At 67.4% G+C, this 56,472-nt stretch carries 50 protein-coding genes, 2 pseudogenes and 1 riboswitch (1 of these 53 only partly in view); of the genes and pseudogenes, 23 read left to right on the top strand and 29 right to left on the bottom strand.

Going from position 1 to position 56,472, the window contains the following annotated elements; genetic code table 11:
- Positions 1 to 373: pseudogene (locus IV113_RS00005) on the bottom strand (sulfite dehydrogenase); the annotation flags it as partial.
- Between the two features lie 224 nt (positions 374 to 597).
- Here IV113_RS00005 and IV113_RS00010 point away from each other — a divergent pair.
- The 3 genes from IV113_RS00010 to IV113_RS00020 all read left to right on the top strand — a co-directional run bounded on the left by IV113_RS00010 (position 598) and on the right by IV113_RS00020 (position 3,790).
- Positions 598 to 900 carry a c-type cytochrome gene (locus tag IV113_RS00010; RefSeq protein WP_291079570.1) on the top strand — a complete coding sequence of 101 codons (303 nt, stop codon included), beginning with the start codon at positions 598 to 600 and terminating at the stop codon, positions 898 to 900.
- Positions 901 to 910: 10 nt separating this feature from the next.
- Entirely contained in the window at positions 911 to 2,188 is a 1,278-nt protein-coding gene (locus IV113_RS00015; RefSeq protein ID WP_291079572.1) for an FAD/NAD(P)-binding oxidoreductase, read from the top strand.
- Positions 2,189 to 2,292: 104 nt separating this feature from the next.
- A riboswitch (TPP riboswitch) is annotated at positions 2,293 to 2,402 on the top strand.
- A 71-nt stretch (positions 2,403 to 2,473) separates the two neighbouring features.
- Positions 2,474 to 3,790: a cytosine permease gene (locus IV113_RS00020; protein WP_291079574.1), complete on the top strand. Its 1,317-nt coding sequence runs from the start codon at positions 2,474 to 2,476 to the stop codon at positions 3,788 to 3,790.
- A gap of 20 nt (positions 3,791 to 3,810) precedes the next feature.
- Here IV113_RS00020 and thiD read toward each other — a convergent pair whose 3' ends face one another.
- Entirely contained in the window at positions 3,811 to 4,662 is an 852-nt protein-coding gene (gene thiD / locus IV113_RS00025; protein ID WP_291079576.1) for a bifunctional hydroxymethylpyrimidine kinase/phosphomethylpyrimidine kinase, read from the bottom strand.
- A 32-nt stretch (positions 4,663 to 4,694) separates the two neighbouring features.
- Between thiD and IV113_RS00030 the strand changes: the two genes are divergently transcribed.
- Genes IV113_RS00030 through IV113_RS00045 form a run of 4 tightly spaced genes read left to right on the top strand, consistent with a single transcriptional unit; the run spans position 4,695 to position 7,747 of the window.
- Positions 4,695 to 5,783, top strand: a complete 1,089-nt coding sequence (locus IV113_RS00030; protein WP_291079578.1) for an FAD-dependent oxidoreductase — start codon at positions 4,695 to 4,697, stop codon at positions 5,781 to 5,783.
- 10 nt (positions 5,784 to 5,793) lie between these two features.
- On the top strand, positions 5,794 to 5,991 hold the full coding sequence (gene thiS, locus IV113_RS00035; protein WP_291079580.1) for a sulfur carrier protein ThiS: 198 nt from the start codon (positions 5,794 to 5,796) through the stop codon (positions 5,989 to 5,991).
- An 8-nt stretch (positions 5,992 to 5,999) separates the two neighbouring features.
- Complete coding sequence (locus IV113_RS00040; protein ID WP_291079726.1) at positions 6,000 to 6,806, top strand: thiazole synthase; 807 nt, start codon at positions 6,000 to 6,002, stop codon at positions 6,804 to 6,806.
- Complete coding sequence (locus IV113_RS00045) at positions 6,803 to 7,747, top strand: thiamine phosphate synthase (protein WP_291079582.1); 945 nt, start codon at positions 6,803 to 6,805, stop codon at positions 7,745 to 7,747. Before IV113_RS00040 ends, IV113_RS00045 begins: the two co-directional genes overlap by 4 nt.
- Here IV113_RS00045 and IV113_RS00050 read toward each other — a convergent pair.
- The 3 genes from IV113_RS00050 to IV113_RS00060 all read right to left on the bottom strand — a co-directional run bounded on the left by IV113_RS00050 (position 7,744) and on the right by IV113_RS00060 (position 10,532).
- Complete coding sequence (locus IV113_RS00050) at positions 7,744 to 9,045, bottom strand: cation:proton antiporter (protein WP_291079584.1); 1,302 nt, start codon at positions 9,043 to 9,045, stop codon at positions 7,744 to 7,746. The two genes, IV113_RS00045 and IV113_RS00050, sit on opposite strands and share 4 nt — an antisense overlap.
- Before the next feature lie 142 nt (positions 9,046 to 9,187).
- On the bottom strand, positions 9,188 to 10,078 hold the full coding sequence (locus IV113_RS00055) for an OmpA family protein (protein ID WP_291079586.1): 891 nt from the start codon (positions 10,076 to 10,078) through the stop codon (positions 9,188 to 9,190).
- A gap of 25 nt (positions 10,079 to 10,103) precedes the next feature.
- Positions 10,104 to 10,532, bottom strand: a complete 429-nt coding sequence (locus tag IV113_RS00060; RefSeq protein WP_291079588.1) for a DUF4398 domain-containing protein — start codon at positions 10,530 to 10,532, stop codon at positions 10,104 to 10,106.
- 173 nt (positions 10,533 to 10,705) lie between these two features.
- Between IV113_RS00060 and IV113_RS00065 the strand changes: the two genes are divergently transcribed.
- The 3 genes from IV113_RS00065 (at position 10,706) to IV113_RS00075 (ending at position 13,168) form a co-directional block, all read left to right on the top strand.
- Positions 10,706 to 10,960 (top strand): CsbD family protein, encoded by a 255-nt coding sequence (locus tag IV113_RS00065; protein WP_291079589.1) that lies wholly within the window; start codon positions 10,706 to 10,708, stop codon positions 10,958 to 10,960.
- Positions 10,961 to 11,148: 188 nt separating this feature from the next.
- Positions 11,149 to 12,018 (top strand): PIG-L deacetylase family protein, encoded by an 870-nt coding sequence (locus tag IV113_RS00070; RefSeq protein ID WP_291079591.1) that lies wholly within the window; start codon positions 11,149 to 11,151, stop codon positions 12,016 to 12,018.
- A 133-nt stretch (positions 12,019 to 12,151) separates the two neighbouring features.
- Positions 12,152 to 13,168: a hypothetical protein gene (locus tag IV113_RS00075; RefSeq protein WP_291079594.1), complete on the top strand. Its 1,017-nt coding sequence runs from the start codon at positions 12,152 to 12,154 to the stop codon at positions 13,166 to 13,168.
- Between the two features lie 141 nt (positions 13,169 to 13,309).
- Here the strand turns inward: IV113_RS00075 and IV113_RS00080 are convergent, their stop codons facing one another.
- From IV113_RS00080 to IV113_RS00100, 5 genes are all read right to left on the bottom strand, one after another.
- The gene (locus IV113_RS00080) at positions 13,310 to 13,858 is read right to left on the bottom strand and encodes a ferritin-like domain-containing protein (RefSeq protein WP_291079596.1); all 549 of its coding nucleotides are present in this window, start codon (positions 13,856 to 13,858) and stop codon (positions 13,310 to 13,312) included.
- 74 nt (positions 13,859 to 13,932) lie between these two features.
- Positions 13,933 to 14,634 (bottom strand): Crp/Fnr family transcriptional regulator, encoded by a 702-nt coding sequence (locus tag IV113_RS00085; RefSeq protein ID WP_291079599.1) that lies wholly within the window; start codon positions 14,632 to 14,634, stop codon positions 13,933 to 13,935.
- A 147-nt stretch (positions 14,635 to 14,781) separates the two neighbouring features.
- Positions 14,782 to 15,501, bottom strand: a complete 720-nt coding sequence (locus IV113_RS00090; protein ID WP_291079601.1) for a Crp/Fnr family transcriptional regulator — start codon at positions 15,499 to 15,501, stop codon at positions 14,782 to 14,784.
- A 116-nt stretch (positions 15,502 to 15,617) separates the two neighbouring features.
- On the bottom strand, positions 15,618 to 24,167 hold the full coding sequence (locus tag IV113_RS00095; protein WP_291079728.1) for a glucoamylase family protein: 8,550 nt from the start codon (positions 24,165 to 24,167) through the stop codon (positions 15,618 to 15,620).
- Between the two features lie 57 nt (positions 24,168 to 24,224).
- Complete coding sequence (locus IV113_RS00100) at positions 24,225 to 24,467, bottom strand: hypothetical protein (protein WP_291079603.1); 243 nt, start codon at positions 24,465 to 24,467, stop codon at positions 24,225 to 24,227.
- A 259-nt stretch (positions 24,468 to 24,726) separates the two neighbouring features.
- Between IV113_RS00100 and IV113_RS00105 the strand changes: the two genes are divergently transcribed.
- Together IV113_RS00105 and IV113_RS00110 are read left to right on the top strand one after the other, a co-directional pair.
- Positions 24,727 to 25,368, top strand: a complete 642-nt coding sequence (locus IV113_RS00105) for a glycine zipper 2TM domain-containing protein (RefSeq protein WP_291079605.1) — start codon at positions 24,727 to 24,729, stop codon at positions 25,366 to 25,368.
- 98 nt (positions 25,369 to 25,466) lie between these two features.
- Positions 25,467 to 25,700: a SlyX family protein gene (locus tag IV113_RS00110; RefSeq protein ID WP_291079607.1), complete on the top strand. Its 234-nt coding sequence runs from the start codon at positions 25,467 to 25,469 to the stop codon at positions 25,698 to 25,700.
- Between the two features lie 4 nt (positions 25,701 to 25,704).
- Here the strand turns inward: IV113_RS00110 and IV113_RS00115 are convergent, their stop codons facing one another.
- From IV113_RS00115 to IV113_RS00135, 5 genes are all read right to left on the bottom strand, one after another.
- On the bottom strand, positions 25,705 to 26,493 hold the full coding sequence (locus tag IV113_RS00115; protein ID WP_291079609.1) for a metallophosphoesterase: 789 nt from the start codon (positions 26,491 to 26,493) through the stop codon (positions 25,705 to 25,707).
- A complete protein-coding gene (locus tag IV113_RS00120; RefSeq protein WP_291079611.1) occupies positions 26,490 to 27,443 on the bottom strand; it encodes a diacylglycerol kinase family protein in 954 nt (317 codons plus the stop codon). The genes IV113_RS00115 and IV113_RS00120 overlap by 4 nt, the downstream gene beginning before the upstream one ends.
- Positions 27,443 to 29,050, bottom strand: coding sequence for a gamma-glutamyltransferase family protein (locus tag IV113_RS00125; protein ID WP_291079613.1), 1,608 nt, complete (start codon positions 29,048 to 29,050; stop codon positions 27,443 to 27,445). Before IV113_RS00125 ends, IV113_RS00120 begins: the two co-directional genes overlap by 1 nt.
- A 72-nt stretch (positions 29,051 to 29,122) precedes the next feature.
- On the bottom strand, positions 29,123 to 29,941 hold the full coding sequence (locus tag IV113_RS00130; protein ID WP_291079614.1) for a response regulator: 819 nt from the start codon (positions 29,939 to 29,941) through the stop codon (positions 29,123 to 29,125).
- Positions 29,938 to 31,635 carry an ATP-binding protein gene (locus IV113_RS00135; RefSeq protein ID WP_291079616.1) on the bottom strand — a complete coding sequence of 566 codons (1,698 nt, stop codon included), beginning with the start codon at positions 31,633 to 31,635 and terminating at the stop codon, positions 29,938 to 29,940. Before IV113_RS00135 ends, IV113_RS00130 begins: the two co-directional genes overlap by 4 nt.
- A gap of 163 nt (positions 31,636 to 31,798) precedes the next feature.
- Between IV113_RS00135 and IV113_RS00140 the strand changes: the two genes are divergently transcribed.
- The 4 genes from IV113_RS00140 to chrA all read left to right on the top strand — a co-directional run bounded on the left by IV113_RS00140 (position 31,799) and on the right by chrA (position 35,936).
- Complete coding sequence (locus IV113_RS00140) at positions 31,799 to 33,169, top strand: sorbosone dehydrogenase family protein (protein ID WP_291079618.1); 1,371 nt, start codon at positions 31,799 to 31,801, stop codon at positions 33,167 to 33,169.
- A 10-nt stretch (positions 33,170 to 33,179) separates the two neighbouring features.
- Complete coding sequence (locus IV113_RS00145) at positions 33,180 to 33,587, top strand: DUF2177 family protein (protein WP_291079620.1); 408 nt, start codon at positions 33,180 to 33,182, stop codon at positions 33,585 to 33,587.
- Between the two features lie 124 nt (positions 33,588 to 33,711).
- Positions 33,712 to 34,599, top strand: a complete 888-nt coding sequence (locus tag IV113_RS00150; protein WP_291079622.1) for a chromate resistance protein ChrB domain-containing protein — start codon at positions 33,712 to 33,714, stop codon at positions 34,597 to 34,599.
- Positions 34,596 to 35,936, top strand: a complete 1,341-nt coding sequence (gene chrA / locus IV113_RS00155; protein ID WP_291079624.1) for a chromate efflux transporter — start codon at positions 34,596 to 34,598, stop codon at positions 35,934 to 35,936. Before IV113_RS00150 ends, chrA begins: the two co-directional genes overlap by 4 nt.
- Positions 35,937 to 35,952: 16 nt before the next feature.
- On the opposite strand, the gene IV113_RS00160 is transcribed toward chrA, so the two are convergent.
- The 7 genes and pseudogenes from IV113_RS00160 to IV113_RS00190 all read right to left on the bottom strand — a co-directional run bounded on the left by IV113_RS00160 (position 35,953) and on the right by IV113_RS00190 (position 40,610).
- Positions 35,953 to 36,477 carry a hypothetical protein gene (locus tag IV113_RS00160; protein ID WP_291079626.1) on the bottom strand — a complete coding sequence of 175 codons (525 nt, stop codon included), beginning with the start codon at positions 36,475 to 36,477 and terminating at the stop codon, positions 35,953 to 35,955.
- A gap of 138 nt (positions 36,478 to 36,615) precedes the next feature.
- Positions 36,616 to 37,077, bottom strand: a complete 462-nt coding sequence (locus IV113_RS00165; RefSeq protein ID WP_291079730.1) for a VOC family protein — start codon at positions 37,075 to 37,077, stop codon at positions 36,616 to 36,618.
- Between the two features lie 18 nt (positions 37,078 to 37,095).
- Positions 37,096 to 37,752 (bottom strand): annotated as a pseudogene (locus IV113_RS00170) (enoyl-CoA hydratase/isomerase family protein); the annotation flags it as partial.
- 92 nt (positions 37,753 to 37,844) lie between these two features.
- On the bottom strand, positions 37,845 to 38,591 hold the full coding sequence (locus IV113_RS00175) for an SDR family oxidoreductase (RefSeq protein WP_291079628.1): 747 nt from the start codon (positions 38,589 to 38,591) through the stop codon (positions 37,845 to 37,847).
- Between the two features lie 24 nt (positions 38,592 to 38,615).
- Entirely contained in the window at positions 38,616 to 39,077 is a 462-nt protein-coding gene (locus tag IV113_RS00180) for a carboxymuconolactone decarboxylase family protein (RefSeq protein WP_291079630.1), read from the bottom strand.
- A 43-nt stretch (positions 39,078 to 39,120) separates the two neighbouring features.
- On the bottom strand, positions 39,121 to 40,026 hold the full coding sequence (locus tag IV113_RS00185) for an RNA polymerase sigma-70 factor (protein WP_291079632.1): 906 nt from the start codon (positions 40,024 to 40,026) through the stop codon (positions 39,121 to 39,123).
- Between the two features lie 53 nt (positions 40,027 to 40,079).
- Positions 40,080 to 40,610 carry an Mpo1-like protein gene (locus IV113_RS00190; protein WP_291079634.1) on the bottom strand — a complete coding sequence of 177 codons (531 nt, stop codon included), beginning with the start codon at positions 40,608 to 40,610 and terminating at the stop codon, positions 40,080 to 40,082.
- Positions 40,611 to 40,751: 141 nt separating this feature from the next.
- Here IV113_RS00190 and IV113_RS00195 point away from each other — a divergent pair, with 141 nt between their 5' ends.
- Complete coding sequence (locus IV113_RS00195) at positions 40,752 to 41,402, top strand: glutathione S-transferase N-terminal domain-containing protein (protein ID WP_291079636.1); 651 nt, start codon at positions 40,752 to 40,754, stop codon at positions 41,400 to 41,402.
- The gene (locus tag IV113_RS00200; RefSeq protein WP_291079638.1) at positions 41,399 to 43,693 is read left to right on the top strand and encodes an ATP-dependent DNA helicase; all 2,295 of its coding nucleotides are present in this window, start codon (positions 41,399 to 41,401) and stop codon (positions 43,691 to 43,693) included. The genes IV113_RS00195 and IV113_RS00200 overlap by 4 nt, the downstream gene beginning before the upstream one ends.
- Positions 43,694 to 43,702: 9 nt before the next feature.
- Here IV113_RS00200 and IV113_RS00205 read toward each other — a convergent pair whose 3' ends face one another.
- Positions 43,703 to 45,184: a hypothetical protein gene (locus IV113_RS00205; RefSeq protein ID WP_291079640.1), complete on the bottom strand. Its 1,482-nt coding sequence runs from the start codon at positions 45,182 to 45,184 to the stop codon at positions 43,703 to 43,705.
- A 270-nt stretch (positions 45,185 to 45,454) separates the two neighbouring features.
- Positions 45,455 to 46,765: a hemolysin family protein gene (locus IV113_RS00210; protein ID WP_291079642.1), complete on the bottom strand. Its 1,311-nt coding sequence runs from the start codon at positions 46,763 to 46,765 to the stop codon at positions 45,455 to 45,457.
- Positions 46,766 to 46,774: 9 nt separating this feature from the next.
- Between IV113_RS00210 and IV113_RS00215 the strand changes: the two genes are divergently transcribed.
- A complete protein-coding gene (locus IV113_RS00215) occupies positions 46,775 to 47,614 on the top strand; it encodes a symmetrical bis(5'-nucleosyl)-tetraphosphatase (RefSeq protein WP_291079644.1) in 840 nt (279 codons plus the stop codon).
- A 15-nt stretch (positions 47,615 to 47,629) separates the two neighbouring features.
- Here IV113_RS00215 and IV113_RS00220 read toward each other — a convergent pair whose 3' ends face one another.
- From IV113_RS00220 to IV113_RS00235, 4 genes are all read right to left on the bottom strand, one after another.
- Positions 47,630 to 49,150, bottom strand: coding sequence for a DEAD/DEAH box helicase (locus tag IV113_RS00220; RefSeq protein ID WP_291079646.1), 1,521 nt, complete (start codon positions 49,148 to 49,150; stop codon positions 47,630 to 47,632).
- 76 nt (positions 49,151 to 49,226) lie between these two features.
- Positions 49,227 to 50,114 carry a neutral zinc metallopeptidase gene (locus tag IV113_RS00225; protein ID WP_291079648.1) on the bottom strand — a complete coding sequence of 296 codons (888 nt, stop codon included), beginning with the start codon at positions 50,112 to 50,114 and terminating at the stop codon, positions 49,227 to 49,229.
- A 129-nt stretch (positions 50,115 to 50,243) separates the two neighbouring features.
- Complete coding sequence (gene dcd / locus IV113_RS00230; RefSeq protein ID WP_291079650.1) at positions 50,244 to 50,816, bottom strand: dCTP deaminase; 573 nt, start codon at positions 50,814 to 50,816, stop codon at positions 50,244 to 50,246.
- A gap of 42 nt (positions 50,817 to 50,858) precedes the next feature.
- Positions 50,859 to 51,257, bottom strand: a complete 399-nt coding sequence (locus IV113_RS00235) for a nuclear transport factor 2 family protein (RefSeq protein WP_291079652.1) — start codon at positions 51,255 to 51,257, stop codon at positions 50,859 to 50,861.
- 91 nt (positions 51,258 to 51,348) lie between these two features.
- On the opposite strand from IV113_RS00235, the gene IV113_RS00240 reads away from it, so the two are divergent.
- From IV113_RS00240 to IV113_RS00255, 4 genes are read left to right on the top strand one after another with little or no spacing between them, the layout of a single operon-like run.
- Positions 51,349 to 52,260 carry a LysR family transcriptional regulator gene (locus tag IV113_RS00240; protein ID WP_291079654.1) on the top strand — a complete coding sequence of 304 codons (912 nt, stop codon included), beginning with the start codon at positions 51,349 to 51,351 and terminating at the stop codon, positions 52,258 to 52,260.
- A gap of 39 nt (positions 52,261 to 52,299) precedes the next feature.
- Positions 52,300 to 52,902, top strand: coding sequence for a GbsR/MarR family transcriptional regulator (locus tag IV113_RS00245; protein WP_291079656.1), 603 nt, complete (start codon positions 52,300 to 52,302; stop codon positions 52,900 to 52,902).
- A gap of 39 nt (positions 52,903 to 52,941) precedes the next feature.
- A complete protein-coding gene (locus IV113_RS00250; protein WP_291079658.1) occupies positions 52,942 to 54,309 on the top strand; it encodes a cytochrome ubiquinol oxidase subunit I in 1,368 nt (455 codons plus the stop codon).
- Positions 54,310 to 54,311: 2 nt separating this feature from the next.
- The gene (locus IV113_RS00255) at positions 54,312 to 55,310 is read left to right on the top strand and encodes a cytochrome d ubiquinol oxidase subunit II (RefSeq protein ID WP_291079660.1); all 999 of its coding nucleotides are present in this window, start codon (positions 54,312 to 54,314) and stop codon (positions 55,308 to 55,310) included.
- A gap of 12 nt (positions 55,311 to 55,322) precedes the next feature.
- Here IV113_RS00255 and guaD read toward each other — a convergent pair whose 3' ends face one another.
- Positions 55,323 to 56,472 carry the 3' portion of a guanine deaminase gene (guaD, locus tag IV113_RS00260; RefSeq protein WP_291079662.1) on the bottom strand. 131 nt of this gene lie beyond the right edge of the window, so 1,150 of the gene's 1,281 nt are visible here — the last part of the coding sequence; its start codon lies beyond the right edge, outside the window; it ends in the stop codon at positions 55,323 to 55,325.

Raw genomic sequence — 56,472 nt, forward strand, 5'->3', positions numbered from 1 at the left:
TGGGCGTGATGATGCCGAACAGCCCTTGCAGCGGCGTGAAGCTCACCGAGGCCTGCGGCACCCGCGTGAGGCCCGGGCTCTGGCGACGTTGCAGGTTGCCTTCCCACTGGCTGGGCGAGCCATAGCCCTGCGTGGCCACCGACTGGCCCAGGCCCGTGGTGTGCGCTGGCAGTTTCAGGATCGCCTCTTCGCCCTCGGCGGCCACCGCGCGCGTGGCCCCTGCGTTGCTCGCCGCCACGCCCGCGCCCATCGCCAGGGCCCGTCCCATGAAGCTGCGGCGCGCCTTGCGGGCGAGCTCGAGCTTCTCGGCGCTCAGGTGGTTTTCGGGTGCGGGCAGCACGCGTCCGATCACGTCATTCAGGTGGGGCGGCATGGAAATTTTCCTTCTCGGGCGGTCGGGCCGCAGGGTCAATGCAACTATATGAGTGTTTGCTGATATTTGGATAGGTAAAAACCCCAGCAGGGTTTCCATGGCGGCGCCTGAAAACGCCCGCCGTTACGATGCTTTCACGCCCACGACCACACCCAAAACCCGTTGTGTTTCAAGTGGCTGCTACATTTTTGGATGCAACTTCCTTCAACCCTCTGGAGACGACGATGGGGAATTCAATGAAATGGCTGGCAGCCGGCGTGCTGTGCGCCTCGGCGGTCGGGGCGCAAGCCCAGGTCAACCAGATCCGCGTGTGGGCCGCTGCCTGCGCAAGCTGCCACGGCACCGACGGACGCGCCCAGCCCGGCATGGCCGCATTGGCCGGACGCAGCCAGACCGAGCTGCAGAAGATCCTGCTCGAATTCAAGGCCGGCACCCGTCCCGCCACGCTCATGCACCAGATCTCCAAGGGTTACACCGACGAGCAGCTGGGCCAGATCGCTGGTTACTTCGCCGCCCAGAAACCCTGAGGAGCCCACCATGAAACGTCGTCAATTCGTACAAAGCATCGGCGCGGGTTCCGCACTGGCCGGCATGGGCCTCATGAGCGGCTGCGCCACCACCGGTGGCAGTGGCGCCAAGGTGGTCGTGGTGGGCGGTGGATTTGGTGGCGCCACCGCCGCCAAATACGTGCGCCTGTTCTCGGGCAACAGCATCGACGTCACGCTGATCGAGCCCAACGCGGCCTTCGTCTCCTGCCCGATGTCCAACCTCGTGGTCGGTGGTCACTCGACCATGGCCGAGATCACCACCCCCTACGACAACCTGAGCAAACGCCACGGCATCAAGGTCGTGCGCGACATGGTGGACAGCATCGACCCCGTGAAGCGCACAGTGAAGCTGGCCAGCGGTGGCGAACTGCCCTACGACCGACTGATCCTTTCGCCCGGCATCGACTTCATGCCCACCCTGCCCGGCCTGGCCAAGCCCGGCGCGGCCGACAAGGTGCTGCACGCCTGGAAGGCCGGCCCGCAGACCGCCGCCTTGCGCCAACAGCTCGAAGCCCTGCCCGACGGCGGCACCTACGCCATCAGCATCCCGCTGGCGCCCTACCGCTGCCCGCCCGGCCCCTACGAGCGCGCCTGCATGGTGGCGAGCTACTTCAAGGTGGCCAAGCCCAAAAGCAAGGTCGTGATCTTCGACGCCAACGATGACATCACCTCCAAGAAAGGCCTGTTCATGAAGGCCTGGGCCGACCACTACGCCGGCATGATCGAGTACCGGCCCAAGCACAAGCTGGTCGACGTGGACGCCGCCACCAACACGCTGAAGTTCGAGTTCAACGACGACTTCAAGGCCGGCGTGGCCAACGTGCTGCCCGACATGCGCGCCGGCAACATCGCGGTGAAAACCGGCCTGGCCACGGCGAACGCGCGCTGGTGCGAGGTGGACTTCCTGACCTTCGAATCGAAGGCGCAGAAAAACATCCACGTGCTCGGCGACGCGATCCAGATCGCGCCCGCCATGCCCAAGTCGGGCCACATGGCCAACCAGCACGGCAAGACCTGTGCGGCTGCCGTGGTCTCGCTGCTGCAGGGCAAGGAACCACCGGCCAACCCGCTCTACGCCAACACCTGCTACAGCTTCGTGACCGCCAAGGACGTGGTGCATGTGGCCAGCGTGCACAAGTACGACGCCGAGAAGAAGACCATGGTTGCAGTGGCGGGCTCGGGTGGCTTGTCGGGCGCGGCCAGCGAGATCGAAGGCGCTTACGCCAAGGCCTGGGCGCGCAACATCTGGGCCGATTCGCTGGCCTGAAGCCTTCGACTCCGCTTGAAAAACGCCCCGGTTCGCCGGGGCGTTGTCGTTTCCGGGCGCCACGCCACGCACCTCGAACGTATACTCCACCCCGTGCCGCAAGACACATCCGCTAGGGGTGTTGCGCCCGGGTTTTTCGCCCGGCCGCGACTGAGAAAGTCCCTTTGAACCTGACTGAGGTAATCCTCGCGCAGGGAAGCAGGCCGATACCTTTCTTCATCGCCGACGCGCGCTGCAGGGGATTCCGGCCCAGCCCACCTGCCTCAAATTGCATGGAGCAAATTGATGGCATCCGACCATTCGCATTCCACACCGGCCAACCTGGCCCTCACCCCCGTGCCGCAGGGCGATCGGGTCTTCCATTTCCATGAACACGCCGCGCTCTGGTTCAGCCTGGGCACGGGCCTCCTGGTCATGCAGATCGGCGCTTACCTGGTGCCGGCGGTGGGCACGCAGGACGCACTCATTGCCATCGTGCTGGGCTCGCTCATCGGTGCCGGCCTGCTGGCCTGGACCGCACGGCTGGGTTGCCAGACGGGTCTGGCCAGCGCCGGCCTGATGCACGCCACCTACGGCAGCGCCTTCGCGCGCCTGCCGGTGCTGCTCAACATCGCGCAGCTGGTGGGCTGGACCACGTTCGAGCTGGTCATCATGCAGGAGGGCACGGTGGCCATCCTCAAGCAGGCGCTGGGCAGCGAGCCCGGTGGCGTACTCGACGGCACCACCGGCAAGCTGCTGGTCACGCTGCTCTGGGGCGGTGTGCTGATCGCGCTCATGGCCGGCTCCATGCTCAAGCTGGTTCGCAAATTCGTGAGCCGCTTCGGCCTGCCGCTGGTGATCGCCTCGCTGGTCTGGCTCACCTGGCAGTTCGGCACGCGCCTGCAGGCGCAAGGCTTCGAGACCTTCTGGAACCGCCCGGGTGCTGGCGGCATGGGCCTGTTCTCGGCCATGGATCTCGTGATCGCGATGCCGGTCTCGTGGTTGCCGCTGGTGGCCGACTACGCGCGCCATGGCAAACGCACGGCAAGCACCTTGGGCGGCACCTGGCTGGGCTACGCGCTGGCCAACATGTGGTGCTACGCGCTGGGCGTGATGGTGGTGAGCACGGTGGAGCCCGGCACCAACCTCGTCGGGGCCTTGCTGCTGGCCCAGGGTGGCCTGATCGCGCTCGGTCTGATCCTGCTCGACGAGATGGACAACGCCTATGGCGACGCGCACTCTGGCGCCGTCTCGGTGCACAGCCTGCGTCCGCGCTGGAGCATTCGGGGTGCCGGTCTGGCGTTTGCCGCGGTGTGCACGGTGTTCGCCCTGCTGCTGCCCATCCACACCATCGAGCCTTTCCTGCTGTTGCTGAGCTCGGTGTTCGTGCCGCTGTACGGCGTGATCCTCGGTCGCCTGGGCGCGGGCACCGCGCTGGGCGCCAACCGCTCGGTGGACTGGAGCGCTGCCGCGCTGTGGGTGCTGGGCATTGCCTGCTACCACCTGCTGGCCAAGTTCGCACCCCAGTTCGGCTCGGCCCTGCCCACCCTGGCCCTGACCTTCACGCTGGCCGCGCTCTCGCGGCCGCGCGACGCCGGTGGCCTCACCCCGGCCCGGGCCTGATGTTCAAGCCGCGCCGCGCGTCAAACCCGAGGGCTCTTTCTGAGGGCAACGGGCGAGTAACCGTGGTTCAAAGGCCCGTGGCCGGCGCCGGTGTACACATCGGCGCCCTGCTCGATGGCCTGCAGGATGTACGCGCGAGCCTTGGCCACGGCCTGCTCCAGCGGCTCACCGAGCGCGAGATAGGCCGCGATGGCCGACGAGAGCGTGCAGCCGGTGCCGTGCGTGTTGCGGCTGGCGATGCGCGGCGATGCGAGGCGTTGCACGGGGCCGGGGCCGGTGACCAGCAGGTCGGCCACCTCGTCGCCCGGCAGATGCCCCCCCTTGAGCAGCACGGCAGGCGCCCCCATGGCGAGCAGATCGCGCGCGGCGGCTTCCAGCTCGTGCGCGGCCTCGATCGGGCGGCTGAGCAACAAGGCGGCCTCGTCCAGGTTGGGGGTGATCACGGTGGCCAGCGGGAACAACTCGTCCACCAGCACCTGCACGGTCATCGGCGTGATCAACTGGTCGCCGGAAGTCGCCACCATCACCGGGTCGAGCACCACGCGCTGCACCTTGTAATGCTTCAAGGCCCAGGCCACCGTGCGCACGATGTCCGGCGCGTGCAGCATGCCGATCTTCACCGCGTCCACACCGATGTCGTCGAACACGGCGCAGAGCTGCGCCTTGAGCATCTCGGGCGGCACGCCGTGGATGGCGCTCACGCCCAGCGTGTTCTGCGCGGTCAGCGCGGTGATCGCCGTCATGCCATAACAACCCAGCGCCGCGAAGGTCTTCAGATCGGCCTGGATGCCGGCGCCGCCACCGCTGTCGGAGCCGGCGATGGACAGGACGCGGGTGTAGCGCCGGGACTCGCTGTGAACTTGATGAGACATGGCGCGCATTGTGGCAGTGCCCTCGGACATTCATGACGATTGCAAAAAATTCCACCGCGATCGTGCTCGGCGCCGGCCTCATGGGCCGCCTGCTCGCCTGCTCACTGGCGCAGCGCGGCCACCGGGTGGAGGTGTTCGATGCCGGGGGGCCGCAAGCCGAACTCGCCGCCGCGCGCGTGGCCGCGGCCATGCTCGCACCGCTGGCCGAATCGGCCGTGACCGAGCTCCCGGTGGTGCGCATGGGCCAGCACGCGCTGGCGCGCTGGCCGCAGCTGCTGGCCACGCTGGAGCAGCCGGTGTTCTTTCAACAAAGCGGCACGCTGGTGCTGTGGCACCGGCAGGACACGGCCGAGGCCGAGCGCTTTTCGGGGCAGCTCGCGCGCACCGCGACCGCCCTGCCCTCGCTGCCGCAGGCGCAGCGCATGGATGCCACCGAACTCACCGAGCTGGAGCCCGCGCTGGCACACCGTTTTGCGCAGGGCCTGTACCTGCCCCATGAGGGCCAGCTCGACAACCGCGAACTGCTCGCCGCGCTCGCGCACCAGATGCAGACCCTGGGCGTGACGGTGCACTGGAACACCCCGCGCACACCCGACGAAGTGGACCCCGGCCCGGACGCCTGGCTGTTCGACTGCCGGGGCCTCGGGGCCCAGCCGCAATGGAAAACACTGCGCGGTGTGCGCGGCGAGGTGGCGCGTGTGCACGCGCCGGGCGTGAGCCTGTCGCGTCCCACGCGTCTGCTGCACCCGCGCTACCCGCTCTACATCGCGCCCAAGCCGGGTGGCATGTTCGTCATCGGCGCCACCGAAATCGAGTCCGACGACCTCTCGCCGGCGAGCGTGCGCTCCACGCTGGAGCTGCTGAGCGCGGCCTACACCGTGCATCCGGGTTTTGGCGAAGCGCGCATCATCGAGCTCGGCGTGCAGCTGCGCCCCACCCTGCCCGACAACATGCCCGAGATCCGCCTGAGCGCACCGCGCCGCATGCAGATCAACGGCCTGTACCGCCACGGTTTCCTGATCGCCCCGGCCATGCTCGATGCCGCCCTGCAAGCGATGGACAATGGACACTCAGCACTGGCCGAACAATGGGGCCTGTCGCTCCAGATCACTGTCCGCTGAACCTCTGCGCATGAACGTCTTCATCAACCAGGAAACCCGCGAACTGCCCGCTGGCGCCACGCTGGCCGATGCGCTGCGCGTGTGCGATCCACCGGCCGTGTTCGCCGCTGCGGTCAACCTGCAGTTCGTGCCGCGCACCCGCTACGAGCAGCACGTGCTGGCTGACGGCGACCGCATCGAAATCATCGCTCCCATCACCGGAGGCTGAACATGGACATGACCACCCCACTGACCAACGACGACCCGCTGATCCTCTACGGCGAGGTCTTCCAGAGCCGCCTGATGCTGGGCACCTCGCGCTACCCATCGCCTGCCACGCTCGAAGCCGCAGTGAAGCGCGCACAGCCCGCCATGCTCACCGCTTCGCTGCGGCGCCAGGGCGCGGTGCAGCCCGAGGCCGGCGCGGCGTTCTGGAAACTGCTGCAGGAGCTGGCCGTGCCGGTGCTGCCCAACACCGCCGGTTGCCACAGCGCGCAAGAAGTCATCACCACCGCGCAGATGGCGCGCGAGGTGTTCAACACGCCGTGGATCAAGCTCGAGCTCATCGGCGACGACTACAGCCTGCAGCCCGACACGCTCAATCTGGTGGACTGCGCGCGCCAGCTGATCAACGACGGCTTCAAGGTGCTGCCCTACTGCACCGAAGACCTGGTGCTGTGCCAGCGCCTCGTCGACGTGGGCTGCCAGGCCGTGATGCCCTGGGCCGCGCCCATCGGCACCGGCCGTGGCCCGGTGAACCCCTACGCCATGCGCCTGCTGCGCGAGCGCCTGAAGGTGCCGCTGATCGTGGACGCCGGCCTGGGCCTGCCCTCGCACGCCTGCACCGTGATGGAGTGGGGCTTTGATGCCGTGCTGCTCAACACCGCCGTGGCGCTGGCGCAGTCGCCGGTGGACATGGCCGGCGCGTTTGCCGACGCGGTGCGCGCCGGGCGCGCCGCCTACCGCTCGGGCGCCATGCAGCAACAAGACAGCGCCCAACCCAGCACCCCGGTGCTCGGCACCCCTTTCTGGCACCACCCATGATCGTCACCCGCAACCCTGGCCTGAATGTGGCCATGAACGTGCAGGCGATGGCGCAGTCCATCGTCCAGGCCCACCAGTCCACGCTGGGCTTGCCCTTGCCGCCACAAGCGCAGCCCCTCAAGGGCGACGTGGACGACATGGTGTTTGCCGCCGCCCTGCTGGCGGGTCACGGGTTGGGCTTCGTGCCGGCCGATGCGCTGTGCCTGGCGCAGGCGTGGTCCCGCCAATCCCTGCGCACGGGAGAATTTCACCCCGAGCAGTGGCCCACCGAACCGGTCGATTTCGGTCTGACCCCGTGGCCGCGCCGGAACGCGTTTGCACCCTGCCCGGCAGCGCTCGGCCTCTACGCAGTGATGCCCGACGCGGCGTGGACCATCCGTATGGCCCGTGCCGGCGTGCCCACCGTGCAGTTGCGTTTCAAATCCGGCGATGCGGCCGCCGTGCGTGCTGAAGTATTCGCCGCGGTCGCCGGCGTTAAGGGCACGGGCGCGCGCCTGTTCATCAACGACCACTGGCAGCTCGCCATCGAGGCCGGTGCTTACGGCGTGCACCTGGGCCAGGAAGACCTGCAGGTCATGACGCCCACCGGCCTGAAGGCCATCAAGGACGCCGGCCTGCGCCTGGGTCTGAGCACGCACGGCTACGCCGAGATGCTGATCGCCGACCAGCACAGCCCGAGCTACATCGCCATGGGCGCGGTGTTCCCCACCACGCTCAAGCAGATGGCCACCGCGCCACAAGGCACGGGCCGGCTGGGCGTGTATTCGACGATGCTGCGCGACTACCCGCGCGTGGCCATCGGCGGTATCGACAAGGCTTCATTGCCCGCGGTGCTGGCCAGTGGCGTGGGGTCGGTGGGTGTGGTGCGCGCGCTCATGGGCGCGGCGGACCTGGAGGCCGAAGTGTCGGCCTGGAACGCAGCGCTCAAGACCACGGCCTAAGCCCGCCCGCGCCGCCACACGCCTTTCATCATCGGCTTCACCGTCACGCCGTGCAGCAGGATGGACAGCACCACCACGATCAGCGTGAACTGGATCAGCTGCAGCGCCAGGGCCTCGGGCAACCCGTGCTGGATGGCGTACATCAGGTAGTAGAGCGAACCGATGCCGCGCACGCCGAACCAGGCGGTCATGCCGCGCACGGGGGCGATGGTGCGCATGCCCAGCAAGCCGATATACACACTCAACGGGCGCGCCACGAAGAACAGAAACAGCGCCAGACCCACCGCCGCCCAGTTCCACGAGTCGCGGTACAGCGCACCACCCAGCAAGAGCACCAGCACGAGTTCGGACAGCCGCTCCAGATGCTCCTTGAACACCAGCGCTCCCTGGCTCACGGTGGAAGTTGCCTCACCACCCGCTGCAGCCGACGGCACGGCAGCCACTGACACCGGCGCCTCGGCAACGGATGCGACCTGAGCCCGACGGGCGAGTCGCATTTCGGTCTGGCGCAGCGCAACAGCCCCGAAGAACACCGCCAGAAAACCCCAGGCGTGCAGCCACACGCTCACGCCATAGACGACACCGATGAAACCCAGACCCAGAAATTCGTCCAGCAATTCATGGCGCTGTGGTGCACCGCGCAACCACCGGCCCACGCGCGCCAGCGCCACGCCCGACAACACACCGATGGCGATGCCACCGACCGTGGCCCACACCACATCCACCAGCACCCACTGAAGGCCGCTCTCGCCAAGGTTGTGCAGACCCAGCAGCCCCAGGCCCAGCATCACGAAGGGAAACGCCGAGCCGTCGTTGAGACCGCCTTCGCAGGTGAGCGTGAAACGCAATTGATCCCGGTCTCCGGGATGGCGGCTTTGCACTTCGGTGGCCAGCACCGGATCGGTGGGCGCCACGATGGCGCCCAGCAGGATGGCCGCGCCCAGCGGCAAACCCAATGCCCACACGCCGAACGTCGCCACCAGGCCCACCGTGAGCACCATGGACACAGTGGCCAGCAACAGTGGCGCACGCCACTGTCGAAAGCTGAACGGCACGGGCATCTTCACGCCGGCAGAAAACAGCGAGATCAGCACCGCCACTTCGGTCAGCACCTCGAGAACCGCGGACTGTTTCAACGGATTGAAACTGAAGGCGTCCAGCACGGTGGGCCCCATGATCAGGCCGACCCCGAGGTAGAGCATCGCCGGGGTGACCGGCACGCGCTTGAGCACCGTCGACGCCACACCCATCACGAGCAGCAGGGCGCCAACGAGGACGAACCACTGTGCAATGCTCATGAGACCACCTCCATGCTGCGCACCGCGCGCCCGGCGCGGATCAAGCCAGGGTGCGGTCCGATGTTTCGCAGGCGCTCATGCGCTGCAGTGAGATATCGAGCGGCTTCATGGCGTTCTTCAATCCGACGGCGTGAAGAACAACTCAGCGCGCCTTGATCTGACCACTGTCGTCGGACAGCACGATCTCCACACGGCGGTTCATCTGACGACCGGCGGCGGTGTCGTTCGAACCCACCGGGTTGGCCTTGCCGTAACCGCGCGAGGCCACGCGGTTGGACGCAATGCCCTGGCGCAGCAGGGCAACCCGCACCGCATCGGCGCGCTCGGTGGACAGCGTCTGGTTGTAGGCATCGGCACCCGTGCTGTCGGTGAAGCCTTCCACCAGCACGGTGCGTTGCGGATCGGTCTTGAGCACTTCGGCCAGCTGGTCCACCATGCGCATGCCTGCGGGTTTGAGGGCAGAGCGGTCCACATCGAACAGCACATCACCCAGGGTGATCACCACACCGCGTGGCGTCTGCTTGGCATTGAGTTCGGCCATGCGCGCTTCCAGCAGGCGGTTGCGCTCCATCGCCAGGGCGGCCTGGCGCTGGGCCTCCGCCGCGTCGGTGCGGGCAGCGCCTGCCGAACGCTGCGCTTCTGCGGCAGCGCGCTGGGCGGCCTCGGCCTCTTGCGTTCGCGCCTGCAGCTGGGCGGCGGTGCGCGCGGCACCGGCGTTGGCCACGCTGAGCTCGGCGGTCTTGAAGTTCACCGTCTCGCGGACGATGAACGCGCGCTGCGAGGCCACGTAAGCCAGGTGATTCACCCGCGCTTCGTCTTCCCGATTGTTCGACGCCATGTTGGCGGCGTTCAATGCATCGGCGGCCTGGCGCAACTCGACGGGGGCCTGATTTTGTGAACGTGGGTCGGCTTGCACGGTGCGGAAGTCCTCGCGCGCCTGGTCAAGCCGGACGTTGGACACCGGTGTGGTGCTGCAGCCGGCCACGATGGCCAGAGCGGTGAGGGAAAGCGCAAAACGGTGGGTGGTTTTCATGGCGTGTCCTGGGTTGTTGGTGTTGTTATCGGGGAGCCGTGCGGTCGATTTCCTGGCGCAGAACGCGGCCATCTTCGCGCAACTCGCTGGCGGCCCTGTCGGCCCGGTTGCTGCGGGCCTTGGCCTCGGCCAGACGCGCATCCACCTGCACTTCGTTGGACAGCAGCAGCGCACGGTCGTACTGCTCCTGCGTCATCGCGGTGTCGGCCATGGCCTGCTTCTGGCGAGCGATGTTGAGCTCGGTGGGCGCGAGTTCGGCCGCACCGGCCCGCGTGGCCGCCTCGATCGCAGCACGCGACAAAGCCAGCTCCTGTGTGGGTGCCGCAATCTTCGTGGCGCAGGCCATCAGCATCAAGGCCAGCGCCGTGACGGCGGTGAGGCTCAGCAGACGCGCCACGTGGTAACGAGACGTTGCAGGCAAGGTGAGTGCGCGTGGCGCGAGTGCATTGTTCATGGCGGTTTCTTTCAGGTCATGGGCCACAGAGGCCGACGAACCAAGCATGAGGGGCACGCCCTCTTCGCGTCGGTGCTTTGGCGCACAGACCCCGGGCGTTGTGACGCCTAAAAACCCACCAGGCGGCCTGCACATCCGTGCTCGTTGACGCCGCCCCAACGAAAGGACATCACATGAACTGGGACACCATTCAAGGCAACTGGAAACAACTCACCGGCCGCGCCAAGCAGCAGTGGGGCAAGCTCACCGACGACGACCTGACGCAGGTGGCAGGCCACCGCGATCAGCTCGCCGGCAAGATCCAGGAACGCTACGGCATTGCCAAGGACGAAGCCGAAGAGCAGCTGAAAGCCTGGGAGACCAGCGCTGACGACTCGTGGCTGAACATCTCGACCGACGCCGAACACGCGCAAAAGCAGCGTCGCTGATGACTTGAAAGCTCCCGCGCAATGCGGGAGCCGGGGGGCCAACCCGGCCCCCGCCCTTTCAACCGGTCGCAACGATTTGCGTCCGGTTGAATCAACAGGGCCAACCGTTCGACACCGAACAGACCGCCCACCCTCTCGTCGATTGAATGGCCCTCGCGTGCTGCTGTGACCGGCACCGGGAGTTCTCCATGCTGGCCCTCGTCGCCCCTGCCAACAACGAAGAGGCCGCCATCGCAATGTTCCTGCGCGCGGTGCCAGCGTCTCCGGGTGAGCGACTGGATGTTGCCAGGGAGTCCATCGTGGGCGCAGTGGATCTGCCCGCGCTGCTCCGTGGCGAGGCCACCTGCGAACTCACATGGCGGCGCTGGCTGGCCGGGCTGCGCTGTCACGAGTTGTCCGTGCGGGACTGGCTGCCAGCTCACGCCCGCCTGGTGGTCGTCGCGCCCCACCCCAACGACGAGATACTGGCCTGCGGGGGTCTCATAGCCACGCATGTGGCGCAAGGGGGCCGTGTGCTGATCGTGGCCGTCACGGACGGCGAGGCCAGCCATGAAGGAACACCATTCAACCGCGAAGACCTGGCCTACGTTCGACGCAACGAGCGGCGGCAGGGACTGCGTTTGCTGGGTCTGTCGCAACCCAGAGTGCTGGCTCTGGGGCTGGAGGACGGCCACGTCCAGCAACTGGGGACCCTCTTGCTCGAGCGGCTGATGACACTGCTGCAGCCGAACGACGTGGTGGTGAGCACCTGGGAAAACGACGGGCACCCCGATCACGATGCCACCGGACACATGACCCGCCGGGCCTGCGCCACCCTCGGCTGCGCGTATCTCGCCGCACCGGTGTGGATGTGGCATTGGGCAACACCGGGCGATGACCACGTTCCCTGGCTTCGACTGCGTGGCCTGCCCTTGAGTGCTGCGGATGGCTCACAGAAACAAGCCGCCCTGGCGGCCCACCGTTCGCAACTCAGCCCGCGAAACCTTGACCTCGGCGCCGTGCTGGGACACGCCATCGTGGAGCGAGCGGCCTGGCGCACCGAGTACTTCTTCGTATGAACCCTGTTCGGTGAGCAACGTTCGTGACCGAACAGACCCACCACCACGCAAGCTTTACGGTTGCTCCCACCACGAACGACGCCCCGTACCGGATCCTCCGGCATGGGTTGGCTCGTCGAGAACAGGAGTGAACATGGCATACCCCGACACATTGAGCGCTGAAGAAGCGCACCATGCGCGCGCAACCAGCGGCGGTCTTGTTGAACGATCGACGCGCAACGCCAGCGCGGTTTCCTGGGGCGCCATCGTCGCAGGCGCCGCAGCGGCGGCGGCGCTGTCGTTGATCCTTCTCATCCTCGGCGTCGGCCTGGGCTTGTCGTCGGTGTCGCCCTGGGCGTATGACGGCATCGGCGCCACGACCCTCGGCGTCTCCACCATCGTGTGGTTGACGGTGACGCAGCTGCTGGCCTCCGCCATGGGCGGCTACCTCGCGGGCCGCTTGCGCACCAAATGGACGGAAGTGCATGCCGACGAGGTCTATTTCCGCGACACCGCGCACGGCTTCCTGGCCTGGGCTGTGTCGTCCCTGGCCATCGCCGCGTTGCTCACCTCGGTCATTGGGTCCATCGTGGGCGGCGGCATCCAGGCCGGTGCAACGGTTGCGGGTGGTGCGGCCGGCGCGGCCACCGCCGCCACGGCAGGCGTGGTGCAGGAAAGCGAAGGGGATCCCATGGGCTACTTCGTGGACACGCTGTTCCGTCGCGAGGCTGGCGCGGCTGCGTCCTCTGCTTCGACCAGTCCGGAGACGACGACCACTTCCTCGTCCACCGCCGGCATGCCCGCGAGCACCACCACCAGCACCGCTGTGAGCAACGACGGCAGCCATGAACGTGATGTCGCGGAGATCGGCCGCATCCTGATGTTCAACGACCTGTCCAAGCCCTTGCCGGAAGACGACGCGCGCCATGTGGGTCAACTGGTCGCGCAGCGCACCGGCCTGTCACAAGCTGATGCACAGAAGCGGGTCACCGACACCTATGCGCGGGCGCAGTCCCAGGTGCGCGAAGCAGAAACCGACGCGCGGGCCGCAGCGGACGCCGCGCGCAAAGCCTCAGCCTCCGCTGCGCTCTGGCTCTTCGTGTCGCTGCTGATCGGCGCCTTCTTTGCCAGCCTCGCGGCCACCTTCGGCGGTCGTCAACGCGACGCTTGAAAACACCTCTCAACCCCAACACAGAAAGCCCGCCATGCGTTCACTACTTCTGCTTTTTCTGGGTATCCCGATCCCGATCATCATTCTGATCGCGCTCTTCACGTGATCGGGATCTGAGCCTCCGTGACGGGCTTGTCGGCGTCAGCCGGTCTTGCCCGGCACCTGCGTCAGCAGATCGGCCAGCTCGTCGGCGTGTTCTTCTTCCACCGCGAGGATGGATTCAAGCAAGCGGCGCGTGGTCGGGTCATCGTTGCCGAGCGACTCGATCGCGTGGCGGTAACTGTCGATGGCGATCCGCTCGGCCACCAGGTTCTCGCGAATCATCTCGGTCAGCGTGGCACCTTCCACGTACTCGGCGTGGCTGCGCTTGGAGAGTGAATCGGGCGAAAAATCGGGCTCTCCCCCGAGCTGCACGATGCGCTCAGCCAGCTGATCGGCGTGGCCCTGCTCTTCCTTGGAGTGCACGAGAAACTCGGCCGCCGTGGCGTGCGAGTGGATGCCGCTGGCCATGAAATGGTGCCGGCGGTAGCGCAGCACGCACACGAGTTCGGTGGCCAGTGCATCGTTGAGCATGGCGATGACTTCCGGGAGATCGGCACTGTAGCCGGCCGTGACGGCGCCTTCTTCCATGCGCTGGCGTGCGCTGATGCGCAGCTGCGGGATGTCCAGGGGCTTCAAAGGTTCGTTCATGGTGTTCTCCGATCGGGTGGGGTTCGCGCGGGGCGCGAAGGTGCTGTTCATGGGGGGTTTCCTTCTGTTCGGCGCTAGGCCTTCATGGTCATGAGTTCGCTGTGCAGCAATTTGTCGGCCTCGTAGCAGCTGCACGATTCGGTCTCCAGCCCCAGCCGATCAAGCACCTTGAGCTCACCACGGCGGTACTCGATGAGGCCGTCCTTCTGGAAGTCGCTCGCGGCCTTGGTCACGCCCACACGGCGCACGCCCAGCATCAATGAGATGAATTCCTGCGTGACGTGAAAGTGGTCTGCCTGGGCGCGGTCCTGGCTCATGAGCAGCCAGCGCGCCAGCCGCTGGCCGATGGGATGGAATCGTTCGCAGGCCGAGGCGAGCGATTGCTGGTGCAGCCGGATCATCAAGGTGCGCTGCAACAGGTTCTCCAAGGCGGGCATCTCTTCCATGGCCTTGCGGAAAACCTGGGCTTCGATGCGCCAGCAACTGCCCGCACCCTGCACCAGCGCTCGCCAGGGCGTCTTGGCCTCGCCCAGCACCAGTTCGGATCCGAGCATGGCCTCGCGCCCGACCATGCCCACCTCCAGTGGCGGGTGGCTGTCGATGTCGATCACCAGCGAGATGAAACCCGAGCGTGGGAAGTAGGCGTGGCTCAGTTGCGCGCCGCGCACGCTGAGCTCGGCAGAGAGCACCAGTTCGAACGGCTCGCACAACGCCAGAAAGCGTTTCCGAACCGGTTTGGGAAGCAGTTCGATCAGGTGGTTTTCGGAGGAGTTCATGGCGTTCGCCTGGTACACAAGCGAAACCCCTCCCAGGGCGAACTCATGCGGGTTGCGAGGCACGTTGCCCGGCAATCCCTGAATCAATATGGACCTATCTGACTGCGTGCACCGTCTCCCACCGTACACAAGCCCCAACAAGTCGAATCAGACCGCCTCAAGGTCGGGCAGGAGGCGGTCGTATTCCTTCTTCACCACGCGATAACACTCGCAGGTGCGGTGCTCCAGACCCGGGCGGTCCAGCACCGCGATATGACCGCGCGCGTAGCGGATCAGGCCGGCGGCCTGCAGCTTGAGCGCCGCTTCGGTGACGCCCTCACGTCGCACACCCAGCATGTTGGCGATCAGCTCCTGCGTCATCACCAGTTCGTTGCCAGGCAGGCGGTCCAGGCTGAGCAGCAGCCAGCGGCACAGCTGCTGATCCAGCGAGTGGTGGCGGTTGCACACGGCGGTCTGGCTCATCTGCGTGATGAGCGCTTGCGTGTAGCGCAGCATCAGGTGCATGACCGGGCTGGAACGCTCGAACTCGGTCTTGATGGCGTCTGAGCGCAGGCGGTAGCCCATGCCCGCGCTCTGCACCACGGCACGGTTCGGTGTGGAGCCACCGCCCATGAAGATGGCGATGCCCACCACGCCCTCATGGCCCACCACCGCAATCTCCGCCGACGAGCCGTTCTCCAGCACGTAGAGCAGCGAGACGATGGCATTGGTTGGGAAATACACGAACCCCATCTGCGCGCCGGACTCGTAGAGCACCTTGCCCAGCGGAAGATCGACCAACTCAAGCTGAGGCTGCCAGCGAAGCCATTCTGCGTCTGGCAACGAGGCCAACAACTGGTTCTGACGCGGGTGGTCGGGTTCGATCAAGTGGCTTTCCCCTGGGGTGGCTGTTGACGCAGGACGCGGCTCAGCAATAGGTTTTATTCCTTCAAGCATCGCATGAATACGACCGCCTGTCTGTTCGTAACCGTACATATAAATTTTTACCCCATGGCGTCTCCGTCCATCGGAATCACGAACACGGTGTGCGGCGCAAGCGAGGCCAGGTTGAGGCGTTCACCCACGGCCAGGAAGCCGACGCCCTTGCCGTCCCAGGCGGCCTGCGCGGCGGCGATGTCCTGGCGCACCAGCACAAACCGCATCGTCCGGCCATCGCGCACCAGCGTCATTTCGGCCCGTGGCCAGTGGGCGGGCAGACAGGGGTTGAAGCACAGGTCATGGGCCGTCATCCGCAGACCCATGATCGACTCGATGGCCGCGCGGTGCAGCCAGCCCGCAGCGCCCGTGTACCAACTCCAGCCGCCCCGGCCCACATACGGTGGCTGGCTGTAGACATCGGCCGCCATGGCGTAGGGTTCCAGTCCGTAGGCGGGGCCCCACACGGCGTTGCTGGCCCGGTGCGCCGGGCTCAGGTAGGTGAAGTAGCGGTAGGGCGCGTCTCGGGTCTCCGAGCCCGCGGGTTCCCGCACGGCCAGGGCGGCCATGGCCATGAGTCCCCACACACCCGCATGGCTGTACTGGCCACCGTTTTCGCGCACACCCGGTGGGTAAGCCTGGATGTAGCCGGCGCTGGGCTCGGCATGGGCCAGCGGTGGCGTGAGCAACTGGATGAGACCCGCGTCGGCGTTGACCAGTTGCGCCTCCGCGGCTTCCATCGCAAGGCGCTGGTGGTTCAGCGGTGCATGACCACTCAGCACCGACCAGGCCTGGGCGATCAGGTCGATGCGGGCCTCGGGCTGCGTGTGCGAGCCGAGCGCACTGCCATCGTCGAAGAAGGCGCGCCGGTACCAGTTACCGTCCCAGGCGTTGGTCTCCAGGGCGTGGCCCCAGCCGTGCAGTGCGGCTTCCCAGCGCGCGGCGCGCTCGTGCTCGCCGCGCTCGCGCGCCAGCGGGATCCAGTCGCGCACCACGGCGCACAGGAACCACGCCACCCACACCGATTCGCCCCGGCCTTCGTGGCCAACCCGGTTCATGCCGTCGTTCCAGTCGCCCGTGCCCATGAGGGGCAGCCCGTGCTTGCCCACCGGCAGGCTGTGGTCGATGGTGCGCGCGGCGTGCTCGTACACGCTGGCGGTGACCGCGCTCACGCGGGGCGTGTCGTAGGCGTCCTCGGCACCGGGTGGAATGATCAGGTCTTCGAGGAAGGCCACGTGCTCGTCCAGCACGGCGGCATCACCCGTGGCCTTCAGGTAGTGCGAGCAGGCGAAAGGCAGCCACAGCAGGTCGTCGGAGAAATGCGTGCGCACGCCGGCGCCCCCCGGGGAATGCCACCAGTGCTGCACGTCGCCCGCTGAAAACTGGCGCGATGCACACAGAACGATCTGATCGCGCAGCAGGCGTGGCGCGGCCCAGGTGAGTGCCATCGTGTCCTGCAGCTGGTCGCGGTACCCGGTGGCGCCACCGGCCTGGTAGAAGCCCGCCTTGGCCCACAGCCGGGACGACAGGGTCTGGTAGAGCAGCCAGCGGTTGGTCATGGCGTCGAACAGCGGGTCGGGCGTGGCGACCGTGGTGGCGCCCAGCAGCTTGTCCCAATGCGCCCTGGCAGCCTCCTCGCGCTCGATCGGCACCCGCTTCATGGCGCGCAACGCGAGTTCGTGCGCGGCGGCGGGCGACTCGGCGAAGCCCAGCAGGTACACCTGCTCCAGCGTCGCACCGGGGCGCACCGTCACCGGACGCGACAGCGCGGCGCACGGGTCCAGCCCGTCGCCCTTGCGCTGCCCGAGCCGCTGCGGCAAGCGCAGCTGGCCCTGTGCATCGAAAAACGCGGCGCGGTCGCAGGTCCAGTCCAGGCCCTCGGCGCCGCCCGGCGTGGCCAGGGCTTCCACCAGAAAGGCCGTGCCACCGCCCCAGCCCGCGGCGGCTTCGGTCTGGGTGCACATGAGCCCCACCAGACCGATGGGCTCGTCGGCCAGGCAGCGGCCCGTGTGCAGCGTGGCGCGGTCGCTGCGCTTCTCGCCCATCAGCCACTCCACCATGGCCACGGTGCGCAGGTGCGCCATCTGGCGACCCCGGTTGACGATCTCGATGCGCACCTGCTTCACCGCGGTGTCGGGGTCCACGCTCCAGTGCACCGCGACATCCAGATCACCACGCTGGTGGCTGATGGTGGTGCGGCCCTGCGCATGCACCACGCGGTAATTCGCGTCGGCATCGCCCCAGGCCGACGGTGCCAGGCTCCACGTCGCATGGGTGCGGCGGTCTTGCAGGAGGAACCACTCGGCCGGCGTGTCGGCCACCGGGTCGTTGCCCCACGCGGTGAGCTGGTTGAGGCGGCTGTTGCCGGCCCAGGTGTTGCCGCCCCCGCTCTCCGTCACGATGGTGCCGAAATCGGGATTGGCCAGCACGTTGGTCCACGGTCGTGGCGGGCGCTGCGCGCGCGAGACCTGAAAGGCAAAACGCCGGCCACCGGCTTCGAACCCGCCCACCGGCGGCTCGCCATCGGTGGCCATGGTGTGGGTGACCAGGCGCTCGCTGGAGGGGCCGGTGCGCAGGGGCTCCTGCGCGGCATCAAAGCGCTCGCTCCAGCTCTTGATCTGCTGGGTCCAGCTGCGTCCGTCGGCCCGCAGGTGGATGCGCGCCAGCGCATCCAGCGTGGAGAGCTGCACGGCGGTGAGCGCATCGGTGCGCAGCAGGTGCAGGCCACCGACGTTGCCCTCCAGGGGGTGCGCATGCAATTGTTCGTGCAGCAAGGCCAGCTCGCGTTGCAGCGGCATCTGGTACGAATGTGGCTCGTTGCTCACCACCACCACATCGCAGGCCACACCGGCGCGCGACCACTCGCGCAGCGCCTGCACCACGCTGCGCAGCAGTCCCAGGCCTTGCGGTGACCCCGCGCTCACCAGCACCACCGGCCGGTCGCCCGAGATGCTGAGCGGCCACAGCGAGCGGCGGTCGCACACGCGGCGGCTCCTGGCGTCCTGCACCGGCAGATCCACCTTGGGCAGCGTCATCAGGAGCGCGGTGGTGAGCGTCTGGAACGCGGGCAAGTAATCCATGCGGGGCCGCCCGGGTGCCAGCTGGATGCTTGCCAGCGTGGCCGACATCACCGAGGCACGCTCCACCGAGCTGGGCTGGCGGTACTTGTCGACGATGGCCAGCAGCTGCGCGGCGTTGTCGCTGGCGGCGGTGGCAAAGGTCACGCAGGTCTGTGCGCCGGGTTGCAGCCGCAGCATCACCCCGATCGCCGCCACCGGGTCCAGCCCGGTTTCCAGCGCTTGCGAAGTGGGGGGCACGGCCTCCATGCGCGCCAGTGGCTGGTCGGTGCTGTGGTTGCGGCCGAGCCACTGGCCGCGGTCGGTCTGGCAGCGCAAGCCCGTGACCTCGCCCTTCACGTCGGCCACAAAGTGCGCGGCTTGCAGGGTGCTCTCGGTCTGCAGCCGTGGCGTGCGCACGAAGCGCAGGGCCTGCTGGTCGGCCAGCCAGTCGGCCTGGACGAAGAAGTTGGAGAACGCGGGGTGCGCTTCGTCGGCCGCGGCGCGGGCCAGGGTCACGTCAAAGGCGGAGATCAGTTCGAGTTCGATCACCGTGTCGCTTCGGTTGGCGAGCACCACGCGCTTGAGTTCGATGTCGTCTTCGGGGCTCACCCACACCGTGGTCTGCACGCGCAGCTCGGGCCACAGCGCCTCCAGCACCACGCGGTCGGTGTGGAAGGTGCTCTGGTAGCGCGCGGCCGGGTCGGGGGCCGGATGGCTGCTCACCGACACCGGCGGCTCGCTGTGATCCAGGCGCACGTACACGAAGCTGCCGCAGGCATCGCGCAAGGCATCGTCACGCCGGCGCGTGATGCCGGTGGCACCCCACTGGCTCCAGCCCGCGCCGTTGGCGCACAGGCTCACGCTGTAGCGCCCGTTGGAGAGCAGGTGCGTGGGCTCCAGTGCCTGTGCACCGGGCACCACCGAGCGCACATGGTCCTGCGAGCGGCGCTGCAGGGCTTTCAGCGGCAGGTTGGGCAACGGCTGGTGCACCAGGGCAGACAGGGCGCGCGGCGCACGTTCGTGCAGCAGCGAAGACACCGCCTCCAGGTTCGGGTGCGCCATGCCCCAGCGCTGCGCCACGCCCCCGCGCAGCACGTTGGTCAGCGCCACGATGGTCATGCCCTGGTGGTGGGCCATGTAGGTGCCCACCGGCGTGCAGGTGCCGCCCTGCGTCTGGCGCGCGGCGGTGAAATCGAGCGCTTCAATGAACCCGTATCGTCCGCGCGCCGACAGGCTGGCCAGGTGGCTCATGTTCTGGCAGGCCAGGCGTGGATTGACCAGCGTGGCCAGCGCGGTGGCATAGGGTGCGATCACCTGCTCGGCCAGCGGTGTGCGGCGCAACGCCAGCCGGGGCACGCCCTGTGGCGCGTACTGGTAAGCCAGCGTGTGATCGCGCCCGGCATAGGCACTCTCCGACATGCCCCACGGCATGGACTTGCCTTGTGCATGAGCGATCTGCTCCATGAGCGCCGAGGAACCGGCCTCGCGCAGCACGCTGCCGTGTGGCTCGGTCATGAGCAGCGTGGGCATGAGGTACTCGAACATCGAGCCCGACCACGAACGCAGCACCGCGTGCCGCCCGTTGGCAAACAGCGGACGGCCGAGCGAGGCCCAGTGCTTCACGGGCACATCGCCCTTGGCGATGGCCAGGAGGCTGGTGCTGCGCGACTCGGAGGCCAGCAGGTCGTAGAACGATGCGTCCAGCGCCTGGTCGTCGAGCCGGAACCCGATGTGCAACAGGTGGCGCTTGCGGTGGTACAGAAAACCGAATTCCGGCGCCCAGGCCAGCTGTTCCAGCTCCTGCGCCAGTTCGAGCAGGCGGCGCGTGGCGCGCGGCCCTCCGCCCTCGGCGGCGGCGCTGCGGTCCAGGCTGACCGAGCGCAGCGTGGTGAGGTGGTCCCCCATCAGCGCGTGCAGGCTGTCGTGGTCGCGCGCGATCTCGTCGCCCACGCCCGAACCCACGGCTCCCGGGTCCGGACGTGGATGGGGGATGCGTTCAAGTTCCAGCGCGGCGGCGTCCAGCAGGCCCGCGAACGCCGCGCTGGCCTCGGCATCGAGCGGGTCGGGCAGCGGTGTCTGCAGCACCTGGCCGAGCGCGGTCTCGTGCAAGGGTTGCTGCAGGGCGGTTTCCAGCCAGGGTTGGTGGTGCTGCTGCGCGGATGCCAGCCGCTCCTGGCTGCGCTGCACCGCCTGCGCCGTGGCCTGCGTGGCGTGGGGGTCGCGCGCCAGCTGGCGGCAGGCCTGGGCCACGGCGAGCAGATGCACGCTGAGGTTGCCGCTGTCCACGGTGGACACGTAGCGCGGCAGCAGCGGCTGCAAGGTCTCGGTGGCGTACCAGTTGAGAAAGTGGCCCCGGTGGCGCTCCATCTGCTGCAGGCTGGCCAGCGTGGCCTCCATGCGCTGCAGCAGGTCCTGTGTGCCGATCCATCCGAGTTCGCGCGCACACGAGGTGCTCAACAGGTACAGGCCGATGTTGGTGGGCGAGGTGCGGTGGGCCACCATGTCGAACGGCAGTATCTGCAGGTTGTCGGGCGGCAGAAAGTGGTTGCGCGCATCGACACAGCGCTCGAACAAGCGCCAGGTGTCGCGCGCCAGATCGTCAAGCAGTGCGCGGTCGGCAGCGTTGAGCGGCTTCGGCCCGCTGCCGGGCCAGGGCTGGTGGGCCAGCCAGGAGATCACCGGCGCGAGCGCCCACAGCACCAGCAGGGTCACCGCGAGCGCCGGGGGCTGTGGACTGCTCCACCAGAGCAATGCGAGCAATGGCAAGGCCACCGCGGGCTCCAGCGCATGGCGCCTGAGCGAGGGCCGCAGGCCCGGGCGCAGCGCCGCGCTCGCCGCGTCGGCGGTGGTCCAGGCCAACAGTTGGCGCCGGGAGACCGCCATGCGCCAGCTGGTGCGCAGCACGGCGTCGGTCGCGCGCAGCGCCTGCTGCAACAACTGCACGATGTGCCACACCCCGCCAAGCAACGCGCGCAGCCCGTCTGCCGCCACCGCACGGGCAAAGCGCTCGCCCACAAAGCTGGCGCGGTGGGGCACCAGAGCAGCGAACGCACCCAGCACCGGTGCTGCGGCCTGCGCGGCCACCGCCAGCCACAGCGCCGCGCCCAGGCTCAGGCCCACACCCCACATGGCGAGCAACAGCAGCAGCAACGACGCCGGCGTCACCAGCGAGCGGCGCAGGTTGTCCAGCAGCTTGAGGCGGTTGATGGGCGAGAGTTGCCAGCGACGCGCCTGCAGCAGGAAGGGCAGCAGTTGCCAGTCGCCTCGGGTCCAGCGGTGCAGGCGCGAGGCCGCCACGTCGGCGTGCTCCGGGTCGGGCTCGATGAGGGTGATGTCGGTCACCACCGCGCAACGCGCCAGCGCGCCTTCGAGCAGGTCGTGGCTGAGCACCCGGTCCTCGGGCAGACGCTCCCCGAGCACCGCGTGCATGGTGGCCACGTGCAGCAGGCCCTTGCCGGTGAAGCTGCCTTCGCCGAACACGTCCTGGTAGACGTCGGAGCTCATGGCGCTGTAGGGGTCGAGTCCACGCTGGCCGGCGGTGATCCACTGCCATGGCGAGGTGATCGAGGTGTCGGGCAACGGCGGCACCACGCGGGGCTGCAGGATGCCGTAACCCTGCACCACGCGCCGGCCGCTGGCGTCCAGGCGGGGCTGGTTGTCGGGGTGCTCGGCCACACCCACCAGCGCGCGCAGGCGGCCCGGTGGCAGCTGCGTGTCGCTGTCCAGCGTGAACAGGTATCGCGTGCCTTGCGCCATGCGCGAGAGCTTGCCCAGCGCCATGAAGGGGCCTGGTTCCCCGCTCACCAGCGCTGCGGCCAGGTGTTCGAGCTTGCCGCGCTTGCGCTCCCAGCCGATCCAGCGGCCCTGGGTGGTGCTCAACCTGCGGTCCCGGTGCAGCAACAGGAAGCGCGGCGCTTCTCCTTCACTCACCGGGTGGTTGTCATTGAGTGCCGAGAGTTGGGCCACCGCCTCGGCGAGGATGGCTTCGTCACCCGGCAGGTGCGGGCTGTCGGCGTCGGCAAAGTCGCTGAGCAGCGCAAATTGCGCGTGGGTTTCGGGGTTGGCCAGAAAGTGGAGATGCAGGCGGTGCACCAGGGGCGCCACCGCGGCCGGGCTGCCCAGCAGCGCTGGAATCACCACCATCACGCGAGCATGCTGCGGTATGCCCTCGGCCAGCAGGTAGCGCGGCAGGTGCGCGGGCCGCGCCGATTCGGTGATGAGCCGGTTCACCACCGCCACCACCGTCTCCGACGCCGGGAACACCATGAGCAGCAGCACCAGTGCAGCGATGGCATGGCCCGTCCAGCCATCGATCGGGACGCCGGCTATCGCATACACCGCGGCCACCACCCCCAGCGAGCCGGCCAGCATGACGGTGAGGTAAGTCGGCACGCGCGCGGTGCGCACCACCAGCCGCCCCCACCCCGTGCCGCGGCGGCTGAGGCCCAGCCGCTGCTCCAGCGCGGCCCGGCCACCACCCGCCAGCCAATGCCCCGCGAGAGAGCGGTGACCGCTGTCATCCATCAGCCCGAGCAGTGCCTGGGCCACGTCGGTTTCGCTGCGCTGGCTCTGCACGGCCATGCGCTCGATGCGGTGCAGCGTGGTGCTGCGCGTGGCGTCGTCCTCGGCGGCGAACACGGGAGAGGCGAGCATGACCTGCATCACCCGGCTGGTGCGTGCCACGATGCCGGGCCAGTCGGCCGCGCCGATGAGCCGCAGCGACGTGACGGCGTTGCCCACACTCAGGTGGTCGGCCGCTTGATCGGCATGGTGCTGCGCCTGCAGTGCCGCGAGATCGGGCACGGTCTCCTGCAACCAGGGACGCACCTGGTTGAGAAACACATCGCCTGTGGGTGGGCGATGACCGGCCAGGTTTTGCGCCAGATGAAACAGGAACACGCGGCTCACGCCGCGCCGCCCGGCCATGTCGTGGAGCGCCTGAATGGTGTCAAGCTCCAGGTCTTCGATGCGGTGCGCGATCAGGCCGGCGAGTTCACGCGCGGCCTTGTGGCTGGCAATGCGATCGGCAAGACGGCGCAGGTTTTCCACCTGCACCACCCGCAGCGTGGTGGGCAACGCCCAGAGTTCGCCGTGGCTGAGCTCTTGCACCTCCTGGTAGGCATTGAGAAAGTGGGTGAGCAGCGTTTCATCGAACGCGCCGTCGGTGTGCGCCACATACGCCCAGGCGATGCTGTAGATGCGCGGCAGACCCTGCAGCGGTGCGTCCTGCAGCACCGGCAGCGTGCGGTAGTAGCGCGCGGGCAGACCTTCGTGGATCTCGCGCAGCTGGTCTTCGATCAGGTGAAAGTTGTCGAACAGCCATTCGGCGCCGGGGCTGATGTCCTGCCCGCTGTGGGCGTGGCTGGCGATGTGCTCGTACGACGAGCGAAGGCTCTTGATGTTGCTTTGCAGGCGCGGGTAGAAACTGGCACTGCCAAACAACGCACGCGCGGCATGGTGCGACTCGGCCAGGCTGCGGCCGTGCTGCTCGAAACGCGCCAGGCCAAAGATTTCAGACCGGATGGGCTCCAGCGCAGGACCGAGCGCGGCGTCCAGCATGCGCCGCACGGACGGCGGGACCCAGTCGTCTTGACCGGGTTGTTCGCTCACCGCCATCTACGAAGCCAGCCACGTGGTGCCTGCGATCAGTGCGACGAAGAACAAGGTGGTGACCAACCGGGGCACCACGAAGCCACGGACCAGGCCCGCGCCGGTCCGCAAGACCTGCATGGGGCCGCGCGAGCGGGTGCAAACCGACAGGTGGTCGGCCAATGCGGAACACTCCATCGGTGAGGTATCGGCCGGGTGTCCGAACGAAGACGTGTCCCAGCTGGGGGCAAAAGAGGTGGATTTCGGCATGGGCGGCTCCTGATTCAAACGCCAGCGCGAAGGCTGCGGAAAGGCGAAAGCGTTTGTAGTCTGTTGGGGGAGCCGGGGTCTGTTCGGTGACGCACCCAGACCCCCCACAAGTCCGCAAGAACTGCTGACGATCTTTACCGGCGGGACATCGTTGATGAGCGCTAACGAACAGACCGGGGGTGCACGATGGAACATCCTTCAACCCACGGGCCAACACACCGGCCTCCCGCCACTCGGCTGTCACACCCAGGAGCACACCATGAACAACACCAACAAACGCACGTCCCCCCTGCTGCGCCTCACCGCCCTGGCCACCTTGGCCGTGGCCGGTCTGGCCGGTTGCGCCGCACCCTATCCGGTGTACGAACAACCGATGTCGCAATCACCCGAGCCTGTGTACCAGTACCCCAGCCAATACCCGCAAGCCCAGCAACAACCCGATCGCCGCGACTACCGCCGCCGCAACCAGGAGCCTCTGTATGAAGCCGAGGTGACCTCGGTGCGTGCCGTGGTCGGCCCCAACAGTGGCCAGCGTTGCTGGATGGAGCGCGAAGAGGTGGTGCAGCAACCCCAGCGCAACATTCCCGGCGCCATCGCCGGCGCGGTGATCGGCGGCATCCTGGGTCATCAGATCGGCAACGGCAGCGGCCGCGATATCGCCACCGTGGGTGGCGCTGTGGCCGGTGCGGCCGTGGGCTCCAACGTGGGCCGCAACGGCTTCGGCAACCAGCCCCAGACGCAGGAAGTGCAACGCTGCACCAGCGCCACCGGTCGGCCCAACGGCCAGCCCGACTACTGGGACGTCACGTACACCTTCCGCGGCATGGGCCATCGCGCCCAGATGACCTCGCCTCCGGGCCGCACCATTCTGGTCAACGGCAACGGCGAACCGCGCATCTGAACCCGACACACTGATCCCCCCCTTCCCCGCGCTGCGGCAAGACCACTCTTGCCAGCGCGGGGTTTTTTTCGCCCGGGCGGATGCGGTCCAATAGCGACATGACCGAACCGACGAACCACAACACCGACACCGACCAGCGCCTGACCGATCTGGAGATCAAGGCCAGCTATGCCGACGATTTGCTCGACACCTTGAACCAACTGGTGGCCAGGCAGCAGGAGCAGATCGACCTGCTGCTGCGTGAGGTGAGTCGTCTGCGCCAGCGCGGCGGTGACGATGGTCTTTCAGCGGGGCCGCGTGACCCGCGCGACGAACTGCCGCCGCACTACTGACGCTTCAGTGACGTTGCGGCCGGACCGGTGTGCTCAGGGCGCTCACGAAGGCCGCATCGGCCACTGAAAAGTCCCACTGCTCCACCACGCAGCCGGTGACAGGCGACCAGCGCACCACGTTCACCGAGTTGGGCACGCCTTGGCGCACGCGGCTGGACACCGAGGTGCCGGCCTGCACTGCCCACAGCGGGCGCGCAAGGCCAGGCAGCGGCATCACATACGGCAGGTGGATGTGGCCACCCATGACGATGTCAGCGCCCGCGGCGGCCCAGGCGTGTTGCGCGGCGCTGTGGTTGTGCAGGCGGTTGGTCACGTCTTCGGGGCGCATGACGTCGATGGGCTGGTGCACCACGACCACGCGCAGCTGCTCGGGCGTGGCCTTGTGCAGGCGCTGAGCCACGGCTTCGATCTGCTCGCTGGAGACCTCACCGTCCTTGTGGCGCCGTCTGCGGGTGGTCTTCACACCCACCACCATCAGCTCGTTTGAAGCAAACACCGGCGCGAGGTCGGCGCCGAAGGCGGCGCTGTAGCGCGCATACGGCCGCACGAAGCGGCTCCAGAGATCGAACAGCGCAATGTCGTGGTTGCCGGGCAGGGAAAGCAGTGGCGCGCCCAGGCGGTCCATCACGGCGCGCGCCGCGCGGAACTGAGCGGGGCGGGCGCGCTGGGTGATGTCGCCGGAGAGCACCACGAGATCGGGGCGCAGCCGCGCGGCGAGCACCACCAGCGCCTCGACCACAGGCGCCCGTTCGGTGCCGAAATGCGGATCGGAAACTTGAAGAATCACGCTCATGACTGAGGTTTTTTCAGCAGCCACAAAGGCTGCGGCAGCACACGGATGGTCAGTGGTGAACTCATCCAGCCGACCTCACCGTCAAACGCCACCTTCACCTTGCGCCGAGCCAGCAAGCGTGAGGGTTTGACCACCAGGCTGCGGCACACGAAGCGCTCGATGCCGCTGGCCTCGCCGAGCTGGCCCAGCGCGCCGCGCAGCATGAGCCCCACCATGGCCAGGGTGCCGATGGGCTTGAGCACGACGGCGGTGATGTGCCCGTCGGCCGCCGCACCCTCTGACCGCTCGCCGGTGTCGCCCAGGCCAAGCTGCTCCAGCTGCAATCGGTTGTTGCCCACGAACAAGGTGAGCGTGCGCATTTCCTGCAACTGCTTGTCGAACTCGATCGCGAGCTTGATGCGGCGCTGCGCGCGCAGCAGCGTGGCCATGCCGGCACCGAACGCCACGAAGCGGCTGCGGCCAAAGCGCGCCTTCCAGGCTTCGCGGTCCTGCAGCAGGTCGGGATACAGGCCCAGGCTGGTGTTGACCAGAAACACCTGGTCGTTGATGGCCGAGATCTGCACCGGCTCGGGCCGCGCATCGAGCAGCCAGCGCAGCGCCTCCAGCGTGTCGGTGGGCGCACCGTGTTCGCGCGCAAAGTAGTTGAAGGTGCCCTTGGGGATCACGCCCATCGTGCAACCCGCGGCATGGGCGGCCTGGGCCACGGTGTTGATGGTGCCGTCACCGCCCACCGCGACGACCGCCGAACCCTCGGCCAGGGCTTGCGCAGCGGCCTTGCGGGCCACCTGCGCGAGCTCGCCCGGGGCCGCGAACAGCACGGTGCCGGAGCGACCGGCTTCGCGCAGCGCGCCCTCGATCGCATCGCGCGTGGCGTCGGCGTCGGAGTGACCCGCCTGGCCATTGACCACGAAGCGCAGCGCGGCGGCTGCGTTGAACAGGGGACGCTGCATCAGAAGCCAGCGGCCTGGCCGTCACGACGCGAATCGCTGGCGGCCACATAGCCGGCTTCCATGTCGTCGGACAGGCGCCAGATGAACTGGCCGCTGCCGAAGTCCATGTAGGCGTCGGCCGCTGGTTCGAAGCGGTGGCCGAGGTCTTTGAGACCTTGCAGCAAGGCGCTCGCCATGGTGGGTTCGAAGTCCACGTTCATGCCGGTGCCCACCTTCCAGCGCGGCGCGTCGCACGCGGCCTGGGGTTGCTGCCCGTGGGCGAGCATGCGCACCAGCGTCTGCACATGGCCCTGTGGCTGCATGTTGCCGCCCATCACGCCAAAGCTCATCTGCGGGCGGCCGTCCTGGGTGACGAAGCCCGGGATGATGGTGTGGAACGGCCGCTTGCCGCCGGCCACCTGGTTGGGGTGGCCGGCGGCCATCGTGAATCCATAGCCGCGGTTCTGCAGGCTCACGCCCACCGCAGGCACCACGACGCCGCTGCCAAAGCCCATGTAGTTGGACTGGATGAGGCTGATCATCTGGCCGCTCTCGTCGGCCGCACTCAGGTAGATGGTGCCGCCGCGTGGCGGGGTGCCGTGCGCGAACTCACTCGCCTTGCCGGGCTGGATGAGGCGCGCGCGCTCGGCAAGGTACGCATCGCTCAACAGGTCACTCGCGCTCACCTCGCTCATGTGGCGCGCGTCGGCCACCCAGCGGTAGGTGTCGGCAAAGGCGAGCTTGATGGCTTCGATCTGCAGGTGCTGGGCTTCGACGCTGTCCACCGGCAGGCGCGCGATGTCGAGGTGTTCGAGCATGCCCAGCGCCATGAGCGCGGCGATGCCCTGGCCGTTGGGCGGGATCTCGTGCACCGTGTAGCCGGCAAAGTTTTTCTGGATCGGCGTCACCCACTCGGGGCGGTGGGCGTCGAGGTCGGCCATCGTCATGCTGCCGCCATGGGCAGCCGCGTGGGCCACCAGCGCCTCGGCGATTTCGCCCCGGTAGAAGGCCTCGCCCCGGGTCTCGGCGATCTTGCGCAGCGTGGCGCCGGCGGCCTTGAAAACGAAGCGCTCACCGGGTGTCGGCGCACGGCCATGCGGCATGAAGGCCTCGGCGAAACCCGGCTGGTTCTTCAGGATGGGCACCTGGCGCGCCCACTTGTCGGCGGTGATGCAGCCCACGCCGTGGCCGCGTTCGGCCAGCTCGATGGCGGGCTCCAGCAGGTCGGCAAACGGCAGCTTGCCGAAGCGCTCCGACAAGGCCACCCAGCCCGCCACCGCGCCCGGCGTGGTGACCGAATCCCAGCCCCGCTCGGGCATCTTGCCGCCGTGGCGGCGCTCGAAGTAATCCGTATTCCAAGAGGCTGGCGCCACGCCGGACGAATTGAGTCCGTGCAGGCCCTGGCCGTCCCACAGGATGGCGAAGTTGTCGCTGCCCAGGCCGTTGGAGATGGGTTCAACGATGGTGAGGGCTGCTGCGGCGGCGATGGCCGCGTCCACCGCATTGCCGCCCTTGTGCAGCATGCGCAGGCCGGCCGTGGAGGCCAGCGGGTGGGAAGTGGAGACCACGTTGCGCGCCATCACGGGGCTGCGCAGGGTCGGGTAGGGGTTGGTCCAGTGGAATGTCATGCCTTGTTCAGGTTGCCCAGATTGCGTTGAACACGCCGCAGGATATTCGATGGGGTACGACCCCACACGCACTCAGGACAGGATCTCGACGCCGAAACCCCGGTAGCCGATGAAGGTGCAGGCGCCGTCAAACATGGGCGTGCCGCTGACTCGGTAGCGCTTCACAACGTTGTCGGGCGACCTGTGCTCCAACAGCACGTCGAGGAAAGGCGTGCGCGAGGCAATGCGACTCTGAAGCGCAGCGCGCTGGACAGGCTCCCATCCGTCGTCCTGGCTCGGCATGGGCTCGTCCACCAGCGGGTCCACCCGCATGCCAAGCATCTCCAGCACCGGTCCCGAGACCTTGGTGAAGCGACCGTCCTTGTCCTGCTCCCAGTACCAGTCGGTGGCCAATTCGGTGAGAGCGCGGTAGCGCGCCTCGCTCTCGCGCAGCTCGGCCGTGCGCTCCCGCACTTGCAACTCCAGGGCGTGGTTCATATTGGCCAGGCGCTGGTGCAGAAGGCGCACCTCGATCAGGTTGTGAATGCGCGTGCGGACCTCGAGCATGTCGAAGGGTTTGCTCACGAAGTCCTTGGCGCCCGACTGCAGCGCGCGCAGCTTGTGGCCGGGCTGCGCGGTGATCACCAGCACCGGGATGTAGTCGTCGATCAGGTTGGCCTTGAGCCCTTCCATCACCTGGAAACCATCCATGCCCGGCATCTGCAGATCCAGCAGGATGAGGTCGAACGGGGTTCTGCGGTGCATGCCGGCGACGGTGTGTGGGTCCATGGTGGAGCTCACGTCCGTGTAGCCGACATTCCTCAGCATCTCCAGCAGCAGCAAGACGTTGGATTCCTGATCGTCGACGATCAGGATGCGGGCATGGAGGATGTCTTGAGCGGTGATGGTCATGTGATGTCTTGCGGGCTAACGTCAGGTTGCCCTAGGTTGGAGACCACCAGTGCAGCGTCGATCGCGTCCATGAGCTGGCTCACCTTGATCGGTTTGGTAATGTAGTTGAAGAAGCCGGCTTCCATCCCACGCTGGATGTCGCGTGGCACGGCATTGGCGCTCAGCGCGATGATGGGGATGTGCGCGGTGGCGGGGTCGCCGCGCAGGACCTTCAGGGCTTCCGTGCCGCTGATGCCGGGGAGGTTGATGTCCATGAGGATCACACGAGGCTTGTACACCCGGGCAAACTCGATGCCCAGACTGGCGTCGGCCGCACCGAGCAAGCGCAGGTTGGTGCGCCGCGCAATGATCTGCTCGACCAGTTCCAGATTGGCCGGGTTGTCTTCCACGTACAGCACGGTCTGGATCTCCACGCCCTCCAGCGTCTGAATGGGCGGGGGCTCGGCGCTGATCTCCAGCGACAGGCCCGGCGCGGTGGCCATGGCCATCTCGACCCAGAACACGCTGCCCACGCCCTTGGTGCTGTCGACACCGATTTCGCCGCCCATGAGTTCCACCAACCGTTGCGTGACCACCAGGCCGATGCCGGTGCCTTCTTCCTTGCCACGCTCCTGACCCAGGCGGTTGAACGGCTGGAACAGCTGGCTCACCTGTTCGGGGGTGAGGCCCGCGCCGGTATCGCGCACGCTGATGCGCAAGGTGCCCGGCGTTGGTTCCGCACACTCGACCGACACATGGCCGGACGGCTGGTTGTATTTGATGGCGTTGAACAGCAGGTTGATCAGCACTTGCTTGAGGCGCGTGCGGTCCGCCTTCACATAGCTCTGCGCCGGCAGGCGCGGGAAGGCCATGCCGATGCTGCGCTGACGGGCCTGCGACTCCACCATGGAGCGGCATTCCAACAACACCTCCTGCAGCGACACGGGCTCCACCGACAGGGACAACTTGCCCGACTCGATGAGCGCGAGGTCAAGAATCTCGTTGATCAGTTCCAGCAGGTACCAACCGGCCTTGAGGATCTGGTCGATGCTGCGCTTCTGCGCGGGGGTGAGCGCGGGCAGGCCCGATTCGACGAGTTGCGCGAACCCCAGGATGGCGTTGAGCGGCGTGCGCAGCTCGTGGCTCATGCTCGACAGGAAGTCGGATTTCGCCAGATTGGCCTTCTCGGCGGCGGCCACCGCTTCGTTGAGCTGCATCTCGACCCGCTTGCGCGCCGAGTTGTCGGTGCCGATCAGCAGGTAGCCGATGAGGCCGGCAGCGTCGTCGCGCAGCGCGGTGATCGAGACAACCGCGGGAAACCGGCTTCCATCCTTGCGGATGTAGGTGAGTTCGTAGATGTCCTCGATGCCGCGCGAGGCCTTGAAGGCCAGGGCTTCGAAACCGGGCGCAATGGGGGTGTCCAGCTCGGTGCTCAATGCCACCGCGCGCGCCGTCACCTCCATCGGATCGTGCAGGTCGCTCGGACTCACGCGGTTGATCACCTCTTCAGCCTGGTAGCCCAGCATGTGCTCGGCGCCCACATTGAAGATCTGGATGACGCCCAGCTCGTCGGTCGCAATGATCGAGAAGTTGGCACTGTTGAGAATGGCGTTCTGCAAGGCCCCGGCTTTGAGGAGGGCACTGCGGTGCCCGGCTTCGGTGAGTTCACGGGTCTTGGCGAGGGGGGTGGGTTCGGCGGGCCGGAGCTCTGACATTGCGTGGTCTTCGAGGTTCAGCGCACCCGGAGCGGGCGGCGACCCCTGAAACTACTTGGCGCATGTGACCATGTCAGTGCGGTAGCCCACACAGGACGGCGAGTCCACCGAAGCGGCAGGGCTTTGCATGGACACGCGAACGCACCACGCTTAGGCTGCGCACATGACCCACCCCTCCTTCCCACGCGCTGCCCTGCCCCGGGTCCAACACCGTCGTGGGCACCCTCATCCGGCCTGGCTGAGCGCGGCCATCGCAGCCCTCTTCGTGCTCGGTGCCTGCGCCGAGTCGGCCAAGCTGTTGGTGCACCAGGGCACTGGCCCCAACCCCACACTGCCTGCACCCACCAAGACGCTGATCCCCACCCTCAACATCGCACCCGCCAGGGGCTGGCCCGCCGGTGGCGCGCCGGTGACCCCGGCCGGTCTGCGCGTGGCAGCGTTCGCCAGCGGTCTGGACCACCCGCGCTGGCTGCTGGTGCTGCCCAACGGCGATGTGCTGGTGGCCGAGAGCAACGCGCCGCCCAAGCCACCCGGCTCCACCGGCCTGATGGGCTGGATCAGGGGACAGGTGATGAAACGCGCCGGCGCCGGCGTGCCCAGCGCCAACCGCATCACCCTGCTGCGCGACGCCAACGGCGACGGCGTGGCCGAAACGCGTTCGGTGCTCCTGCGCGACCTGCGCTCGCCATTCGGCATGGCCCTGATCGGTGACCGCCTCTATGTGGCCAACGCCGACGCGGTGGTGAGCTATCCGTACCGGACCGGCGACACGGTGATTACCGCACCCGCCACCGAACTGGCGCAACTGCCCGCGGGCGTGAACCACCACTGGACCAAGAACCTGCTGGCCAGCGCCGATGGCAGCACGCTCTACGTGAGCGTGGGATCCAACAGCAACGTGGGTGAGCGCGGCATGGACGCCGAGGTGGGCCGTGCCGCGATCTGGGCCGTGGACGTGAAGACCGGTGCGCACCGCATCTACGGCGCTGGCCTGCGCAACCCGGTGGGCATGGCCTGGGACGCTTCGGGCAAGACGCTTTGGACAGTGGTGAACGAGCGCGACGAACTCGGCAGCGACCTGGTGCCCGACTACCTCACCTCGGTGAAGGACGGCGGCTTCTACGGCTGGCCTTACAGCTACTACGGCCAGACCGTGGACGACCGCGTGAAGCCTCAGCGCCCGGACCTGGTGGCCAAGGCCATCAAGCCCGACTACGCGCTGGGCCCGCACACCGCCTCGCTGGGTCTGGCTTCGTCCACCGGCAATGCGCTGGGCGCGCCGTTCGCCAGCGGCATGTTCATTGGCCAGCACGGTTCCTGGAACCGCCGCCCGCACAGCGGCTACAAGGTGATCTTCGTGCCCTTCCAGGGCAACCAGCCCTCGGGCCCGCCGGTTGACGTGCTCACCGGCTTCCTGAGCGAGCAGGGCGAGGCGCTGGGCCGGCCCGTGGGCGTGGCGGTGGACACACGCGGCGCGCTGCTGGTGGCCGACGATGTGGGCAACATGATCTGGCGCGTGGTCGCCCAACCCTGACAATGCGACCATGAACAAGTACCTCGCCGCGTACGGCGGCACTGCACTGGTGATGATCGCCCTGGACCTGCTCTGGCTCGGCGTGATCGCCAAGCCGATGTACCAGCAGGGCATTGGTCACCTCATGGCCGCCTCGCCCAAGGTGCCGGTGGCCGTGGTGTTTTACCTGCTGTTCGCGGGGGGCTTGGTGTTCTTCGCCGTGGCGCCGCACACCGCACCCCACAGCTGGGGCACCACCCTGACGATGGCCGCGCTGTTCGGCTTCTTCACCTACGCCACCTACGACCTGACCAACTGGGCGACGCTCAAGGACTGGCCGTGGAAGCTCTCGCTGATCGACATGGCCTGGGGCACGCTGGTGAGCACGGCCTCGGCCGCGGGGGGCAAGGCCGCGCTGGACTGGACCACGCGCGGCTGACTCACCGCTGCGGGTGCAATTCGCCCGCAAGGCTGCTACGATGCGCCATCGGGAACACAGCCTCCCGGGTCTTGACGAACAGATGGTGTCCCATCCAAGTGCTGGCAACACTCTGGAGCTTTCCATGGACACCACCATCCCCACCCACATCTCCCCCCGCGCGCTCGCCGCGCGCATCGGTGCGCCCGGCTCGCCGATGCTGCTCGATGTGAGACGCCAGGCGCGTTTCGCGGACAGCCCGCACCTGCTGGCCACCGCCCGGTGGTGCGCGCCCGATGACCTCATGCCCTTCGCCCGCAGCAGCCCCCCGAGCGAGATCGTCGTGTACTGCGTGCACGGCCACGAGGTCAGCCAGCAAGCGGCAGCCACCCTGCGGGAGGCCGGCTTCAACGCACGGTTTCTGGCCGGTGGGCTCGAGGGCGGCGAGCCTGGTGTGGACACGCCGCAAGACATTGCCGAATGGCGGGCAGTGAGGCCCCTGGTGATCCGCAAACGCCCCGACCTGGGCGTGGATGGCCTGCACTCCTCCACCTGGATCACGCGCGAGCGGCCCAAGATCGACCGCGTCGCCTGCCCCTGGCTGGTGCGCCGCTTCATCGACCCCCGGGCCGAATTCCTCTACGTGCCCACCGCTGCGGTGCTCACGCAAGCAGGGCAACGGGGTGCCGTGGCGTTCGACATTCCCGGCGCCCCCATCAGCCACGAAGGTGAACTCTGCAGTTTCGACACACTGCTGCGCGCCTTCGATCTACAGGACGACCCGGCGCTGGTTGCCCTGGCGCGCATCGTGCGCGCGGCCGACACCGACCGACTGGAACTCGCCCGCGAGGCCGCGGGCCTGCTGGCGCTGTCGCTGGGCCTGTCGACCCTGCACGCCACGGATGACCTGGCGATGCTGGAGGCGGCCATGCCGATGTACGACGCGCTTCTCGCCTGGTGCCGCCAGGCGGTCGGGGGACAGACGGAGCACCACAGCTGGAATCCCGACACCCTGAAGGCCCCCCGGCCATGAACGAGCGTCCCGCCCCTGTGTCGTTCGCCGAAGCTCTCCGGTTCTGGCTCAAGCTGGGGTTCATCAGCTTTGGCGGGCCGGCGGGCCAGATGGCCATCATGCACACCGAGCTGGTGGAGCGCCGCCGCTGGATCAGCGAGAAACGTTTCCTGCACGCGCTGAACTTCTGCATGGTGCTGCCCGGCCCCGAAGCCCAGCAACTGGCCACCTACATCGGATGGCTGATGCACGGCACGCGCGGCGGCCTGGTGGCCGGCGCCTTGTTCGTGCTGCCCTCCCTGGTGCTGCTGGTGTTGCTGTCGTGGATCTACATCGCCTTCGGCAGCCTGCCTGCGGTGGCCGCGGTGTTTTACGGCATCAAGCCGGCGGTGACGGCGCTGGTGTTGCACGCGGCGCACCGCATCGGCAGCCGCGCCTTGAGGAACCACTGGCTCTGGGGCATCGCCGCGGCGGCCTTCCTGGCGATCTTCGCGCTGGACGCGCCCTTCCCCGCCATCGTCCTGGCAGCCGCGCTCGTGGGGCACTGGGGTGGGCGGCGCTGGCCCCATGTGTTCGTGACGGGCGCAGGCCACGCTGGCAGCACGCAGACCCAGGCACCCGCACTGATCGACGACGACACCCCGGCGCCGGCCTACGCGCTGTTCACGCGCCGACGGCTCGTCCAGGTCCTGGCGATCGGCATCGGGCTGTGGCTGTTCGCCATGGCGGTGCTGCTGGCGCTGTACGGCGTTCAGGGCACGCTCACGCAGATGGGCTGGTTCTTCACCAAGGCGGCGCTGATGACCTTCGGCGGGGCTTACGCGGTGTTGCCGTATGTTTACCAGGGGGCAGTCGAAAATTTCGGCTGGCTCAACGCGCAGCAGATGATCGATGGCCTGGCGCTCGGTGAAACCACGCCGGGCCCGCTGATCATGGTGGTGGCCTTCGTGGGATTCATCGGCGGTTGGCTGCACCCCATGCTCGGGCCTGAATCCTTGTTCTGGTCCGGGGCACTGGCGGCGTCGGTGGTCACCTTCTTCACCTTCCTGCCGTCGTTCGTCTTCATCCTGGTGGGTGGGCCGTTCATTGAAACCACGCACGGCAAGCTGACGTTCACCGCACCACTGACCGCGATCACCGCGGCGGTGGTGGGTGTGATCCTGAACCTGGCCTTGTTCTTCGCGTACCACGTGTGGTGGCCGCAAGGATTCAACGGTCCCTTTGACGCACCGTCGGCAGCGCTGACCCTGCTGGCGGCGATCGCCTTGTTCCGCTTCAAGGTGGGCGTGGTGCCCTTGATCGGGGTGTGTGGCCTGCTCGGGGTGGCCTGGCGAATGTTCGCCGTGGGCGGCGGCTGACGCGGTCCTGCCGGGGTCAGTGCCCGCCGGCCACAAAACGATCGGCGCGCGCGGCCTGCAACACGGCCGGCAGGCTGTGGTGCATGGCCACGACGGGGCGGGCCCCACTGAGCCAGTCGTTGGGGGTGACGAACCACAGTGCAAGCTCGACGTCGTCGAACACCGGGCGCAGTTCGGCCAGCAACGGCGCCATGGCATCCACCACCGACGCGGTGGGCAGGCTGAACTGGAACAGCGGGAACAGCGGGCCCCAGGGACTGTCCAGCGACACCACCGCGCGTGAGACGATCCAGCGCGCCACCAGCGACACCGGCAGGGATTCGGGCAGCCACCCGGCCACCTCGCAGCGGTGGCGGATCAGCTCGGCCAGGTCGTCTCCGCGGACCAGCCCGCCTGTGCCCGAGAACGCGGCGGCGGTGGAGAGCCAATGGAGTGGTACCAAGGCGTTGGCGCGTTGCGTGTAGATCGAGGGCAGGCTCACAGGCGCACCGCGTTGGGCGGGCGTGTCGGGCAACTGGGACATGGATCGGGCGCGAAGCATGGGCATCTCCGGTGTGGATCTCCGGGCAAACGGAGCGCCCGGTGAAGACGCAAGCCTCAGGCAAACGGCCGAGTCGGTCTGTACGGTGCCAGACCGATCGATTGCAGGAACACAACACCCGCTGACGAAAGCAGTGGGTCAACCGATCGGGAGGTGATGGACCGCTGTGGGGTGGTCCGGTGGCCCCTTGAGCTCCACCACATTGCCTTCGGGGTCGCTCAGGTAGATCGAAGGCCCCTCACCCTCGGCGCCGTAGCGCTGCTCTGTGGGCCCGGCCTCGGCTCCGTGCGCACTCAATTGGTGCCGGATGGTGGTTTCGTTAAAAGGCTCGACGCGCAGACAGAAGTGGTCGAGGTTGCGGCCTTCGAGCCCCGGGGGTGCACCCCCTGCGCGGCCCAGCTGTCCATCGACGGGGACCAGATCGATCAGCGAGCGTCCGGCGCGCAGTTGCACCAGGCCGATGGCGTCTTGCCGCCGTTGTACCGTGCAGCCGAGCACATCGCAGTAGAAGCGCAGCATCTGCTCAAGGTCGACCACGCGCAGCACCAGGTGGTCGATCTCGCGCGGGCGGATCGCAGGTCCCGTGGCACTTGGGTGCAGCCGTCGGTGCACGTCGGTCTCGCGGGTCAGCGCGGCGTCGAAGTCGCCCAGCTGTTCGCGGTGCACCAGCCGCTTGACCTCGGCCAGCAGCGCGGGATCGGCGCTGGCGAGGCGTTGCGCAATCTGGCGCGCCTGCGCGGGCAGGGCATCGTCTTCCACCAACTGCCACACGAGGCCACAGCGCTCGGCGTCGGCTGCGGTCAACTCCTGGCCCAACATCAGCAGGCCCTTGGCCTTCTGCAGCCCCACCAGGCGTGGCAGCAGCGCGGCCACGCCACCAGTGCCGAACAGGCCCACGTGCACCTCGGGCAACATGAAGCGCGCGCCGCGCGCAGCCACCGCGAGATCGCCGTTGATCATGAGCTCCAGGCCCGCGCCGACCACCCAGCCCTGGACCGCCGTCACCACGGGTTGGGGCGCGTGCACCAGCGCCGAAGCGAGTGCCTGCAAGGTGTCGACGAACGCCTCGGTGGCCGGGTCGTCCCGATCCTTGCCGGCGCAGAACGCGCGGCCCTCGCCGCTGAGCAGGATCACGCGAACGGCCGGGTTGACCACGCCGGCGCGCACGGCGCCCAGCAGCTCGCGGGCCAGGTCGAGGGTCAGGGCGTTGAGGCGCTCGGGGCGGTTCAGGCGCAGCTCGAGCACACCGGCATCAAGGGTCTGGATCAGGTGCATGGCGGGGCAAATCGGTGAGGGCAAGCCAAGAGCGTACTCGCGGCATGGGTAGCCACAAAGCGGCGCGGCCAGACGGGGCCGGTGTCGCTGTGTCAGTACCCGTTGGCCAGCCACTTCGCGAGCGTGGTCGGGCCGATGCGCGCACCGGGACCAGGCACCAACGAGCGTTCGTCGATGCGGGTCCCGAAGTACAGGGCGTTGGCCTCCGACACCACCTCGCGCGGGTCCTGGCGGGCCTGCAACACACGGCGGATCAGCGCGTCCAGCGGCAGGGCCTGCGGCCCGGCGACCTCACACGTGCCGTTGAGTGGCACTTGCACAGCCACATCGGCCAGGGCCGCGGCGACGTCGGCCGCGGCGATGGGCTGCAGCGGCGCCGATGGCAGGGGAACCGTGTTCCCGACCGTGCCCACGTGCGCAACCGACATCAGAAATTCAAAGAATTGCGTGGCGCGCACCAGGGTGTAAGGCACCGGGCCGGCCTTGATCAGCGCTTCCTGCGCGACCTTGGCGCGGAAGTAGCCGCTCTCCGGCAAGCGCTCGGAGCCCACCACCGACAGTGCCACGAAGTGGCTCACGCCCGCGCGAGCGCAAGCCGCCAGCAGGTTCTGCGTCGAGGCGCGAAAGAAGTGCATCACCGCCTCGTCGTCGAACGAAGGGGAGTTGGTGACGTCCACCACCACCTGGGCGCCTTCCAGTGCCTCACTCAAGCCTTCACCGGTGACGGCGTTGACGCCCGACGAGGGCGAGGCCGCGGTGACGGTGTGGCCGGTCTGCCGCAACAGGATGGTGAGTTGTTTGCCGATGAGGCCGCTGCCTCCGATGATCACGATGTTCATGTCGATTCCTTGTTGAGGTGGTGTTCAGGCGATGTCTTTTTCCGCCACCGGCGCGCGCATGCCGACAGCCATGCGGTTCCAGGCGTTGATCTGCGCGACGGCCCAGCTCAGCTCGACGATCTCCTGGTCGCTGAACTGATCCTTGAGCGCGTCGAAGCTGGCGTCGTGGTGGTCGTGGCCGTCCGGCAACCGGGTGAGGGCCTCGGCCCAGTGGAATGCGGCGCGCTCACGTGCGCTGTACAGGCCGGTCTCACGCCAGGTGCACAGGCTGTTGAGGCGCTGCCAGGTCTCGCCGAGCCGACGCAGGTCGCGCACGTGCATGTCGACGCAGAATGCGCAGCCGTTGAGCTGCGAGACGCGCGTCTTCACGAGTTCCATGAGGATGGGGCCGAGCGAGGACTTCGCCGTGGTGGCGCCCACGGCGGCCATGGCCTGGTAGGCCTTGGGAGAAATCTCGATCCAGGGGAGCCGGGGTGCGGTGTTCATGTGATGCCTTGATGAAGTGGTTGGGATACACCTCACAAGACGATCAGGGCACCGGGTTTGTGACAGCGAGGTTGCGCCCGAGCGCAGCCGCGATGCGCGCGAGCTTCTCGGGGTTGCGCTGGGCCTGCACGCGCAGGATGCGTTCGCCATCGGTCTCGAACGACTGCGCCGACTCCAGCGCGCCGTTGATGAAGCGCAGCAGGCCCCATTGCCCGTTGAGCACCACCACCTCGAAACGCACCGCATCGCCGTACTTCAGATGGGTGGCCAGGTAGAGCTGGGCAATGCGCTGGTTGCCCACCAGCGGCACGCCGAAACTCGGCACGATGCCGCCGCCGTCACCGATGAGTTGCGCGTCCTCGGCCAGCAGGGTCTTGAGTGTGGCGAACTGCCCGGTGGCCGCCGCATCGGCAAAGCCGCGCAACAGGCGCAGCTGGGCTTCGCGCGGCACGATGTGGCGCGGCCGCTCGTCCTGCAGTTGCGCCCGGGCGCGGTGCACGATCTGCCGGCAGGCGCTTTCGGTCTTGCCCAGCGCCTCGGCCACCTCGCCGTAGTCGGCATCGAACACCTCGCGCAGCAGGAAGGCCGCGCGCGCCTCAGGCGTGAGGCGCTCAAGCAGGGTCAGGAAGGCCACCGACACGTCATCGGCCCGCTCCACCAGTTGCTCGGGCGTCACCGGCGAATCGGACATCAGCGGCTCGGGCAGCCAGGTGCCGACGTAATGCTCGCGCTGCACCTTGGCGCTTCGCAGACGGTCGATCGCCAGGCGCGTGGTGATGGTGACCAGCCAGGCCTCGCTGCTGTCGAGCGCGTCGTGCGGGCTCTCGTGCCAGCGCAGCCAGGCGTCCTGCACCACCTCCTCGGCCTCGGCCGAAGATCCCAGCATGCGGTAGGCAATGCCTTGCAGGCGGGGGCGCAGGCGGCTGAAGGTGGCGGTAGGGTCGTTCATGACACGAGAGACGTGCGGCACCCCGGTGGTGTGACAGCGCGGGCGGCGAAGCCTCAGCGCGCTTGCGTCGGCCCGGCCCGGCCCGAGTGGACGGGGCCGGCGCGCTGCTCGATCTGCGCTTCGAGCTCGGGGCGCAGGCCCAGCAGGAAACCCGCCTCGGTCACCACAAACAGCGGGCCGATGATCAGGCCGCTGATGTCGTCCACGAAAGCCGGCTTTCGGCCTTCGAATATGTGTCCCACGAACTGGATGATCCAGCCCACCACGAACAAGCCAACGCCCAAGGTGGCCCAGGCGCCCAACGAGAGCTGTGACGTGGCCTGCGCGAGCAACAGGCAGCCCAGCAGCAGCGCACCCATGACGGCACCCAGGCGCACGTCCAGTCGGAGGTAGTACAGCGTGGTCAGGATCACGGCCAGCGTGGCGAGAGACACCGGCAAGCCCGCCACGAGGAAGGTTGGCCGCGCCAGCAGCACCACCACCGACAGCACGATCATGGGAATGCCCACGAAGTGCGTCACGATGTTGCGGCGGTCGCGGTGGTAGGCGGCGTACTGGCTGAGGTGGTCGGTGAGGGTTTTCATGTGGGTTCTCCTCGGGCGTCGGGCCCGGCGGACATTGTCGCCAGAGCGCGCCTCGATGGCCATGGGGTATGCGAGCACCCACCGGTCAGGCGGAGCGGGCATGCGTGCCATCATGGCGGGTTGCTCCCTCCGACCGACACCGTGCTGCCCATCCTGTACTCCTTTCGCCGCTGCCCTTACGCCATCCGCGCGCGCCTGGCGCTCTGCCAGGCCGGCGTGTCCGTGGAGTTGCGTGAGGTGGCGCTTTCCAGCAAACCTGCCGAGATGCTGGAGGCGTCTGCGGCCGGCACGGTACCGGTGCTGCAGATCGAACCCGGCCAGGTGATCGCGCAAAGCCTCGAGATCATGCGGTGGGCGCTGGAGCAGCACGATCCGGAAGGTTGGCTGGCGCGTGCCGACTCTCCCGGCCACGCCGCACTGATCGACACCTGCGACGGTGACTTCAAGCAGGCGCTGGACGGCTACAAGTACCCCGAGCGCCACCCACAGCGCAGCGCGCACGCATGGCGTGACGAAGCGGTGCGTTGCTTGGTCACCCCACTCGAAGGCCACCTGGCCGAAGCCCCGCAGCTCGGCGGCGCGCGGCCCTGCCTGACGGACGCTGCGATCTTCCCGTTCGTGCGCCAGTTCGCCGCGGTGGACGCCGCGTGGTGGGCCTCGTCGCCGTGGGCGGCCACGCGGCGTTGGCACGACGCCTGGGCGGGCAGCGCGCTGATGACCGCCTGCATGCACAAGGTCCCCCGTTGGCAGCCGGGCGCTCCGCTGACCGTGTTCCCGCCGGGCGCGCCGTGAGCCAGGACACCTTGACGCCGCCAGACGCGCTGAGGGTGGCCGTGCGCGTGCTGTGCGCGTTCACCGCCCAGGCCGGTGATCTGGACTTGCGCTTCACGCCCTCACCCACCGCGCAGGACGGCGTGGCCGGCCACGAGGCCGTGACCGCGCGCCGCCCCGCGCCCTACCAGCGCGAAGTGCCGCTGCGCTCGCGATGCGGTGATCTGCTGGTGCAAGGCCGTGCCGACGGTTTTGATCCCACCGCCCCGCGCCTTGAAGAAATCAAGACCCACCGCGGCGACGTGGCCCTGGTCCGCGACAACCACCAAGCCCTGCATTGGGCGCAGGCACGGGTGTACGCGTGGATGCTGTGCGAGCAGCTCGCGCTGGAGCGCATCGAGGTCGCGCTGGTCTACTTCAACATCGACACCCACACCGAAACCGCGCTGACCTCCTGGCACACCGCTGACGAACTGCGCCAGCATTTCCACGACCTGTGCGCGCGCTACATCCGCTGGGCACGCGGTGAGCAGGCCCACCGGTTGGCGCGCGACGCGCACCTGCAGACGCTGAGCTTTCCCTTCGACGGCTTTCGCGCGGGCCAGCGCGATCTGGCCGGCGCCACCTACCGCACGCACAGCCATGGCCGACACCTCCTGGTGCAGGCGCCCACCGGCATCGGCAAGACCATGGCCACGCTGTTCGGCGCCCTCAGGGCGATGCCCGCACAGGGCACCGACAAACTGCTCTACCTCACCGCCAAGACCCCCGGGCGGCAGCTCGCGCTCGATGCTTTGCGGCGGCTTCAACCCGACGCGCCCGCCGGCCGCTTGCGGGTGCTGGAGCGCGTGGCGCGCGAGAAGGCCTGCGAGCATCCGGACAAAGCCTGCCACGGCGATGCCTGCCCGCTGGCCAGCGGCTTCTACGACCGGTTGCCGCAAGCCCGCGACGAGGCGGCGCAGGCCGCCTGGCTCGATCAGGCCGGTCTGCGCTCGGTGGCGCTGAAGCACAACGTCTGCCCCTACTACCTCGGCCAGGACATGCTGCGCTGGAGCGATGTGGTGGTGGGCGACTTCAACCACTTCTTCGACCTTAGCGCGCACGCCTGGGCGCTCACCGTTGGCGAGCCCTGGCGCGTGGGCCTGTTGCTGGACGAGGCGCACAACCTGGTCGAGCGGGCGCGGCAGATGTACAGCGCCGAGCTCGACCCCTTGATGCTCGCCGCGCTGCGCAAAGCGCCGCCGCCAGGTTTGAAGGCGTCGCTGGACCGCCTGCACCGCTTCTGGGGCACCCTGGGCCGCGAGCAGGTGGCCGAGCAAGCGCTGCTGACCGAGCTGCCTGATGGCCTGGTGGGCGCGCTGCAGCAACACACCGCCGACCTCTCCGAGCACCTGGCTGTGGATGCAACAGCGCCCGATGCGCGTGTGCAGGCCTGGCTGTTCGAGGTGTTGCACTTCCTGCGCGTGGCCGAGGTGTTTGGTGATCACTCGCTGGTGGAAATCACACACGCTGGCGCAGCGGCTCGCGGGCGTGCACCCCGCCCACACCTGGCCATTCGCAACCTGGTGCCCGCGCCCCACCTGCAACCGCGCTGGCAGGCGGCACACAGCGCCACGCTGTTTTCGGCCACGCTCAGCCCCATGGACCACGCGATCGACCTGCTCGGCCTCCCGGTGGACTGCGCGCGGCTGGAAGTGCCTTCGCCGTTCGACCCGGCGCAACTGACGGTGCATGTCACACCGCACATTTCAACGCGCTTCCACGACCGCGCCGCGTCGCTGGACGATGTGGTCGCCGTGATGGCCGCGCAGTACCAGGCCTTGCCCGGCAACTACCTGGCCTTCTTCAGCAGCTTTGACTACCTGCAACAGGCGCTGGCGCGTTTCGAAGCGGCCCACCCGGACATTCCCGTGTGGTCGCAATCGCGCGGCATGGCGGAGATCGATCGCAACGCCTTCGTGGCGCGCTTCACCGAACACAGCCAGGGCATCGGCTTCGCGGTGCTGGGGGGCGCCTTTGGTGAAGGCATCGATCTGCCGGGCCAGCGGCTCATTGGCGCCTTCATCGCCACGCTGGGCTTGCCCCAGGTGAACCCGCTGAACGAGCAACTGCGCGCGCGACTGCAGGCCCGTTTTGGCCGCGGCTATGACTACGCCTATTTGTTCCCGGGTCTGCAGAAGGTGGTGCAGGCCGCGGGGCGCGTGATCCGCGGACCCGGCGACCGGGGGGTGGTGATCCTGATGGACGACCGCTTCGCCCGCCCCGAGGTGCGCAGCCTGCTGCCTCTCTGGTGGCGGGTCGAACGCGGCTGAGCGGCTCGATCAGCTCCGCGAGTACAGGTGAACGGCACCGCTGTTCTGTGTGTGCTCACCGAACGTGAAGCCGCCGAGGCTCCAGGGGGCGGCACCGTCTTCCAGGCGCGCACCCACCGCCAGTTGCTGGCCATCGCCCGACAGCGCCAGCGCCGAACCAAACAGGTCGCCCACCCGGGGGCGGTGGGACTTCACATAGTCCGTCTGGCTCCAACGCTTGCCTTCGCGGGCATACAGGTACACAGCACCGGCCGACAGCACGCTGTTGTCGGCCTGGTCCCCGTTGAGCCCCGCTGCCGCGCTCGCTTCGTAGACCGCCGAGACGGCCAGCACACGGCCGTCGGCCGAGAGCGCCAGCCGCTCACCAAACGCATCGCCCACGTCGGCGTTCGACGCACGCAAGCGGGCCTGTTGATGCCACTGTTCGCCCTGTTGCACAAACACATAAGCACTGCCGACCGAGCGCTGCCGTGCCTCGGTGCCGTCCGGCGCGGTCGCGCCCACCGCGAGGGTGGCGCCATCGGCAGAGAGCAGCACCTGGGAGCCGAGCGGGTTCTGCCTGGTCGCATCGGCCGACGTCACGATGGCCTGCTCGCGCCAGCCCGCCGCCTCCTGACGGAACACATGCACGGCGCCCAGCCCCGAGGCGTGTGCACCGGCGGCCAAGGTGAGGCCATCAAAGGAAAGCGCCACGCTGGTGCCCAAACGCCCACCGGTCTGGGCATTGGAGGCTTCCAGGACCGCCTGTTCGGTCCAGCCCGAGGCGCCTTGCTTGAACACGTACACGGCGCCGCTGTCGGCACGCGGCGCATGGACTTCGCCACCGTCGCGGCGGTGGGCGCTCACCGCCACGGTATCGCCCCGGCCCGAGAGCGAGACGCTCATGCCGAACCAGTCGAAGCTGCCCGCCTTCGATGCCAGCAGGCGCGACTGCAACGCCCAGTCTCCGTCACCGCGGCCAAACACATACACGGTGCCTTGATCGCCAGCCAGGGCCGCGTCGGCGCTGGTGCCGTCGTGCGACTCGAAGGGCGCACCGACCGCGAGCTTGCTGCCATCGTCGGACAAGGACAGGCTGTGGCCAAAGCCGCTGCCGGTGGTGGGCACGGTGGCCCTGAGGCGCGTCTGCTCGCGCCAGCCTTGGGGCGTGCGGGTGTAGACGTAAACCGCTCCGGCTGCGGGCAAACCGTCGGCGGGCCGGCCCATCGCTTTCAAATCGGCTCCCACCGCCAGCGTGTTTCCGTCGCGGGAAAGCGCCACAGCCGATCCGTAGACGTCGCCTGCCGCGGCATCCGATGCACTCAGGTGGGACAAAGCGATGCGGGTGTTGGCTGCCGGCATGAGCGCGGCGGGAAGGCCCAGGCCTTCCAGGGCGGCGACCGAAAACAGCGTGGAGCGCAGGGGAGATGCGGCGTCGCTGGCACAAGCGCTCAGCCAGGCCGACAGCCCGATCAGGGGCACAGACACGCAAAGTCGAAAAAGGGAGGTCATGGCGGAGGTCCTGCTGAATCGTTGATCTGCAACGATCCGGCAGTGCCTCGGGCGGTATGCCCGCACCTGCCAGTCGTTTGGTGGGGCAGATGTTCTTCAATCAGGGCCGCGACGAACATACTCCAAAGGCGTTACAGGACCGCCTTTTCAGTCGGACTCATGAAGTAGTTCTCACGCAGCCACCTCAACATGCGTGACAAATGCCCACCGCCGCTGCGGCCACCACCGGGTCCGTGCGGTCCTGCGGGGTGATGCGGAAGGCGCTTCGTGTCACCCGTCGGTTTCGACGGCGGTTTCAGCCTCGGGCAAGCGCGAAATCAGCACTTGGTCAATGCGCCGGCCATCGAGCACCAGCACCTCGAAACGCCAACCCGCGCACTCCACGCTGTCGGCTTGATCGAGCAAGTCGCCCGCCACCGTCTGCATGAGGCCCGCCACCGTGTTGTAGCGGCCCTTGTCCTCGTCGGGCAGTTCGTCGATGTCCAGGCGCGACTTGAGTTCGGCCACGGGCATGGCGCCGTCAATCAACCATGCGCCGTCTTCACGCTGTGTGGCCCAGGCGTCCACCGCGGCGTGCGGCGAGAGTTCACCGGTGATGGCCTCCAGCATGTCCAGCGGCGTGAGCAGGCCCTGCACCACCCCGTATTCGTCGACCACGAACACCATGCGCGTGGCGCGCTCGCGGAACTGCTCCAGCAGCTCCATGCCGCTGAGCGTTTCGGGCACGAACACGGCTGGCTGCACATGGCGCATCAGTGCCTCGTTGTTGCCCTCGGACTGCAGCGCCAGCATGCGCGGCAGGTGAATGACGCCCACCACGTCGTCGAGCCCGCCACGGCACACCGGGTACCAGGAGTGGCCGGTGGTCCAGGCACGCTGCACCGCCACGTCGATGCTGTCCTGCGCGTCCAGCCACTCGATCTCGGAGCGCGGCACCATGATGGAGGTGAGCTGACGGTCGTCGAGCAAAAACACGTTGCGCACCATCTGGTGCTCGTGCTCTTCAATGATGCCGGCGTCCACGCCCTCTTCCAGGCTGGCATTGATCTCTTCCTCGGTCACGTGCTGCACAGCGTTGGTGTCGATACGCAGCAGCTTGAGCATCCACTGCGTGGTGTGCGTGAGCAGCCACACGAAAGGCTTGGCGGCCTTGGCCACGAAGGCCATCGGACGCGAGACCCAGCGCGAGACGGCCTCGGGATACAGCTGCCCGATGCGCTTGGGTACGAGTTCGCCGAAGACGATGGTGATGAAGGTGATGACGACCACCACGATGGCGGTGGACATGATGTTGGCCGTGGCCGCGGTGAGGCCTTGCAACTGCATCCACACACCCAGATCGTCGCTGAACGCGGCCTCGCCCACGATGCCGTTGAGCATGCCGATGGAGGTGATGCCGACCTGCACCGAGGAGAGGAACTGCGTGGGGTTCTCCAGCAGCTTCAGCGCGGTGATGGAACCCTTGTCACCGGCCTCGGCCATGGCAGCCAGCCGAGCCTTGCGGCTGGAAGCCAGTGCCAGCTCGGACATGGCAAACGCGCCGTTGAGCAGCGTGAGGAAAACAATGAGGAGGATGTCCATAATCGGCCGATGGCACTTTACATGATTGGGGATGTGCAGGGGTGTGACGAGCCTCTGGGCCGCCTGCTCGACGAGCTGGACTTCTCACCGAGCCGCGACACGCTGTACCTGCTGGGCGATCTGGTCAACCGGGGACCCGCATCCCTGCAAGTTCTGCGCCGGCTCATTGCGCTGGATGGCGCGGCGCACAGCTTGCTCGGCAACCACGACCTGCATCTGCTGGCCGCCGCGCATGGCGTGCGCAAACCCCACCGCAACGACACCGTGGGCGACATCCTGGACGCGCCCGACCGCGACGCCTTGCTGGACTGGCTTCGGCAACGCCCCATGGCGCTGTACGAACACGGCTGGTTGATGGTGCACGCCGGCGTGTTGCCGCAGTGGGATGTGGCCGACACGATGACACGAGCCCACGAGCTCGAGTCCGTGCTGCGCAGCGCCGACTGGACCACGTTCCTGCAACAGATGTATGGCAACGAGCCTCCTTTCTGGAGCGATTCGCTGCGAGGCGCCGATCGCCTGCGCGTGGTGGTCAATGCCTTCACGCGGCTGCGCTTCTGCACGGCACAGGGTGTCATGGAATTCGATACCAAGGAGGGCGCCGATGGCGCACCGCCGGGCTTCATGCCGTGGTTCGACGTGCCGGGCCGCCGCACGGCCGGCATACCGGTGGCGTTCGGCCACTGGTCGACCCTGGGTGAGGCGCGCCGCGACGGTGTGTTGCCGCTGGACACGGGATGTGTGTGGGGAGGCTGTCTGACGGCGGCGCGCATCCTGAGCGAACGAGGTCAGGTGGAGCGCATCGCCGTGCGCTGCACGCAGGCCCAGAGGCCCGGCAAGGGCACTTGAGCGCGTGGGCAGCGCTCAGTCTTCCTGCACCGGCGCGGGAACGGGCTCGGCCGCCACAGGTGCCGGTGCGCTCTTGAAGAGCGCTGGCACTTTTTTGCGTGACTTGATGTTGGGTGACACGGTGCGCGCCGTGGGACGCGATGCGGCTTCCCACGAAGGCGGGGTGTCACCACTGACGCTGGGCTCGTAGGGTTTGTCGAACAACGGGTCGGCCGGTGCGCGGGGCGCGCGCACGGGGTGGCCGACCGGAGCGGTGCGGCCTTCGCCACGCGATTCGCCGCGGAATTCGCGCTCGCGCGGTGGGCGGCTCTCGCGAGGCTCGCGGCGCTCTTCACCCTCGGGGGTCTGCCAGGCGCGCTGGCCATCGTTGAAGCGGCCGGCAGGGCGTTTGTCCGCTTCGAGTTCCAGCGCTTCGAGTTCGAGCTTTTTGCCCAACAGTTTTTCCAGGTCGCCCATCAGGCGCGCGTCGCGCGCGCTCACGAACGACACCGCCAGGCCTGAAGCACCGGCGCGGCCCGTGCGGCCAATGCGGTGCACATAGTCTTCGGCGTTGAACGGGATGTCGAAGTTGAACACCGCTGGCACATCCTTGATGTCCAGACCGCGCGCGGCCACGTCGGTGCAGACCAGCAGATCCACCGCGCCACTCTTGAAGGCTTCCAGGGCTTTCAAGCGCTCGTCCTGACTCTTGTCGCCATGCAGTGCGGTGGTGTTCAGACCCTCGCGCTCCAGCGAACGCGCCAGACGCGCGCAGCCGAGCTTGCTGTTGACAAACACGAAGGCCTGCTTGAGGCCGCGCTCGGCGAGGATCTTCTTGAGCACGCTGCGCTTGTCGTCGTCGTCGACGCTGTAGAAATGCTGCTCCACGGTGGAAGCGGTGGCATTGGAGCGCGCCACTTCGATCGTCACCGGGTCCTGCAGGTAGCTGCCGGCCAGGCGCTTGATCTCGGTGGAGAAGGTGGCCGAGAACAGCAGCGTGGTGCGCTGCTTGGGCAGGTAGGACAGGATGCGCTGGAGGTCGGGCAGAAAACCGATGTCGAGCATGCGGTCGGCTTCGTCCAGCACCACGTATTCGACCTGGTTGAGCACGCAGTTCTTGGCTTCGATGTGGTCCAGCAGGCGGCCCGGTGTGGCCACCAGCACCTCGACGCCCTTTTTCAGCTCGGCCGTCTGCGGCTTCATGTCCATGCCACCAAACACCACCATGCTGCGCAGCTGGGTGTACTTGGCGTAGAGCTTGACCTGCTCGGCCACCTGATCGGCCAGTTCGCGCGTGGGCAGCAGCACCAGGGCGCGCACGGGGTGGCGTGCGGGCGAGGTTGAGGCGTTCTCGTGCTTCATCATGCGCTGCAGCAGGGGCAGCGTGAATGCGGCTGTCTTGCCGGTGCCGGTCTGGGCGGCGCCCATCACGTCACGGCCTTGCAGTACCACGGGAATCGCCTGCGCCTGGATCGGCGTCATGGTCTCGTAGCCCATTTCGGCCACGGCACGCTCAATGGCGGGGGAGAGAGACAGTTCGGAAAAAGATTGGGTCATGGGCGTCAAAGTTAGCCCGTCATTGTCGCACTTTGACGACTTTTCGTCCAAAAGCGCCCCTCACGCGGGAAGACGCTCAGAGCGCAGCGGCTTTGAACGTGTCGCAGGACTGAACGCTGCCCGACTTGAGGCCGCTGTTGAACCAGCGTTGCCGCTGCTCGCTGGTGCCATGGGTGAAGCTGTCGGGCACGACCTGACCCTGGCTCTTGCGCTGCAAGGCATCGTCGCCGATAGCCGCGGCGGCATTCATGGCTTCCTCCACGTCGCCCGGCTCCAGAATGGCGCCGGTTTTCTGGTTGTGGTGCGCCCAGATGCCTGCAAAACAGTCGGCCTGCAGCTCGACGCGCACCGACATGGCGTTGAATTCGCGTTGGCTCACCTTGCCGCGCATCTCGTCCATCTTGCCGGTGATGCCCAGCAGGTTCTGCACGTGGTGACCCACTTCGTGCGCGATCACATAGGCCTGCGCGAAGTCGCCGGGGGCGCCGAGCTTGGTGCGCAGCGTGTCGTAGAAAGCGAGGTCGATGTAGACCTTCTGGTCACCCGGGCAATAAAACGGCCCCATGGCCGCTTGGCCGGTGCCGCAGGCCGTGGGCGTGGCGCCGCGAAACAGCACCAGGCGCGGCTTCTGGTAGGTCGACCCAGCTTGTTGGAACATGGGGCCCCACACGTCTTCGGTGCCGCCCAGCACCGAGGCCACAAAGCGGCCCATGTCGTCGGTGGGTGCCTGCGTCGGGCCTTGGGTGGTTTCCACCTGGGCAGGCGGCGACATATCACCGCCGCTGAGCGCCCCGAGGATGGTCAGGGGATTGATGCCGAAGATCCAGCCGGCCACCAGGGCCACGGCGATGGTGCCCACGCCGATACCGCGCCCACCGATACCCCGGCCACCCCCGAACCCACCGCCTGGTTGCGAGCGCCGGTCCTCGACTTGGTCGGACTCACGGTTGTTTTCCCATTTCATGCTGCGTCTCCTGGGCAGCGGGAGTCGCTGCGCGGCCCATTATCCGGGCGGCCGGGCCTCAGGCGATGCCCGTCTGGCAGGCACCGGCATGCCCACACCGTCGCTTGGCCTGCTTCAAGGGCCAGCAGCTCAGGCTTTGGGCAGCGTGACGCCGGTCTGTCCCTGGTACTTGCCGCCGCGGTCCTTGTAGCTGACCTCGCACACGTCGTCCTTGTCGCTCTCGAAAAACAGCACCTGGGCGCAGCCTTCACCGGCATAGATCTTGGCCGGCAATGGCGTGGTGTTGCTGAACTCCAGCGTCACGTAGCCTTCCCATTCGGGCTCGAAGGGGGTCACGTTGACGATGATGCCGCAGCGCGCGTAGGTGCTCTTCCCCAGGCAGATGGTGAGCACATTGCGCGGGATGCGGAAGTACTCCATGGTGCGCGCCAGCGCGAAGCTGTTGGGCGGGATGACGCAAACATCCTTGTTGATGTCGACGAAACTGTTCTCGTCGAAGTTTTTCGGGTCGACCACCGTGCTGTGGATGTTGGTGAACACCTTGAATTCGGGTGCGCATCGAATGTCGTACCCATAGCTGCTGGTCCCGTAGCTGATCACCTTCTTGCCGTCCACCGTCCGCACCTGTCCAGGCTCGAACGGTGAAATCAGGCCGTGTTCTTCGGCCATGCGGCGGATCCATTTGTCGCTTTTGATGCTCATGGAGGCGCATTGTAGGGAACTCGGCCTGCTGGCCGCAGGCGCTCAGGCGTACTTGTCGCCCACCTGTTCGCGCAGCGGGTGCGTGTCGTAGACGATGTGCATGGTGGCGATGCGGTCGCTGCCGGCGCGAAAGCCGAACACGTCGACGCAGACGAAATCCACCACCCGCCCGTCCTTGAGCGTCCAGTCGTAGCGGAAGTAGGCCGCCACGCGCGTGCTGTCGGTACCAGTCAGAACCGAGGCGAACAGGTCGATCAGCGTGATGACGCTCTGGCTGGAGGCCTGCGCCAGCTTGGGGAAAAAATCGCGTGCCTTCATCTCACCGAGAAAGGGCGAGTTCACCATCCCATCGGGTTCGAACAGTGCCACCAGCCCGGCGGTGTCGCTCTCGTGCAGGCAGCGCAAGTAGGCGCGGATGGTGTCGAGCTGGGGTGAGTTCACGGCGTGCTCCTTCAAACAAGATGGTCCGCATTGTTGGCGGCGCCTTGCGCACAGGCAAGACACAATGTTGGCCAACACATAAACAACGTTGATGAATCTTCGCTACCTGTATTACCTTCGTCTGGTCGTGGACCACGGCAGCTTTGCCGCCGCGGCCCGCGTCGCTGGCGTCTCGCAACCCGCCATCAGCCACGGCCTGCGCGTGCTGCAGCGCGAGTTCGATACGCCGCTGTTCACCCCGTCGGGGCGCAACAAGAGTCCCACCGAGACCGCGCTGCGCGCCAGTCTGCAGGCGCACGGCATTGAGCAAGGGCTCGCTGCGCTGTCGCGGCCCCAAGCTCCATCCGCCGACCGGAACATCCTGCGCGTGGGAATGACGGCTGCGGGTCTCAGGCTCTACGGCCCGACCATCGACGCCACCTGGCGCCAGGCCTCTGCGCGTCGCCAACTCCAGGTGTCCACCGCCGATGAGGGGCGCATGCTGGCCTCGCTCCAGGGCGGCGGGCTCGATCTGGTGATTGCGCCGCTGCCGCGCACCTACCAACCCAGCGGCGTGAACCGGTACCCGCTGTACCTGAGCGCGCCGGTGGTCTGCGCCCGCCGGGGCCATCCGCTGGGGTCGGCGCGATCGCTGGACGAGCTGCAAGGCGCACCATGGGCGATCGTGGGCCCCAGCGTGAGTGGTCCGGTGAACGTGCTGCTGGAAGCCCACGCCGTGCGCCGGCTGCCGCCGCCCCGGGTGACGGTGACCTGCCCCGACCACGCCGCGCTCCTGCACATGGTGGGCCACAGCGACCTGCTGTGCGTGATCACCCACGACGCTCTGCTGGACGGCGTGTTGAAACCCATCCGCATCCGCGAAACCTTGCCACGCTACGAGGTACACCTGTTCGCACCAGCGCGGCCAAGGCGAGACCTTCAGCCCGTCCTGGCTGCGCTGAAAGCCCTGGCCTCCATCGCCACCCCTTCGGATAACCCCGCGAACTTCCCGGAATTTCAGTAATTACTGAAAACTCAAGTCGGCAAAGGTACAGTGATGCCCATGCCGCTGCAAGACCACCTCCCCCCACTCAACCGCGAGTTCGTTGCCCACTTCGGGGAAATGGGCAGCAAATGGGGTATCAACCGCACCGTGGGCCAGATCTACGCCCTGCTCTTCATCTCGCCGCAGGCGCTCAACGCCGACGACATTGCCGAAACGCTGGAGTTCTCGCGCTCCAACGTGAGCATGGGCTTGAAGGAGCTGCAGGCCTGGCGCCTGGTGCGCCTGCGCCACCAGCCGGGCGACCGGCGTGAGTATTTCGAGGCGCCGGCCGACGTGTGGGAAATCTTTCGCGTGCTGGCCGAAGAGCGCCGCCGCCGCGAGGTGGAGCCCACGTTGTCGATGCTGCGCACCGCCCTGCTGGAGCAAGCCGGCAGCGACGCCGAGCGCCACGCGCAGGCCCGCATGCGCGAGATGCACGATCTGATCGACCGCCTCATGACCTGGTTCGACGACGTGCAGAAACTCGCCCCCGAGACCGCGATGCAACTCATGGGCATGGGCACCACGGTCACCAAGGTGCTCGAATTCAAGGACCGGCTCACGGGCAAATCGCCTGCGCGCAAGGCGCCACCAAAAGATCCGCTCGACCACGCGGCCTGAGCGCCAACGCCCTCCGATTCACCCGCACCGGACATCCCCATGGACGCCTTGATCCTGTCGCGCCTGCAGTTCGCAGCCAACATCAGCTTTCACATCCTGTTCCCGACCATCACCATCGCGATGTGCTGGTTCCTGTTGTTCTTCCGGCTGCGCTTCATCAAGACACGTGATCCGGCATGGGAAGAGGCCTACTACTTCTGGACCAAGGTGTTCGCGCTGACCTTTGCGCTCGGCGTGGTCTCGGGCATCGTGATGAGCTTCCAGTTCGGCACCAACTGGCCCGGCTTCATGGAGAAGACCGGCAACATTTCGGGCCCACTGCTGGGCTATGAAGTGCTCACCGCGTTTTTCCTGGAAGCCAGCTTCCTGGGCATCATGTTGTTCGGCCGCGGGCGAGTCTCGGAGCGGGTGCACCTTGCAGCCACCTTCCTGGTGGCCTTCGGCACCACCATGTCGGCGTTCTGGATCCTGAGCCTCAACTCGTGGCTGCAGACCCCGGCCGGCTTTGAGATCATCAACGGCCAGTTCCATGCCACCGACTGGTTCGCCGTGGTGTTCAACCCCTCCTTCCCCTACCGCTTCGCCCACAAGCTGTTGGCCTCGGCGCTCACCGCCTCGTTCCTGATTGCCGGGCTGTGCGCCTGGCAACTCATCAAGGGCAGCGCCACCGCCGGCACGCACAAAGCCATGCGCACCGCTCTGGTGGCCGCCGCGCTGGTGATCCCGATCCAGTTCGTCGCCGGCGACCTGCACGGCCTGAACACGCTGGAGCACCAGCCCGCCAAGATCGCCGCCATGGAAGGCATCTGGAAAACCGAAAAAAGCGCGCCCCTCACGCTGTTCGGCATCCCCGACGAGAAGGCCGGCGAGACGCACTACGCGATCAAGATCCCCAAGCTCGCCAGCCTGATCCTGGCGCACGACGCCAACGCCGAGATCAAGGGCATCAACGAATTCCCCGGCGCACACCCACCGGTGGCACCCGTGTTCTGGGCTTTCCGCGTGATGGTGGGCATGGGCTCGCTGATGCTGGCGGTGGCGTGGTTCGCCGCGTGGCAACTGTGGCGCCAACGCCGTGCGCTGGACGACGGGAAGGTGCACCTGCCCAGGCCACTGCTGTATGTGCTGGCGAGCATGACCTTCTCCGGCTGGGTGGCCACGCTCTCGGGCTGGTACGTCACCGAGATCGGTCGCCAGCCCTTCATGGTGTACGGCCTGCTGCGCACCAGCGAGGTGGCCACGCACATCGCACCGCCCATGATCGCGCTGACGCTCACCGCCTACCTCATCGTCTACGGCCTGCTGCTCATCACCTACGTGGGCGTGCTCAAGTACATGGCGGAGAACCCGTTCAAGCACGCACCGATTCCGGGCAGCAATGCCGCACTGGGCAAGGCGGGAGTCTGAACATGACCTGGGCACAACTCCTCCCCCTCATCTTCCTCGCCGTGATGGGTCTGGCCCTGCTGGCCTACGTGATCCTGGATGGTTACGACCTCGGTGTGGGCCTGCTGCTGCCCCTGGCCGACGAGGGGCAGAAGGACACCATGATCGCGAGCATCGGCCCGTTCTGGGACGCCAACGAAACCTGGCTGGTGCTGGGTGTGGGCGTGTTGCTGGTGGCTTTTCCGTTCGCGCATGGGCTGGTGCTGCAGGCGCTGTACCTGCCGGTGGCCGTGATGCTGATCGGCCTGATCCTGCGCGGCGTGGCGTTTGATTTCCGCGTGAAGGCGCCGCTGCAATTCAAGGCCTTCTGGAACAAGGCCTTCTTTGCCGGTTCGCTCCTGGCCAGCAGCGCACAGGGCTGGATGCTGGGCAGCTACGTCACCGCCTTCGAGCAAGGCCCTCTCGGTCTGGCGTTCAGCCTGGGCATTGCGATCACGCTGCCGGCCGCCTACGTCCTGCTGGGTGCGGGCTGGTTGATCATGAAGACCGAGGGCGAACTGCAAGAGCGCGCAGTGACCTGGGCGCGGCGCGTGCTCTGGCCCATGGGCGCGGCGTTGGTGGCCATCTCGGCAGCCACCCCGCTGGTGAACCCGGGGGTGGTGCAGAAGTGGTTTGGTGTTCCCGAGGTGTTCGCGCTCTTGCCGGTGCCGCTCAGTTGTGCGATCGCCTTCTTTGCCGTGCGTTGGGTGGTGACCCATCCCGAGGTGGTGAAGGCGGGCTACGGCTGGGTGGTGTTCGCGTCCACGGTGTTGATCTTCGTGCTGGCCTTCTTCGGCCTGTCGTACAGCATCTACCCGGACATCGTGATCGGGCGCATGACGGTGTGGGAAGCGGCCATCAGCACCGAGTCGCTCACCGTGGTCTTCATCGGCGTGGCGATCACGCTGCCGGTGATCATCGTCTACACGATCTTCATGTACCGGGTGTTCTGGGGCAAGGCCAGAGATCTCACGTACACCTGAACCGACTGATCGTCAGCGCCCGGCGATCACCGTGCGTTCAACCACCCGGTCGTCGCCCAGCACGATGAGCGCAAACAGCAACTCGTCGAGGCTGTTGGCCTGGGCAGTCTTGCGGGCCAGCAGCGGTGTGGCCTGGGGATTCAGCACCACGAAGTCGGCCTCGTTCCCGGGTTGCAGATTGCCCACCACACCGTCCAGCCCCAGCGCGCGCGCAGCACCCGCCGTGTGTTGCCACCAGAGCTGGCCCGGCGTGAGGCTCAGGCCCTGCTTGCTCTGACCCTCGCGGCCCACGCAATAGGCAGCAAGCATGGTGTGGAATGGCGAAAAACTGGTGCCGCCACCCACGTCGCTCGCCAGGCCGTAGCCCATGCCCGCGGCGTCGGCTGCAGCAAAGTCAAAAAATCCGCTGCCCAGAAACAGGTTGCTGGTGGGGCTCACCGCCGCCACCGCGCCGGTCTGCGCCATGAGCGCGCGGTCGGCGGCATCGAGGTGGATGCAGTGGGCATACACCGCACGCTTGCGCAGCAGACCGAAATCGCCGTACACGCCCAGGTAGCTGCGCGCCTCGGGAAACAGCTCGGCCGCCCAGCGCACTTCGTCACGGTTCTCCGCCACGTGCGACTGGATCCACACGTCGGGGTACTTCGCGGCCAGGTCTCCCGCTCCACGCAACTGCGCCGGCGTGCTGGTGGGCGCGAAGCGCGGCGTGATGGCATAGCCCAAGCGGTCCACGCCGTGCCAACGCTGGATCAACTCTTCGGTGTCGATCAGACTCTGTTCGGTGTCGTCGCGCACACCGTCCGGGCTGTGGCGGTCCTGCAGCACCTTGCCGGTGATGAAGCGCAGCCCACGTCGCCGCGCTTCATCAAACGCCGCGTTCACAGACGCCGGGTGCGAGGTGGCAAAGGTCAGCGCAGTGGTCACGCCATGGCGACCCAGTTCGTCGAAGAAGAAGCGGGCCACCTCGCCCGCATGTTCGCCGTCGTGAAAACGTGACTCGTGGGGAAAGGTGTAGTTCTCCAGCCAGGGCAGCAGACCCGCTGCCGGTGCGCCGATCACATCCGTCTGCGGATAGTGGATGTGCATGTCCACAAAACCCGGTGCGATGATCTTGCCGCGCAGGTCTTCCACGGCCACGCCGGGAAAGTTGCCGATCAACGCC

This window comes from Hydrogenophaga sp. (assembly GCF_018780385.1).
In the GTDB taxonomy this organism is placed as follows: Bacteria; Pseudomonadota; Gammaproteobacteria; order Burkholderiales; family Burkholderiaceae_C; genus Hydrogenophaga.

Coding starts and splice junctions, on each gene's coding strand:
- IV113_RS00010 (WP_291079570.1), top strand. CDS start 598: ATGGGGAATTCAATGAAATGGCTGGCAGCCGGCGTGCTGTGCGCCTCG.
- IV113_RS00015 (WP_291079572.1), top strand. CDS start 911: ATGAAACGTCGTCAATTCGTACAAAGCATCGGCGCGGGTTCCGCACTG.
- IV113_RS00020 (WP_291079574.1), top strand. CDS start 2,474: ATGGCATCCGACCATTCGCATTCCACACCGGCCAACCTGGCCCTCACC.
- thiD (WP_291079576.1), bottom strand. CDS start 4,662: ATGTCTCATCAAGTTCACAGCGAGTCCCGGCGCTACACCCGCGTCCTG.
- IV113_RS00030 (WP_291079578.1), top strand. CDS start 4,695: ATGACGATTGCAAAAAATTCCACCGCGATCGTGCTCGGCGCCGGCCTC.
- thiS (WP_291079580.1), top strand. CDS start 5,794: ATGAACGTCTTCATCAACCAGGAAACCCGCGAACTGCCCGCTGGCGCC.
- IV113_RS00040 (WP_291079726.1), top strand. CDS start 6,000: ATGACCACCCCACTGACCAACGACGACCCGCTGATCCTCTACGGCGAG.
- IV113_RS00045 (WP_291079582.1), top strand. CDS start 6,803: ATGATCGTCACCCGCAACCCTGGCCTGAATGTGGCCATGAACGTGCAG.
- IV113_RS00050 (WP_291079584.1), bottom strand. CDS start 9,045: ATGAGCATTGCACAGTGGTTCGTCCTCGTTGGCGCCCTGCTGCTCGTG.
- IV113_RS00055 (WP_291079586.1), bottom strand. CDS start 10,078: ATGAAAACCACCCACCGTTTTGCGCTTTCCCTCACCGCTCTGGCCATC.
- IV113_RS00060 (WP_291079588.1), bottom strand. CDS start 10,532: ATGAACAATGCACTCGCGCCACGCGCACTCACCTTGCCTGCAACGTCT.
- IV113_RS00065 (WP_291079589.1), top strand. CDS start 10,706: ATGAACTGGGACACCATTCAAGGCAACTGGAAACAACTCACCGGCCGC.
- IV113_RS00070 (WP_291079591.1), top strand. CDS start 11,149: ATGCTGGCCCTCGTCGCCCCTGCCAACAACGAAGAGGCCGCCATCGCA.
- IV113_RS00075 (WP_291079594.1), top strand. CDS start 12,152: ATGGCATACCCCGACACATTGAGCGCTGAAGAAGCGCACCATGCGCGC.
- IV113_RS00080 (WP_291079596.1), bottom strand. CDS start 13,858: ATGAACGAACCTTTGAAGCCCCTGGACATCCCGCAGCTGCGCATCAGC.
- IV113_RS00085 (WP_291079599.1), bottom strand. CDS start 14,634: ATGAACTCCTCCGAAAACCACCTGATCGAACTGCTTCCCAAACCGGTT.
- IV113_RS00095 (WP_291079728.1), bottom strand. CDS start 24,167: ATGCTGGACGCCGCGCTCGGTCCTGCGCTGGAGCCCATCCGGTCTGAA.
- IV113_RS00100 (WP_291079603.1), bottom strand. CDS start 24,467: ATGCCGAAATCCACCTCTTTTGCCCCCAGCTGGGACACGTCTTCGTTC.
- IV113_RS00105 (WP_291079605.1), top strand. CDS start 24,727: ATGAACAACACCAACAAACGCACGTCCCCCCTGCTGCGCCTCACCGCC.
- IV113_RS00110 (WP_291079607.1), top strand. CDS start 25,467: ATGACCGAACCGACGAACCACAACACCGACACCGACCAGCGCCTGACC.
- IV113_RS00115 (WP_291079609.1), bottom strand. CDS start 26,493: ATGAGCGTGATTCTTCAAGTTTCCGATCCGCATTTCGGCACCGAACGG.
- IV113_RS00120 (WP_291079611.1), bottom strand. CDS start 27,443: ATGCAGCGTCCCCTGTTCAACGCAGCCGCCGCGCTGCGCTTCGTGGTC.
- IV113_RS00125 (WP_291079613.1), bottom strand. CDS start 29,050: ATGACATTCCACTGGACCAACCCCTACCCGACCCTGCGCAGCCCCGTG.
- IV113_RS00130 (WP_291079614.1), bottom strand. CDS start 29,941: ATGACCATCACCGCTCAAGACATCCTCCATGCCCGCATCCTGATCGTC.
- IV113_RS00135 (WP_291079616.1), bottom strand. CDS start 31,635: ATGTCAGAGCTCCGGCCCGCCGAACCCACCCCCCTCGCCAAGACCCGT.
- IV113_RS00140 (WP_291079618.1), top strand. CDS start 31,799: ATGACCCACCCCTCCTTCCCACGCGCTGCCCTGCCCCGGGTCCAACAC.
- IV113_RS00145 (WP_291079620.1), top strand. CDS start 33,180: ATGAACAAGTACCTCGCCGCGTACGGCGGCACTGCACTGGTGATGATC.
- IV113_RS00150 (WP_291079622.1), top strand. CDS start 33,712: ATGGACACCACCATCCCCACCCACATCTCCCCCCGCGCGCTCGCCGCG.
- chrA (WP_291079624.1), top strand. CDS start 34,596: ATGAACGAGCGTCCCGCCCCTGTGTCGTTCGCCGAAGCTCTCCGGTTC.
- IV113_RS00160 (WP_291079626.1), bottom strand. CDS start 36,477: ATGCTTCGCGCCCGATCCATGTCCCAGTTGCCCGACACGCCCGCCCAA.
- IV113_RS00175 (WP_291079628.1), bottom strand. CDS start 38,591: ATGAACATCGTGATCATCGGAGGCAGCGGCCTCATCGGCAAACAACTC.
- IV113_RS00180 (WP_291079630.1), bottom strand. CDS start 39,077: ATGAACACCGCACCCCGGCTCCCCTGGATCGAGATTTCTCCCAAGGCC.
- IV113_RS00185 (WP_291079632.1), bottom strand. CDS start 40,026: ATGAACGACCCTACCGCCACCTTCAGCCGCCTGCGCCCCCGCCTGCAA.
- IV113_RS00190 (WP_291079634.1), bottom strand. CDS start 40,610: ATGAAAACCCTCACCGACCACCTCAGCCAGTACGCCGCCTACCACCGC.
- IV113_RS00205 (WP_291079640.1), bottom strand. CDS start 45,184: ATGACCTCCCTTTTTCGACTTTGCGTGTCTGTGCCCCTGATCGGGCTG.
- IV113_RS00210 (WP_291079642.1), bottom strand. CDS start 46,765: ATGGACATCCTCCTCATTGTTTTCCTCACGCTGCTCAACGGCGCGTTT.
- IV113_RS00215 (WP_291079644.1), top strand. CDS start 46,775: ATGGCACTTTACATGATTGGGGATGTGCAGGGGTGTGACGAGCCTCTG.
- IV113_RS00220 (WP_291079646.1), bottom strand. CDS start 49,150: ATGACCCAATCTTTTTCCGAACTGTCTCTCTCCCCCGCCATTGAGCGT.
- IV113_RS00225 (WP_291079648.1), bottom strand. CDS start 50,114: ATGAAATGGGAAAACAACCGTGAGTCCGACCAAGTCGAGGACCGGCGC.
- dcd (WP_291079650.1), bottom strand. CDS start 50,816: ATGAGCATCAAAAGCGACAAATGGATCCGCCGCATGGCCGAAGAACAC.
- IV113_RS00240 (WP_291079654.1), top strand. CDS start 51,349: ATGAATCTTCGCTACCTGTATTACCTTCGTCTGGTCGTGGACCACGGC.
- IV113_RS00245 (WP_291079656.1), top strand. CDS start 52,300: ATGCCGCTGCAAGACCACCTCCCCCCACTCAACCGCGAGTTCGTTGCC.
- IV113_RS00250 (WP_291079658.1), top strand. CDS start 52,942: ATGGACGCCTTGATCCTGTCGCGCCTGCAGTTCGCAGCCAACATCAGC.
- IV113_RS00255 (WP_291079660.1), top strand. CDS start 54,312: ATGACCTGGGCACAACTCCTCCCCCTCATCTTCCTCGCCGTGATGGGT.